Origin of the sequence: Luteimonas sp. 9C, assembly GCF_902506295.1 — a bacterium.
Lineage (GTDB): Bacteria > Pseudomonadota > Gammaproteobacteria > Xanthomonadales > Xanthomonadaceae > Luteimonas.
Genome location: NZ_LR733313.1, coordinates 113,349 through 170,533, shown reverse-complemented (window position 1 = coordinate 170,533; position 57,185 = coordinate 113,349). Strand labels below are relative to the sequence as shown.

Sequence of the window (57,185 nt, the reverse complement as noted above, 5' to 3'; positions counted from 1 at the left end):
CAGCGCTCCAGCACCAGCTGCGGATCCACCCGCACGTCCAGCCAGTTCATGCCCCAGTGCAGATGCGGCCCGGTCGCACGCCCGGTCGCGCCGACGGCGCCGATCACCTGGCCCTGTTCGACGCGATCGCCCACTTTCGCGTCGATGCGCGACAGGTGCAGGAAGTTCGAACTCACGCCGTGCCCGTGATCGAGCAGCAGCGTGCCGCCGGTCAGATAAAGATTGGGACCGGCGAAGGTGACGATGCCGGCAGCCGGCGCCTTGACCGGCGTGCCGGTGGGGGCGGCGATGTCCATGCCCGAATGCGGTGCGCCCGGCTGGCCGTTGTACGCGCGCGCGCGACCGAAGCGGCCGCTGATACGGCCTTCGACCGGTCGGATGAAACCGTTGCCGAAATCCACGCGGTCATCGTCGCGCACGCGCGCTTCGGTGACCTGTGCCTGTTCGCGGCGAATGCGTTCGGCGATCGCCGCCGGCGGATTCACCGTGGCCGGCGGCACGCCGTTGACGCGCTCCACCGGCCAGTCGCGGGGCGTGATCGCGATCGTTGACGACTGCCGGCTGCCGTCCGCGCGGGTGATCTCGAGCTGCACGGGGCCCGCCTCGTCGCGGCCCACGCCGAGCACCACCGTGCCGTAACCGCTGACGCGCAGCGCGCGGTCGCGATACTGCACCTGGCTGCCGGCCGGCACCTTGCCGATGACGAGGCTGCCCTGTTGCACCTGCGCCGGAAACCGCACATCGCCCGCGTCCTGCGCCTCCAATGGCGCTGCGGACACCAGCGAGTAGAGGATCAGGCAACACAGGAGGGGCAGGCGGCGGAGCAGGGACATGCGGTGGTCCGGGCAGGAAGGGAAGGCGCCGGGCACGCTACGCACCCGGCGATGAAGAGGCTGTTCCGCCGGGGCCTCAGCGCGAGAACGCGAGTCGCTGGCCGGCCGCGTCGCCAACCAGCTGTGTGCCGTCCCACGCCAGACGACCGTTGACCCAGGTCGACGCGATCCGCGAGCGGAACGTCGTGCCTTCGAACGGCGACCAGCCGCATTTCGACAGCACCTGCTCGCGCGTCACGGTGAACGGCGTGTCCTCCACCATCACCAGGTCGGCGAAATACCCTTCGCGCAGGAAGCCGCGCTCGGCGACGTCGAACAGCTGGGCCGGCGCGTGCGCAAATTTCTGCACGACGCGAGCGATGTCGAAATGCCCTTCGTGCACGCATTCGAGCGCGGCGTTGAGCGCGAACTGCACCAGCGGCAGGCCGCTCGGCGCGCGCGTGTACGGATTTTCCTTTTCGCTCAGCAGATGCGGCGCGTGGTCGGTGGCCAGCACGTCGATGACGTCGTCGGCCAGCGCGCGCAGCAGCGCTTCGCGGTCGGACGCATCCTTGATCGCCGGGTTGCACTTGATCTTGTGGCCCAGGCGCGCGTAGTCGGCGCGGTCGAAGCGCAGGAAGTGGATGCAGGTCTCGGCGGTGATGCGCTTGCGCAGCTTGCCGGCGGCATCGACCAGTGGGCCGCGTTCGAACAGGGCCAGCTCGTCGGCGGTCGAGATGTGCAGCACGTGCAGGCGCGTGTCGTGCTTGCGTGCCAGCGACAGGGCCAGCTGCGTCGACTTCATGCAGGCCTCGCGCGAGCGGATGTCCGGGTGGCATTGCGCCGGAATGTCGTCGCCGTACTTGGCCTCGTATTCGCGCTGGATCGCGTCGATCGTCGGCGTGTCCTCGCAGTGCGTGATGATCGGCACCGGGGTCTCGCGGAAGATGCCGTCGAGCGTTTCGGGGTTATCGACGAGCATGTTGCCGGTGGAGGCGCCCATGAATACCTTCACGCCCGGCGTGGTCAGCGGGTCGATCCGGCGCACATGGTCGAGGTTGTCGTTGCTCGCCCCCATGTAGAAGCCGTAGTTCGCGCGGGCCCGGCCGGCGGCCCGGTCGTACTTGTCCTGCAGCACGTCGGCGCTGAGCGTCGGTGGGCTGGTGTTGGGCATGTCCATGAAACTGGTCAGCCCGCCGGCGACGGCGGCGGCCGATTCGGTCGCCATGTCGGCCTTGTGCTCCATGCCCGGCTCGCGGAAGTGCACCTGGTCGTCGATCATGCCGGGCAGCAACCAGCGGCCGGCGGCATCGACGATCGTGTCGCCGTCGCGGGCGGACAGGTCACCGCCGATCGCGGCGATGCGGCCATCGGCGATGCGCAGGTCACCGTCGAAGATGCGGCCTTCGTTGACGAGGCGGGCGTTGCGGATCAGGGTCGAGGTCATGGCTTGGGGTCCAGGTTCGGCATCGGGACGGGGTCGTGTCCGCCCGGATGCAGGGGATGGCAGCGCGACAGGCGGCGCAGCGCGAGCCAGCCACCACGCAGCACGCCGAAGCGGGCGATGGCGACCATCGCGTACGACGAGCAGCTGGGATGGAAGCGGCAGCGCTGGCCGAGCAGGGGGCTGAGGAAGCGCTTGTAGCCGCGCAACAGGAAGATGAGCAGGCGCGCGATCACGGCAGGTCGGCGGGGGCGATGAACACGGTGGTCGGGACGGTTGCCGCTGCAGGGGCATGCAGGGTATAACACGCCGCTTCCCCGCCCAAGGGAATGACAAGGAACGCAGCACGTGGCAGTCAAGAAACCCGCAAAGAAGGCCGTCAAGAAGGCCGCAAAGCCCGCCGCGAAGGCCGCCGTCGGGAAGAAGGCTGCCACCGCCACCAAGCCGGCAGCGAAGAAGCCCGCCGCTGCCAAGAAGCCCGTCGCCAAGTCCGCGTCCGCCAAGCCGGCAGCGAAGAAGGCGCCGGCCAAGGCACCTGCGAAGAAGGCCGCTGCGTCCAGGCCCGCGCCCAAGGCAGCGCCGGCGAAGGCGGCTGCGAAGCACGTGACTGCGAAGAGCGTGCCCTCGAAGAAAATGGCGAAGGCAGCCCCGGTGAAAGCCGCGGCCACCAAGCCTGCGACGAAGCCCAAGGCCGCTGCTCCCGCAGCGGCGAGCAAGCCCGTTGCGAAGAAGGCGGCACCGGCCAAGTCGATTGCCGACAAGTCCGCTGCCGCCCCGAAGACGGAGGCCGCGAAGAAGGCCCCCGCTCCGGCGAAAGCCGCCGCGCCGAAGCCGGTGCCGGCATCCACTCCCACGAAGCGTCCACGTCCGGTCGGAAAAGTCGCCGTCGCGGGCGTTGCGCGCCAGCAAGAGCCGGCGCCAAGAACAAAGGTGAAGGTCGTGCAGTACAAGACCGATGCAGAAACAGGTCGTCCCATGCTTCCGCAGGGCTACAAGCCCGGCGCCGACGAGGAGTACATGAGTGCGTTGCAGCTCGAGTACTTCCGCCAGCGGCTGCTGAACTGGCGTGCGGACCTGGTCGAGGAATCCAAGCAGACGATCGAGAATCTCAAGGACGAAGTGCGTGACGTCGGCGACGAAGCCGAACGCGCCACCCGCGAAACCGAGAACTCGCTCGAGCTGCGCACGCGTGACCGCTACCGCAAGCTGATCGGCAAGATCGACAGTACCCTCAAGCGCGTCGATTCGGGCGAGTACGGCTACAGCGTCGATTCGGGCGAGGAGATCGGTCTCGACCGTCTCGAAGCGCGTCTCACCGCCGAGCGTACGATCGACGAGCAGGAGCGCTGGGAGCATCTGCAGAAGCAGATGGGAGATTGATCGCCCCCGCGTCTTGAGCAGAGAAAGCCCGCGCAAGCGGGCTTTTTTCATGTTTCATGGGGTCTGCCGCAGCGCAGGCCTGCGGCGCCGCGAGGATCGCGCGTTCGGCCTTCCTTCTGCCGGCGGCCCGTGCGCAATCGCCGGCGGCGCCTACTGCAGATCGCGCAGATCCAGCCGGCGCAGGCGGGGCGCGCGCCATGCGGTGGTCGCGACCACGCCCATCGTCACGAAGCCACCGACCACGACCGCCGGCACCAGACCGAGCAGACGCGCCATCGACCCCATATAGAACGCGCCGATCTCGTTCGACGAACCGACGAACAGACCGTTGATGGACGACACGCGACCGCGCATGTGGTCCGGTGTCGAGAGCTGCATGATCGTCGAGCGCATCACCACCGACACGCCGTCGCACATGCCCGACAGCAGCAGGAAGAACGCCGACAGCCAGAAGGCCGTCGACAGGCCGAAACCGATCATGCACAGGCCGAAGCCCGCCACCGCGCACAGCAGGAAGCGGCCCGCGTTGCGCTGGACCGGATTGCGCGCCAGCCAGATGCCCATTGCCACCGAGCCCAGCGCCGGCGCGCTGCGCAGGATGCCCAGGCCCTCCGGCCCGTAGTCGAGAATGTCGTGGATGAAGGCCGGCGCCAGCGAGATCGCGCCGCCGAACAGCACGGCGAACATGTCGAGCGCCAGCGCGGCGAGCAGGATCTGGTGGCCGAACACGAAGCGCGCGCCCTCGGCGATGCTGGCGAACACCGGCTCGCGCTGCAGCAGCTGCGCCGGCTCGGTCACCTCCATGCGTCCCAGAAAGACGATCACCACCAGCGCGAGGATCGCCGCCAGCAGGAACACGCCCGGAATGCCGAGCGGCTTGATCAACAGGCCGCCGATCGCCGGCCCCAGCACCATCGCACTCTGGAACACGATGCTGCCGAGGCTGGCGCCGCGCACGAACTGGTCGCGCGGCAGCACACGCGCGAACAGCGCGTTGTACACCGGTCCGAGGAACGCACGGACCATGCCGGTCAGCATGATCGGCAGATACAGCAGCCAGACACTTCCGGCGATCAGGCCCGAGGTCAGCAGTGCGAGCAGCAACGGGGTGATCGCCAGGCCGGCGGCGGCCGCCATGCCGAGCCTGCGCCGCGGGAGATGGTCGACCAGATAGCCCGCGAACGGCGCGACGCAGAAATAGGGCAGCACTTCCGCCAGGCCGATCAGCCCCAGCATCCAGGGGTCGCCGGTCTCGGCATAGATGTGCCAGCCGGCCGTGACCGCGACGATCTGGTACGACAGGATCGTGAAGATGCGGTAGCCCAGCAGGGCGCGGAAGTTGCGGTTGCGCAGCGGCGCGGCGCGACTGCCCTCAGCGACGGTCGCTGGGTCGGACTCCGACGCTGGCGCGCCGCTCACGCCAGCGCGTGCTGCGCGCGGTCGCGGATGAAGGCGATCAGGGCCGCCAGCCCGTTGTTGCGCGTCGGGGAGAGGTGCTTGGCCAGTCCGATGTCGCCGATGTAGTCGGCATCGGTCTCGACGATCTCGCGCGCACTGCGGCCGCTGTAGACGCGCAGGGCGAGATAGATCAGGCCCGACACGATAGCCGAATCGCTGGCGGCGGCGAACTCGAGACGGTCCGCGTCGCCGGAGGCCACGATCCACACCATCGACTGGCAGCCGTGCAGGCGGTGCGTCTCGGTCTTCAGCGCATCGGGGAACTCGGGCAGCTTGCGGCCCAGATCGATCAGGTACTGGTAGCGTTCGGACCAGTCGCCGAAGAACGCGAATTCCTCGGCGATCGCGCGCTGGGCGTCGGCGGGGCTGGATTCGAGGGGAAACGGGGTGGGGGTCACGTGGGCTGGGCTCTTCTCGGGCGCGGACACAGGTTCGCAGCCGATATTGTGACCGATCCCGCCGGCGCACTGTCCCGACCGGCGTCAGTGGATCGCGGCGCCGCGGCGCGCAGACACGGGAGACGCCCGGCTTTCTCAGGATCCTCACGCGCATTCAGAGACTGTCCGCGGCTCTATTCGGCGCGCGGGGAGAAGCGCTTTGGCGACTGCCATCGTCTGGTTCCGGAACGATCTGCGACTCGATGACAATCCGGCGCTGCGCGCCGCGCTGGATGCGGGATTCGCGCCGGTGTGCGTCTACATCCATGCGCCGGACGAAGAGGGTGACTGGGCGCCGGGCGCGGCATCGAACGCGTGGCGGCATCATTCGCTGGCCGCGCTGGACGCTGCGCTGCGCAAGCGTGGCAGTCGACTCCGCCTGTTCCACGGACCCAGCCAGGCCACGCTCGAGACCCTAGTCGACACCTGCAGCGCCGAAGCCGTGTTCTGGAACCGGCGCTACGATCCGGCGATCGAAGCACGCGACACCGCCATCAAGCGCGATCTGCGCGAATCCGGCGTGCGTGCCGAAAGCCACAATGGCGCGCTGATGCTGGAACCGTGGTCGCTGCAGACCGGGCAGGGCGGTCCGTACAAGGTGTTCACCCCGTTTTGGCGCAAAGCCTTGACCGAACTGCACCTGCCAGACCCCTGGCCTGCGCCCCGCAGCCTGCCCGCGGTCGAGGACGGTCCCTCGGGTGTGGCGCTCGAGGAGTTGGAGCTGGCGCCCGCGCTGGACTGGGACGCCGGCTTCTGGAAATTCTGGGTCCCCGGTGAAGCCGGCGCCCACGAGGCCCTGGAGGTTTTCATCGACGGCGCGCTGCGCGGCTACCGCGCCGGTCGCGATCGTCCCGACCAGGCCGGCACGTCGCGCCTGTCACCCCATCTGCATTTCGGCGAGATCTCGCCGTGGCGCGTGGTCGCCGCGCTCGAGGCCGAGCGCACCGCGGCGAACGCCTCAGACATCGATGCCTACGTCCGCGAACTGGGCTGGCGCGAGTTCGCCCATCATCTGCTGCATCATTTTCCGAAGACGCCCGACGAGAACTTCAATCCGCGCTTCGAGCGGTTTCCGTGGGCGCGCGTCCAGACCGCTGCGCTCGAGGCCTGGCGCCGGGGACGCACCGGCGTGCCGATCGTGGACGCCGGTCTGCGCGAGCTCTGGCATGTCGGCTGGATGCACAACCGGGTGCGCATGATCGTGGGCAGCTGGCTGTGCAAGCACATGCGCATCCACTGGCGCGAAGGCGCGACCTGGTTCTGGGACACGCTGGTCGATGCCGACCTCGCCAACAACACGCTGGGCTGGCAGTGGATCGGTGGCACCGGCGCGGATGCATCGCCGTACTTCCGGGTGTTCAATCCGGTCACGCAGGCGCAGAAATTCGATCCCGACGGCAGTTACATCGCACGCTGGGTGCCCGAACTCGCCGGCCTGCCGGTGCCGCTGCGCTTTAGTCCATGGACCGACCCCGACCGGCTGAAGTCGGTCGCACCGGAATATCCGTCCTCACCGATCGTCGATCTGGCAGCGGGCCGCGAGGCCGCGCTGGCCGCCTACCAGACGTCGCGCTGACGTCTGCGTGCGCGCCCTGGCGCGCGCATCGCGTGCGGCAGCGTGCACGTCCACAGCAGTGCCGTGCAGCCGCGTGCTGCGCGGTCCGCGTGACCTCATGCAGCGCCGGCGACGCATGCGACGCGCCTGCGGTCGCGTGCGCGTTGACCCTGCCGCACCCGCGTGATCCACTCGGGCGGCTGACTGCCTGGGAGGGAAGATGGCCGAGACCGCCGCACCGCCACGCCGCAAACGCCTGCGCCGACAGCCGATGACGCGCGTCGACACCGCCTGGCTGCGCATGGAGCGGCCGACCAATCCGATGATGATCACCGCCGTACTGGTATTCACCGAGCGGATGTCGGTGGAGGCCCTGCGCGCGCTGGTCGATACGCGCTTTCTCGCCTACGCGCGGTTCCGCCAGAAAGCCGTCGACGCTACGACGGGGGCGACCTGGATCGAGGACGGGCACTTCGACCTCGACTGGCATGTGCGACGCGCCGCGCTGCCGGGGCGCGCGACCGTGAGCAGCGCGGCCGAAGAAAAACGCGCGCTGGAAGCCTTCACCGGCGAACTCGCATCGACGCCGCTCGATCCCGGCAAGCCGCGCTGGCAGTTCCATCTGGTCGAAGACTACGCCGGCGGCTCCGCGCTGGTCGCGCGCATCCACCACTGCTATGCCGACGGCATCGCGCTCGTGCAGGTGCTGTTGTCGCTGACCGATACCGAACGCCATCCACGGCCCGCGGAGACCCTGCCGCAGGCCTGGCTCAAGGCCGATGGCGCGGGCGTGGAGCGGCGCGTCAACGCAGTCGCGCGGTACAAAAAGCTGGGCGGACAGGTGCTCGACCGCGGCATGGCGATGTACCGCGACCCCACGCTCGCGAACATGCTGGCGCGGGAAGGCGGCGAGATTGCCCGCGAGCTGCTGTACGCACTGTCGCTGTCCGATGACCCGCCATCGCTGCTGCGGGGCGAACTGGGCGTCAGCAAGCGCGTCGCCTGGGCGGAGCCGCTGTGTCTGGACGAGGTCAAGGCGGTCGGCCGCGCGTTCGACTGCACCGTCAACGACGTGCTGATGGCTGCTGCCGCCGGTGCGTTGCGCGGCTACATGCGCGAGCGGGGGACTGACCCCGACGGGATGACGCTGCGCGCGACGGTGCCGGTCAACCTGCGGCCGCTGGAGCACGCGAAGAAGCTCGGCAACCATTTCGGTCTCGTATTCCTCGACTTGCCGGTCGGCGAAGCGAATCCTGCGCGCCGGCTCGAACGCGTGGCTGCGTGCATGCGCGAACTCAAGGGTTCGCGCCAGGCGATCGTCGCCTTCGGACTGCTCGCCGCACTGGGCATGGCGCCGCAATCGGCGCAGGGCATCGCGCTCGATCTCTTCAGCCGCAAGGCGTCGGCCGTGGCCACCAATGTGCCCGGCCCGCAACAGCCGCTCTATCTGGCCGGATGCGCACTGCGCGAGATGATGTTCTGGGTGCCGCAGACCGGATCGATCGGCATCGGCCTGTCGATCCTCAGCTACGACAACCGGGTGCATTTCGGTCTCGTCGCCGACGCTCGCCTGGTGCCCGATCCCGACGCGGCGATCGCGCATTTCCGGCGCGAGTTCGACGCCTTGCTGTATCTGGCGATGATGGGCGACTGGTCGCAGGCGCTCGATGCGGAGGCGGCCGAGGCAATGCTCGACTGAAGACGCGCTGCGTGGATGTTCGTGCTGAACGATGTCCGTCCGGGCATGCACGCCGTCACTCCGCATGCATTCTGAACACGCTACTTTCGGCTCCGCTTTCAACGCTCCGGGCATCTTCGCCCGTACCGGACACCAGGAGACCGATACCATGCGCCGACTCACCACCGCAGGCCTCACCACCGCGCTCGCCAGCACCCTGCTGCTGTCCAGCTGCGCGACCTATACCGGTCAGACGAATGCACCGGACGATGCGAACCGCACCCGTAACAATGCGCTGATCGGTGCGGGCATCGGCGCCGTCGCCGGTCTCCTCAGCGGCGGCGACGCTACCGAGCGCCGTCAGCGCGCCATGGTCGGCGCCGGTGTCGGCGGCCTGGCCGGCGGCGCTGTCGGCGTCTATCAGGACCGCCAGGAAGCCGAACTGCGTCGCCAGACCCAGGGCACCGGCATCCAGGTCGACCGCGACGGCGATGTCATCAAGCTCAACCTGCCGGATGGCGTGACCTTCGACTTCGGCAAGGCCGATCTCAAGTCGCAGTTCTATCCGGCGCTCAACAACGTCGCGCGGACGCTCGCCGAGTACGACCAGACGATCGTCGAGATCTCGGGTCACACCGACAGCGTCGGCACCGACGCGGTCAACCAGCGTCTGTCGCAGCAGCGTGCCGACTCGGTGGGCAACTATCTGATCGGCCAGGGTCTTCTGCGCCAGCGCTTCGAGATCGTCGGCTTCGGCAAGACCCGCCCGGTCGCGGACAACAGCACCGAGCAGGGCCGCGCGCTGAACCGTCGCGTCGAGATCCGCGTGATTCCGCTGCAGTCGTAATCCGCAGCGCGCTGCAAAAAAAGCCCCGGCAGTGCCGGGGCTTTTTGTTTTTGCGGGGGCGCTCGCGCGCGCGCAAGGCTTTTTCGAAGAATCGGCGAGCGTCAGAACCCCATCGCGCGCGAGCGCGCTTCGAGGAAAAACCGCGGATCTCAGAGCGCTTCGATCACACCCGCCGCGCCCATGCCCGTGCCGATGCACATCGTCACCAGACCGTAGCGCTTCTTGCGACGGCGCATGCCGTGGACGATGGTCGCGGTGCGGATCGCGCCGGTCGCACCCAGCGGATGGCCGAGCGCGATCGCGCCGCCCAGCGGATTGACCTTGGACGGGTCGAGCCCGCTGTCGCGGATGACCGCCAGCGCCTGCGCGGCGAAGGCTTCGTTGAGCTCGATCCAGTCGATGTCGTCGAGGGTGAGGCCGGCCTGCGCCAGCGCCTTGGGAATCGCCGCGATCGGGCCGATGCCCATGACTTCGGGGCGCACGCCGGCGACCGCGAAACTGACAAAACGCGCCAGCGGCTTCAGACCGTAATCCTGCACCGCCTGGCCCGAGGCGAGCAGGATGCCGGCCGCGCCATCGCTCATCTGCGAGCTGTTGCCGGCCGTCACCGAACCGCCGAACTGTCCGTTGCGGAACACCGGACGCAGCTTGGCCAGGCCTTCGATCGAGGAATCCGGGCGCGGACCTTCGTCGGTGTCGACCAGCAGCTTGCGCAGACGCACCGTGTTGCCGGCGAGGTCGGGCTGGTGCGAGACGATCTCGTAGGGGCTGATCTCGTCCTTGAACTCGCCGGCCTCGATCGCGGCGATCGCCTTCTGGTGCGAGGCGAGCGCGAACGCGTCCTGGTCCTCGCGCGAGACCTTCCACTCCTCGGCGACCTTCTCGGCTGTGATGCCCATGCCATAGGCGATGGCCACGTGGTCGTCCTTGAACACGCTCGGGGCGAGCGCGACCTTGTTGCCCATCATCGGCACCATCGACATCGACTCGGTACCGCCGGCGAGCATCAGGTCGGCGTTGCCGAGACGGATCTCGTTGGCGGCCAGCGCGAGGGCCTGCAGGCCGGACGAGCAGAAGCGGTTGACGGTCTGCGCGGCCACGGTGTCGGGCAGGCCGGCCAGCAGCACGCCGATGCGCGCCACGTTCATGCCTTGCTCGCCCTCGGGCATCGCGCAGCCGATCACGGCGTCGTCGATGCGGTCGACGTCGATGCCCGGCGCCTGCGCGACGACGGCCTTGAGCACGTGCGCCAGCATGTCGTCGGGGCGGGTGTTGCGGAATACGCCCTTCGGCGCCTTGCCCACGGGTGTGCGGGTGGCGGCGACGATGTAGGCGTCCTGGATCTGCTTGCTCATGGGATGTTCTCGTATTTGAGTGAGGGGGTGAGGGCGTCAGCCGGGTGGCCTCGACTGACGCTTCGCGCGCACTGCGCGCCTGACGTCCTCACTAGTTCCGAAGCGGCTTGCCGGTCTTGAGCATGTGGCCGATGCGCGCCTGGGTCTTCTCCTGCTGGGCAAGCTCGACGAAGTGCTTGCGCTCCAGGCGGATCAGCCAGTCCTCGTCGACGACCGCGTTGCGGTCCACGTCGCCGCCGCACAGCACGGTGGCGATGCGCTCGGCGATCTCGTAGTCGTACTCACTGACGAAACGGCCTTCGAGCATGTTGACCAGCAGCATCTTGAACGTGGCGATGCCGACATCGCCGGCGACGCGGATTGCGCGCGCGGGCAGCGGCGGGCGGTAGCCGGCTTCGGCCAGCGCCGATGCCTGCTGGCGTGCGACATGCAGCAACTCGAACGCGTTGAAGGTCACGATGTCATCGCTGCGCAGCAGGCCGAGTTCCTGGGCGTTGACTGCCGAGTTCGACACCTTGGCCATCGCGATGGTCTCGAAGGTCTTTTTCAGCTCGGCGAACACGTCGCCGTTCGGGCCGGCGGCTTCCGATGCACGCACCGCCAGTTCCTTCAGGCCGCCACCGGCCGGCAACAGGCCGACGCCGGCCTCGACCAGGCCGATGTAGCTTTCGAGATGCGCGACGGTGCGCGCGCTGTGCATCTGGAACTCGCAGCCACCACCCAGCGCCAAGCCGCGGACGGCCGCGACCACGGGCACCAGCGAGTACTTGATGCGCTGGCTGGTCTTCTGGAAGTTCTCGACCATCGCCTCGAACGCATCCACCTTGCCGGCCTGCAGCAGGCCCAGCGCGCCGGCGAGATCGGCACCTGCGGAGAAAGGCTCCTTCGGCTGCCAGATCACCACGCCCTTGAACTTGCGCTCGGCGATGCCGATCGCTTCCTGGATGCCGTCGAGCACGTGGTCGGAGACGGTGTGCATCTTGGTCTTGAAGCTGATCACGCCGATGTCGTCGCCGTCCGTCCACAGGCGGATGCCGTCGTTCTCGTACACCGTTTCGCCCGGCTCGAAGCGCTCACCCAGCAGCGGGTCGGGGAAACGCTGGCGGCGGTACACCGGCAGCGCCGAGCGCGGCAGCTTGGCGTTCTTGGACGGGCTGTAGCTGCCCTCGGCGGCATGCACACCCTCGCGGCCGTCGAACACCCAGTCGGGCAGCGGCGCGCTGCTCATCGTCTTGCCGGCGACGATGTCCTCGGCGATCCAGTCGGCGACCTGCTTCCAGCCCGCGGCCTGCCACAGTTCGAACGGACCCTGCTGCCAGCCGTAGCCCCAGCGGATCGCCAGGTCCACGTCGCGTGCGGTCTCGGCGATGTCTTCCAGATGCACGGCGCTGTAGTGGAACAGGTCGCGCAGGATCGCCCAGACGAACTGCGCCTGTGGGTGTTCGCTCGCGCGCAGCTGGGCCATGCGTTCGGCGGGATCCTTGGTCTTGAGGATCGCGACGACCTCGTCGGCGGCCGTGCGGTCGGACGCGCGGTAGTCCTGCTTCTCGAGATCCAGGACCAGGATGTCCTTGCCCGCCTTGCGGAAGATGCCGGCCCCGGTCTTCTGGCCCAGCGCGCCCTTGTCGATCAGCGCGGTCAGCCACTTGGGCGAGGCGAAGTATTCGTGCCAGGGATCCTCGGGCAGCGTGTCGGCCATGGTCTTGATGACGTGCGACATCGTGTCCAGACCGACCACGTCCGAAGTGCGGTAGGTCGCCGACTTCGGACGGCCGAGCAGGGGACCGGTCAGCGCGTCGACCTCGTCGAAGCCCAGATTCGATTCCTGGGTGTGGTGGATCGTCGACAGGATCGAGAACACGCCGATCCGGTTGCCGATGAAGTTCGGGGTGTCCTTGGCGTAGACCACGCCCTTGCCGAGCTGGGTGGTCAGGAAGGTTTCGAGGCCTTCCAGGACCGCCTTGTCGGTGGTCTTGGCCGGAATCAGTTCGGCCAGATGCATATAGCGCGGCGGGTTGAAGAAGTGCACACCGCAGAAGCGGTGACGCAGTTCTTCGGGAAGCACATCCGCCAGGGCATTGATTCCGAGGCCCGAAGTATTGCTGGCCAGCACCGCGTGTGCCGGCACGTGCGGGGCGATCTTGCGGTAGAGGTCCTGCTTCCAGTCCATCTTCTCGGCGATCGCCTCGATGATCAGGTCGCAGCTTTCGAGTTCGGCCAGGCCGGTCTCGTAGTTGGCCGGCACGATGGCCTCGGCAAGCGACTTGCTGCTCAGCGGGGCGGGGCTCAATTTGGCCAGGTTCGCGAGCGCCTTGCGCACCACGCCGTCCTTGTCGCCTTCCTTGGCCGGCAGGTCGAACAGGACCGTGTCGATGCCGGCGTTGGTCAGGTGCGCGGCGATCTGCGCGCCCATGACACCCGCGCCAAGCACCGCGGCGCGACGTACAAGCAGTTTCTCAGACATTTGCTCCATCCCTTTGTTTCAAAAAAGAAACCCGACACAGGCCGGGCTGGTGGTCAGGCGCGGAACCCGGCAGCGGCGAAGCGGATCAGTTCGCCGGCGATGCGGGTCCGGTGCGCGTGTTCGGTGGTGCCGGGCGGACGCTTGATCAGGCCGAAATCGGCCATCGCGTACGTCAGTGCGCCGGCGAGGAAATCCAGGCGGCCATAGAGCTCGGCCTTGCCGAGCTGCGGCACGCACACGGCGAGGGCGCCTGCGAACTCGCGCGGCACGTGGCCGTACTGTTCGGAGAGGAACTTGCGCAGGGCGTCGTTCTTCTCGACATAGGCCCGTGCGATCACCCGGACGAACGCGCCGCTACCGGCACGGCCACTGGCCATGTCCAGTGCGGGCTCGACGAAGGCGGCGATGATCGGCTCGATCTCGCCGGGCCGCTCGGCCATCGCCGCCTTGAGCTGGGCGAGCCGCTGCGCGCTCATCTGGTCCATCCGGCGTCGGAACACCTCGTTGACGAGGTTCTCCTTGCTGCCGAAGTGGTAGTTGACCGCCGCGATATTGACGTCGGCCCGGCTGGTCACCTGGCGCAGCGAGGTCCCCGCGAACCCGTGGGTCGCGAACAGTTCCTCGGCGGCGCCGAGAATCTTGTCCTTGGTGGAGAACTGGGCGGTACTGGCCATGGCGAACTGGGTGCCTCGATCAAACGCTTGTTTGGATTCTGGGGGCGGGGCGGCTGACGCGTCAATGACCGGAGCCCGGTCCGTTCTCGGCGAAGTTGCGGCAGATACGTTAGAATTGTCGCAGCCATGTTGGCTAAACCCGCGTTTCGGCGCGGGTTTTTCCATGTAGACTCGGCCGTTCCGGAGTGGACGGCCCCATTCCAGACCGGAGAACACCAGATGGCGCTCGAGCGCACTCTTTCCATCGTCAAGCCCGATGCCGTTGCCAAGAACGTGATCGGCGAGATCTATTCCCGCTTCGAAAAGGCCGGCCTGAAGATCGTGGCCGCCAAGTACAAGCAGCTGACCCGTGAAGAAGCCGAGGGCTTCTACGCCGTGCACAAGGAGCGTCCGTTCTTCGGCGCGCTGGTCGAGTTCATGACCTCCGGCCCGGTGATGATCCAGGCCCTGGAAGGCGAGAACGCCGTGGCCGCGCACCGCGACCTGCTGGGCGCCACCAATCCGAAGGACGCCGCGCCGGGCACGATCCGCGCCGACTTCGCCGACTCCATCGATGCCAACGCCGCCCACGGCTCGGATTCGGTCGAGAACGCGCAGACCGAGATCGCGTACTTCTTCAAGAACGACGAAGTCGTTTCCCGCTGAGGGATGCCATCGTGACCGAGGTCGCCATCGACGCCACCGTCGCCAAGCAGAACCTGCTCGACCTCGACCGCGAGGGCATGGAGCGCTTTTTCGCCGAGACCCTCGGCGAAAAGCGCTTCCGCGCCCACCAGATCATGAAGTGGATCCATCACCGCTACGTCACCGATTTCAACGACATGACGGACCTGGGCAAGGTGCTGCGCGCCAAGCTCGAGGCGCATGCTGAAGTCCGCGTGCCGCAGGTGCAGTTCGAGAAGCCCTCCACCGACGGCACGCACAAGTGGCTGCTGGCGATGGACGGCAAGAACGCGATCGAAACCGTCTACATCCCCGACAAGAACCGCGGCACGCTGTGCGTGTCGTCGCAGGTGGGCTGCGCGCTCAACTGCCAGTTCTGTTCCACCGCGACCCAGGGCTTCAACCGCAACCTGTCGACCGCCGAGATCATCGGCCAGGTCTGGGTGGCGGCGCGGCATTTGGGCAACGTGCCGCACAAGCAGCGTCGCCTGACCAACGTCGTGATGATGGGCATGGGCGAGCCGCTGATGAATTTCGACAACGTCGTCCGCGCGATGAGCATCATGCGCGACGACCTCGGCTACGGCCTGGCGAACAAGCGGGTGACGCTGTCGACCGCCGGTATGGTGCCGATGATCGACAAGCTCGCCGAAGTCAGTGACGTGTCGCTGGCGGTGTCGCTGCATGCGGCCAACGACGCGTTGCGCACCGAACTGGTGCCGCTCAACAAGAAGTACCCCATCGCCGAGCTGATGGAGGCCTGCGTACGCTACGCCCAGCGCAAGCGCGGCGAGTCGATCACCTTCGAATATACGTTGATGCGGGACGTCAACGATCAGCCGCAGCACGCGCGCGAGCTGGCCCGGTTGATGCGCGAGTTCGACAACCGCCTGCAGATGAAGGATGCGGCGAAGGTCAATCTGATTCCGTTCAATCCGTTCCCGGGTACGCGTTACGAACGCCCGGACGACGCGACGATCCGCCGGTTCCAGAAGCTGCTCAACGAATCGGGTCGCATCGCACCGGTGCGTCGCACCCGTGGCGACGACATCGATGCGGCCTGCGGTCAGCTCAAGGGCCAGGTCGCCGATCGCACGCGTCGGCAGGCCGAACATCTCAAGCGTCTCGAATCCCAGGGCGGTCCAGGTGTCGATGCGGCTGCCTGAGGCTGCCGTCTCCGTCGTTCTCCTGCTGGCGTTGGCCGGCTGTTCACGCCTCGATTTCGTCAAGCCCAGCGGCAAGAGCGATTTCCGCCCCGACGTGCGGACCTACGAGACCCGGGGCAATGCCCAGTTCCGTCGTGGGGAAGAAGCCCGTAACCAGCTGGCGCTGGCGTCTCGCGCATTCGACGCCGGCGACTTCGATGCTGCCGCGCGCGCGGCCCGCGGCGCGCTGAAGGGCGAAGGCACCGCGGCCGATGCGAATACGCTGCTGGCGGTGATCGAAGACCGTCGCGGTCGCAGCGCGCAGGCGGGCGGCTACTACAAGGCGGCAGCAGAGCGTGCGCCCGACCAGGGCGCCTACCTCAACAATTACGGCACCTGGCTGTGCCGCAATGGTCGCGCAACCGATGCGCTGGCCTATTTCGATGCCGCGGTGCGTGACCCCGCCTACGGTGATCCGTCCGGCGCCCTCGCCAACGCGGGTGCCTGCGCCATGACGGCGGGGGAGATGACGCGCGTGGAACGGGATCTCCGCGCGTCGCTGGAGCTCGATCCTGTGAACCTGGTCGCACTCGACACGATGTCGCGCTACCTCATGGGCGAACGTCGGTACTTCGACGCGCGGGCTTTTTCGCAGCGACGGCTTGCCGCGGCCCCCGCAACTGCGGCAGCATTGCAACTTGCGGTGCAGATCGAAACCGCGCTCGGCGACACAGGGGCCGCCGACCGATACCAGCGACGCTTGCAGGCGGAGTTTCCGGCTGCATCGAACCTACAGCCAAGGGAAACCAGTCCACCATGAGTTCTTCGAGCCAGACCATGCCAGCGACGTCGCCTGGGGTCGGAGAGCGTCTGCGCGAGGCGCGCATGGCGGAAGGGCTGGCGATTGCCGATGTCGCGGCCCGTCTGCGGATGCAACTGCGTGTCGTCGAGGCGCTCGAAGCGGAGAACTGGGACCGCCTCGGCGCCCCGGTGTTCATTCGTGGCCAGCTGCGCAGCTACCTGCGCTTGCTGAAGCTGCCGGAATCGTTGGCCGACGGCGTTTCGGACGCCCATGCCCGTCAACCGGTGCTCACCCCGCGCACCTATACCCCGCCGATGCAGCGGATGCTCGACAAGGCCATGGGCCGCGCCGTCTATGTGGTGATCACCGCGCTGATCGCGGTGCCGGTCTGGGTGGCGACGCGTTCGCACGTCGACAACACCCGTCCGGTCGAAACCGCATCGCTGGGCCTCGACGGAAACCTCCAGAGCGCCGTCGAGGACGTGCGGCCTGCGCGGCCGACGCCGGTGACCGCCTCGCTGGGCGCATTGCCCAAGCGCGCGCCTGCGTCGCAGGCCGTCGCCGAGTCCGGCGCGCAGAATTCTGGAGCGCTCGTCCTGCGCTTCAGTGGCGACAGCTGGATCGAGGTGATCGGTCCCGATGGCGCGCAGGTCGAACAGGCGCTGGTGCAGGCCGGCCAGGAACGCCGCTTCGAGGCGGGCACCGTCAGCCGCGTCAAGCTCGGCAATGCCACTGCCGTCGAAGTATCGAGCGGTGGCGACGTTCAGGATCTGTCCCGGTTCCAGCGGGCCAACGTGGCACGCTTTACGGTATCCTCCGACGGCGCGCTGGCGCCGGCTGCCGAATAACCCGGGCGACCGCGCCGGGTTCCGGACCACCGCGTCGATGCGGGGTCCCGCGCGCCTTCTTTTTTCCGTTTGACCCGCATCCGATGGCGGGCGTAGAGACCATATGGCGATTGACGAGTTGCTGGACGAACGCGAGCAAGGGGAGCGGGTCAAGGCCTGGCTTCGCGACAACGCGCTGGGACTGCTGGGTGGCCTGGTGGTCGGCGCCGCGATCATCGGCGGCTGGCAGTACTGGAAGAACCGCACGCACGCAGAGGCCGTCGAACAGCACACGGCGTACCAGCGTGCGCTGCTGGACATCCGCTCCGGCGAGTTCGACAAGGCCTCGCAGACCGTAGCCGGCCTGCCGGACACCGCGTATAGCGAACTGGCCGCACTGCAGCTCGCCAAGGCGCAGGTGGACAAGGGGGATCGCGACGCTGCGATCGCGACGCTGGAAGCCGTCAAGGGCGCTGAGCCGGGCGTAGCGGCGGTCGTCAAGCAGCGTCTCGCGCGCCTGCTGACCGATGCCGGCCGCGGCGAGGACGCGGTCAAGCTGCTCGCCGACGCCGAGGATGCCGTGTCGCTGGAAGCCCGCGGCGACGCGCATTTCGCACTCAAGCAGACCGAGCAGGCCCGCACCGATTACGCGCAGGCCCTGCGCCAGCTCGACAGCGCCGCGCAGCAGCGCGGCCTGCTCGAACTCAAGCTTTCCGAAGTCGGCGGTACGCCGGACGAACCCGAGGTTGAATCCTGATGACCGACCAGACCGCGCGCGCCGCGTCTTTCCTTGCGCCGGCCCGCGTTACGCGGATTGCGGCGATCGCGCTGTGCGTGATGACCGTCACCGGCTGCAGCACCGTGCGTGGCTGGTTCGGCAACAGCGAGAAGGCCCAGGCGAAGGCGCTCACCGAGCCTGCGCCGCTGACCGACATCAACGAGACGCTGAGCGTGTCGCGCCTGTGGTCGGCCAACGCCGGCAAGGGTGAAGGCCGCCTCGGCGTACGCCAGTCGCCGGCCGTGGCCGATGGCCGCGTCTACGTCGCCGCGATCAAGGGCGGTGTGCGTGCATTCGATCTGCAGACCGGTGCTTCGGTCTGGAGCTACGACTCGGACCTGCGATTGAGCGGTGGCCCGGGCGTCGGCGAGGGTCTGGTCGTGGCCGGCAGCCTCGATGGCGAAGTGGTGGCGCTCGACGCCGCCACCGGCGCCGAGCGCTGGACTGCCAAGGTGTCCAACGAAGTCATCGCCGCGCCCGCGATCGGGCAGGGCGTCGTGCTGGTGCGGTCCAACGATGGCCGCGTGACCGCGTTCGACGTCGCCAGTGGCGAACGCCGCTGGTTCTGGGTGCGCGAGCTGCCGTCGCTGACCGTGCGCGGCAACGACGCGCCGGTGCTCGGCCCGGGCTTCGTGTTCGTCGGCAACGACGACGGCACCATCGCCGCGCTGTCGCTCTCCGACGGCCGTACGCTGTGGGAACAGGCAGTGGCGCAGCCCGACGGTCGCACCGAACTCGAGCGCATGTCCGATGTCGACGGCACGCCGGTGCTCGACGAAGCCGTGCTGTTCGCCAGCAGCTACCGCAACCGCACGATGGCGCTCGAAGGCCCCAGCGGCCGTCCGCTGTGGGTCAGCGAACACGGCGGCGCGAACCGTCCCGGCCTGTCGCCGCAGCGCGTGGTCGTCACCGATGCCAGCGGCACGGTGTGGGCGCTCGACAAGTACAGCGGCACCGCCGCGTGGCAGCAGCCAGCGCTGGCGCGTCGCAACCTGACCGGCGCGGTGATCCAGGGTGACTACGCCGTGGTCGGCGACTACGACGGCTATCTGCACTGGATGCGTCTCGACGACGGCGAATTCGTCGCGCGCCAGCGTGCGGGACGCGACCCGATCCGGGCTGCGCTGGTCGTCGCCGACGGCGTGCTGGTGGTCCAGAACGTCGACGGCGACGTGACCGCCTGGCGTCTGTCCCAGTAATTCCGCCGCAAGTGCGACAATAACGGCCCCGGGCAGCTTTCCTGCCCGGGGCCGTGTGTTTCCGGGCCTGCCCGCGCCACACGCAACACCTATTCGAACGGAATCCGCCGCATGCTTCCCCTCGTCGCCCTCGTGGGCCGCCCCAACGTCGGCAAATCGACGCTGTTCAACGCGCTGACCCGCACCCGCGACGCGCTCGTCCACGACGAGCCGGGGGTTACCCGCGACCGCCATTACGGCGTGTGCAGGCTCAACCCGGACGTTCCGTTCGCGCTGGTGGACACGGGCGGTATCGCCGGCGAGAACGTGCATCTGGAAGGCACCGGCCTGGCCGGTCCGACCGCGAAGCAGTCGCGCGCCGCCGCGGCCGAAGCGGATCTCGTGCTGTTCGTCGTCGATGGCCGTGAAGGCGCATCCGCGCTCGATGACGAGATCCTGCGCTGGCTGCGCAAGATCGACAAACCCACCTTCCTGGTCATCAACAAGACCGACGGACTGGATGCGCGCGCGGCCGAGGCCGACTTCTCGCGCTACGGCTTCACCGACACGCATGCGATTTCGTCCGCGCACCGCCACGGCATCGACGAGCTGGTCGACGAGATCCTCGAAAAGCTGCCGGAAGTGGGCCAGTCCGAGCAGCTCGACAGCGACCCCGAGCGCGTCCGCGTGACCTTCGTCGGCCGCCCGAACGTGGGCAAGTCGACGCTGGTCAACCGCATCCTCGGCGAAGAGCGGATGATCGCCTCCGAAGTCGCCGGCACCACGCGCGATTCGATCGAGGTCGATCTCGAACGCGACGGTCGCAAGTACCGCCTGGTCGACACCGCCGGCATCCGCCGCAAGTCGAAGGTGGACGAGGCGGTCGAGACGTTCTCCATCATCAAGACGCTGCAGGCGATCGAGCATTCGCAGGTGTCGGTGGTGATGATCGACGCCAGCGAAGGCGTGACCGACCAGGACGCCAGCGTGCTCGGCGCGGTGCTCGATTCCGGCCGCGCGCTCGTCGTCGCGGTCAACAAGTGGGACGGCCTGACCGACTACCAGCGCGAACAGACCGAAGCGCTGCTCTCGCGCAAGCTGGCCTTCGTGCCGTGGGCGGAAGCGGTGCGCATCAGCGCCAAGCACGGCTCGGGCCTGCGCGAACTGTTTCAGGCGATCCACCGCGCGCATGCGTCGGCCAACTACAAGTTCGGCACCTCGGAAGTCACCAAGGCGCTCGAGATCGCCTACGAGACCAATCCGCCGCCGGTCGTGCGCGGTCACGCGCCGAAGCTGCGCTATGCGCATCCGGGTGGTGAGAATCCGCCGACGATCATCGTCCACGGCAACCGCCTGCGGACGCTGCCCGACAGCTACAAGCGCTATCTGGAGAACTTCTTCCGCAAGCGCTTCAAGCTCGTCGGCACGCCGGTACGCTTCCTGTTCCGCGAGGGTGACAACCCCTACAAGGACAAGAAGAACGTCCTGAGCGATCGCCAGCTGGCGAAGAAGAAGCGGCTGATCCGGCACGTCAAGCGCAAGTGATCCCGCCGCCGTCCCGCGACACGTTGACCGTCGGCCTGCTGGCCGGCGGGCGCGCGACGCGACTGGGCGGCCTGGACAAAGCGTGGTTGCTGCGCGATGGCATGGTCCAGGTTGAACGGCTCCACGACGGTTTCGCACCGCGCGCCACGCGCGTGCTGGTCAGTGCCAATCGCGACCTCCAACGGTATGCCGGGATCGGCATCGACGCGATTCCCGATCGCCATCCCGGGACCGGCCCCTTGTCCGGTCTCGACGCGCTCGCGGCGGCGGTCACGACCCCGTGGCTGTTCACGCTGCCGGTGGATGCGCTGCGTGTCGATGCGTCGGTGCTCGCGCGGTTGATCGATGCGGCCGGCGACACCGGCGCGCGCGCCGAGAACGACGACGGTCTGCAACCGCTGGTCGCGCTGTGGCTGGTCGACGCCTTGCGCGTGGCCGCGGCGAACGCGTTGACCAGCGACGACTTCTCCGTGCGCGGTCTGCAGCGCGCACTCGGCATGCGGACCGTACGCTTCGCGCAGGTGCGCTTCGGCAACCTCAACACGCCCGGCGATCTGGTCCGGGCCGGAGTCACCCATGACTGAGCCCACATTCCCGTTCCGCGTCTCGTTCACCGAGGCCTGCGCGATCGTCGATGCGGTTGCTGCGGAGCGTCGCCTGCAGCCGCAGACGGTCTCGCTGTCGCGCGCGCATGGCCATGTGCTGGCGCGCGACATCGTCGCGACACTGCCGCAGCCGCCGTTCGACAACTCCGCGATGGACGGCTTCGCGCTGCGTCATGCCGATCTCGCGACTGATGGCGCGCCGACGCGGTTGCGCCTTGCGGGCGAGCAGTTCGCCGGCCCCGACGCGGCGCTGACCGTCGAGGCGGGCAGTTGCGTGCGCATCACCACCGGCGCGCCGCTGCCGGCCGGCGCCGATACCGTCGTAATGAAGGAGAACACCGCACTCGACGGCGATGACGTCGTCGTGCGGATCGCACCGCGTCTCGGCCAGCACGTGCGCCGAGCCGGTGAGGATTCGAACATTGGCGATCTGCTGCTGCAGGCCGGCGACACGCTGACGCCAGCGCGCATCGGTCTCGCGGCCTCGCAGGGCCTCGCGCAACTCGACGTCGTGCGCAGGCCGACGGTCGCGGTATTCGCGACCGGCGACGAACTCGTCGAGCCCGGCATGTCGCTCGGTCCCGGGCAGATCTACAACTCCAACCGCGACCAGCTGATGGCGCTGCTGCGCGCCGAAGGTCTCGAGCCGGTCGCGTTTCCGACCCTGCCCGACGACGCCGCGCAGGTGACCTCCGCGCTGCGCCATGCCGGCGAAGCCTTCGATCTGGTGCTGACCTGCGGCGGCGTGTCGGCCGGCGAGAAGGATCTGCTGCCGGAACTGCTGCAGCGCCGCGGCCGCGTGCGGGTCTGGAAGGTCATGATGAAACCCGGCATGCCGCTGCTGCTGGCCGAGGGCGATACGCTCGGCCCGGCGCTGTTCCTGTGCCTGCCGGGCAATCCGGTCTCGGTGCTCGCGACCTGGCTCGCGCTCGGGCGTCGCCTGGTCGACGGTCTCCAGGGCAGGGCACCGCGGGCGCCGCGACGCGCGCGTCTGGCGTCGGACTGGTCCAAGACGCACGAGCGCCTCGAGCTGCTGCGCGGCCGCTGGTGGGTCGACGACGACGGCATTTCCTGGGTCGAGCCGAATCCGGCCGACGGGTCGCACCGCATGCAGGCGGCCGCGGATTCGGACGCGCTGATCGTGCTCGACGCAGGAACGCGCGCGTACGCGCGCGGCGCGCCCGTGGATGTGATGCCGTACTGAGTGCGGCGGCGTCTGGGCCGCGCGGACGCGCGGGCGTTTGGCCGTCCTGATGCATGAGCACAGTCCGGTTTGCGCGGATCGCGGAACCTGAGCCACTCCCTCCTGGAAAGGTCGACGCGCAAGGCGCGTCGGGTGAGGGGTGGGGCTCTGCAGAGGCGCGCGAAGGCGCGCGTCTGCTCTTCGAGCGGGACCTCGCGCCCGCAAACCCCGGCGTTCCCCGCGCGTCGCCCGCGTCCGCGCGATAATCGCGTCATGGCCATCCAGGAACTCACGCCGGCGCAGGCCCGGCAACGCCAGCAGCAGGGCGTGCGCCTGATCGACGTGCGCGATGCGCACGAACGTGTGACCGGCATGGCCGAAGGCGCGGACGGCGTCGATCGCGCGGTGCTCGAAGCCGCGCCGCTGGCCCACGCGCCGGACCTGCACGCCCCGCTGCTGCTGATCTGCCAGAGCGGACGCCGCTCGCTGCAGGCGGCGGACACGCTGGCCGCGCTCGGCTACACGCGCATCGCCTCGGTCGCCGGCGGCACCAGCGCCTGGCAGGCCGACGGACTGCCGACGGTGCTCCCGGACGGCGACGTCGATCTCGATTTCCACGAGCGCTATTCGCGGCATCTCAAACTGCCGGAGATCGGGCTCGCCGGCCAGCGGCGGCTCGCCGGGGCGACGGTGCTGGTGATCGGTGCCGGTGGCCTCGGTTCGCCGGCCGCGTATTACCTCGCCGCGGCCGGTGTCGGCACGCTGCGCATCGCGGACGACGATGTCGTTGACCGCAGCAACCTGCAGCGGCAGATCCTGCACGCGGAAGACCGCATCGGCCAGTCGAAAGTCCAGTCGGCGGCCACGACGCTCGGCGCACTCAATCCGCGTACGCGGATTGAAGCCATCGGCGAGCGCGTGACCAGCGACAATGTCGACCGCCTGCTCGACGGTGTCGACCTGGTGCTCGATGGCGCGGACAACTTCCCGGTGCGCTATCTGCTCAACGATGCCTGCGTGCTGCATGGCGTGCCGCTGGTCTACGGCGCGGTGCACCGCTTCGACGGGCAGGTCAGCGTCTTCGATGCCGGTCGCCGGCGCGGCGCATGTCCCTGCTACCGCTGCCTGTTTCCGGAACCGCCGCCGGCCGAAGCTGCGCCCAACTGTTCGGAAGTCGGCGTGCTCGGCGTGCTGCCGGGCGTGATCGGCCTGCTGCAGGCGACCGAAGCGCTGAAACTCCTGCTCGGCATCGGCGCGCCGTTGGCCGGCCGCCTGCTGCAGTTCGACGCGCTGCGCATGCAGTTCCGCGAGACGCGGCTGTCGCCCGATCCGGAATGCCCGGTCTGCGCACCCGGCCGCGCGTTTCCCGGCTACATCGACTACGCGGCGTTCTGCTCGGGCTGACTGCGCGAGCGGACCTGTTCTTCACGGGCTGCTGAGGCACGATGGCGGCGGCCGCGTGTTCCGCGCGGAATGGAAACCCCGATGCGATCGACGCGCCGCCTGATGCTGCTCGCCTCTCTGTTGCTGTCCGCGCCGCTGTCGGCGCTCGCGGCCGATCCCTGCCCGTGGCTGCGCGCGCAGGTCGATGCGCCCGATCCGGCAACGCGACTCGCGGCTGCGGCCTGCGAGGAACACCAGCTCTGGGACCGGCCCTTCATCGACCTGGAAGGGCGATACGCCAGTTCGACGGTACGCGAGGCCGAGACCACGTTGCTGACCAATGGCGAGCAGGCCTGGCGCCGTGTCGCAGGATACTGGCGCGGGGCGGATCAGCTTTCTCGCCTGCAGCATCGGTCCGGTGCCTACGACTGCATGTTCGCGCCACAGAGCGCGCAGCCGTCACCTGCCTGCCGCAGCTTCGTCGTCGACGTGCCCTGGTCGGCGGCGTTCATTTCGTGGGTCGCGCGGCGCGCGGCGCTGCCGGGTTTCAACGGGTCTCCCAGCCATGTGGATTATGTGCGCGACGCCTATCGCAACCCGGAGACGAGCGCATATCGCGTCGCCGATCCACAGGCCACACGGACCGCGCGTGGCGACATGCTGTGCTACGTGCGTGCGGCGAACCGGGTGTTCGGCTTTGCCGGCCTGGCGTCGCTGCTGAGCAGCGAGGACGGCGGCCTCGGCATGCATTGCGACATCGTGGTCGGCGCCGAACGCGGGCAGGCGTATCTGGTCGGCGGCAACGTGCTCGACGCCGTGACCATGCGCCTGATGCCGCTGACCGCGGGTGGGCAGTTCGCGAATCTCTCCCAGCGCAGCCTCGACGATCCCCTGTGCACGCCGGATACGCCGGAGGCCTGCAGTGCGAACCGGCAGGACTGGGCGGTGCTGCTGCAGCTGCGTCCGGCCGCGGAACTCGCGACGCTGGCGACGTCGCCGGGCTTGTATGTCGCGCCGCCGCCGATGCCGGTGACGCCGGATGCATTGCTGCCGGGGCAGGCGACACCAAGGCCGCAGACCTCGCCTTGCTGTGTGGAGTGCAGCGTGGGCGATGGGCTGCCGCGCTGCCCGGGTGCTTGATTGAGGGGTTGCCTCATCGGACATGGTGTCCGACTTCGAAGGCAGCGGTGTGCCGGCCGGGGTTGCTACTCGTCCCGGTCGGCACGCGTTGCCACGCAACGCTCGCCCGGCCCGGCGTAGCACGCCGGGCGTTCGCAACGGCTGCGCGGCAGTGCTGCGCGAGCAGCCGCTGCTCACCCATGGCTGACTCGCCGCCGCGGGCCATGCATGGCCCGCTCTCCGCAACCCCCGGCCGGCACGACGCGCTGCGGCCCGGAGTTCCCGATGTCTTTCCGATTGGGCGCTGCGTGCTGTACGAAGTCGCGCTCTGAAAGTTCGAAGCAGCGGACTGGCGGCTGGTGGCCGCGCCGAGCGCGCCATGGATGGCGCGCGCCCGAGTCAAGGCAGGATGCCTTGACCGAGGGGAAAGCGGCTTCCGGCCGACGGGCTGATTCCCAACCGAAGGAAGTGCCTTATCTCCAGCCCAGAAACAAAGAAAAAAGACCTGCGTTTGCAGGTCTTTTCCGTTTTCAAACGCGCAGCATTCTGTAATCGGTATTAGGCCGCTTTCTTGGCGGCGAGTTGCCGCGGCACGTCATGCAGCACACCGCCGTGGTGGGTGTGCCGGGCGCGCTCGCGAAGCACTGCTTCGCGCGCCCGGCGAACGCCCGCCGTGCTTCGGCGGGCCGGGCTTCCGCCCGCTTCGAAGTCAGGCGGCCTTCTTCGCGGCCAGCTGCCGCAGCACGTAATGCAGCAGACCGCCATGGCGGAAGTATTCGACTTCCTTCGGCGTCAGCAGCAGCACATCGACCTCGAAGCGGATTTCGGTACCGTCCGCGCGCTTGGCGACGATCTGCGCGGTCTTCGACTTGCCGTTGTCGAGCCCGGTCAGTTCGACGGTTTCCGAACCGTCGAGGCCGAGACTCTGTGCGGTCTCGCCGTTGCGGAAGCTGCAAGGCAGCACACCCATGCCGACGAGGTTGGAGCGGTGGATGCGCTCGAAGCTCTCCGCGATGACCGCCCGGATGCCCAGCAGGTTGGTGCCCTTGGCCGCCCAGTCACGCGACGAACCGGTGCCGTATTCCTTGCCGGCGAACACCACCAGCGGCACGCCGGCCGCCTTGTACTTCTGCGCCGCATCGTAGATCGGCAGCTTTTCGGGCTCGCCTTCGCCGAAATACAGCGTGTTGCCGCCTTCCTCGCCGTCGAAGAACAGGTTCTTGATACGGATGTTGGCGAAGGTGCCGCGCACCATGACGTCGTCGTTGCCGCGGCGCGAGCCGTAGCTGTTGAAGTCGCTGGGCTGCACGCCGCGCTCCTGCAGGAAACGGCCCGCCGGCGAATCGCCCTTGATGTTGCCGGCCGGCGAGATGTGGTCGGTGGTGATCGAGTCGCCGAACAGGCCCATGATCCGCGCCCCGTGGATGTCGTCGATGCTGCCGACGTCCATCGTCATGCCGTCGAAGTAGGGCGGGTTCTTGATGTAGGTGGAGGCTTCGTCCCATGCGTAGAGATCGCCGTCGGGCGATTCGATCGTGTTCCAGCGCGTGTCGCCCTTGAACACGTCGGCGTAGTTCTTGGCGAACATCTCCGGACCGATGGTCTTTGCGATGAAATCGCCGATCTCCTGGTTCGTCGGCCAGATGTCGCGCAGGTAGACCGGGTTGCCGTCCGCGTCCTTGCCGAGCGCATCGTGGGTCAGGTCGATGTCCACCGTGCCGGCGATCGCATAGGCGACGACCAGCGGCGGCGAGGCGAGGTAGTTCATCTTCACTTCGCCGTGGATGCGGCCTTCGAAGTTGCGGTTGCCCGACAGCACGGCGGCCACCGCGAGATCGTTCTCGGCGATGCCCTTCGACACCGCATCCGGCAGTGGGCCCGAGTTGCCGATACAGGTCGTGCAGCCGTAGCCGACGACGTAGAAGCCGAGCTTCTCGAGGTCATCGAGCAGGCCGGCCTTTTCGAGGTAGTCGGTCACCACCAGCGAGCCCGGGCCGAGCGAGGTCTTGACCCACGGCGCTGCCTTGAGGCCCTTGGCCGCGGCGTTGCGCGCGAGCAGACCGGCGCCGAGCATCACCGCCGGATTCGAGGTGTTGGTGCAGGACGTGATCGCGGCAATGACCACCGAGCCGTCGGTGAGTTCGTGCTCGCCGTCATCGAGGGTGATCGTGGAGACCGGCTTGGCCGCCAGGCGCTCGGCCTGCGGCTGGTCGCCGCCTTCCTTCTCGAACCGGTCGACCTGCGGATCCTCGCTGCCGGCCTGGCTGCGCTTGGCGATCAGCGGGCCGACGTTGTCGCGGAAGTTCTGCTGCACCTTCTCCAGCAGCACGCGGTCCTGCGGGCGCTTCGGCCCGGCCAGCGACGGGCGTACGTCGGCCATGTCGAGCTCGAGCACACTGCTGTACTCGGCCTCGGGTGCGCCGGGTTCGTGCCACAGCTGCTGCGCCTTCGCATAGGCCTCGACCAGTGCGATCTGCTCTTCGCTGCGGCCCGACAGACGCAGGTAATTCAACGATTCGGCGTCGATGGGGAAGATGCCGCAGGTCGCACCGTACTCGGGCGCCATGTTGCCGATCGTCGCGCGGTCGGCCAGTGGCAGATGCTGCAGGCCCGCGCCGAAGAACTCGACGAACTTGCCCACCACGCCGTGCTTGCGGAGCATCTCGGTGACGGTCAGCACCAGGTCGGTCGCGGTCGCGCCTTCGGGCATGCGCCCGGTGAGCTTGAAGCCGACGACCTGCGGAATCAGCATCGACGACGGCTGTCCCAGCATGGCAGCTTCGGCCTCGATACCGCCCACGCCCCAGCCCAGCACGCCGATGCCGTTGATCATGGTGGTGTGCGAGTCGGTGCCGAACACGGTGTCGGGATACGCCCACTGCGCGCCGTCCTCGCGCTCTGCGGTCATCACCACGCGCGCGAGGTGCTCCAGGTTCACCTGGTGGACGATGCCGGTGTTGGGCGGGACGACCTTGAAGTTGTCGAACGCCTTCTGGCCCCAGCGCAGGAAGCCGTAGCGTTCCTTGTTGCGCTGGAATTCGATCTTGCCGTTGAGGTCCAGCGCATCGGGGCGGCCGAAGACGTCGACCTGCACCGAGTGGTCGATCACCAGTTCCGACGGGATCAGCGGATTGATCTGCTCCGGACGACCGCCCAGGCGGACCACCGCGTCACGCATGGCGGCCAGATCCACGACGCAGGGCACGCCGGTGAAATCCTGCAGCACCACGCGCGCGGGCATGAAGGCGATTTCGGTGTCCGGCGTGGCCTTCGGATTCCATTTGGCGACCGCTTCGACGTGGTGCGCGGCGACGGTCTCGCCATCCTCCTGCCGCAGCAGGTTCTCGAGCAGGATCTTCATCGAGTAGGGCAGGCGGGCGATGTCGAACTGCTTGCCCAGCGCGGGCAGGCTGGCGTACTTGAGCCGGCGTCCGCCGACCTCGAGTTCGGCATGGGTGGAGAAGGAATCGGTCATTCGGTGGCTCCTGTCGCGGAATGCTGGCGATGACCCCAAAGGGCGGTCACGGCGGGCGGGGAACGGTTCGATCTCGCGGCGGCCGTCGACGTAAACGGTTCAGGCGGTCTGCGGATCGGCCGGGGCAGTGTAGGCGGATCCACGTGGCGGATTTGTGGTCGTGTGCTGCAGTGAGCCGCTCGCAACCGGATGGATTCGGCCGCCGCGACGCGGGCTCCGGCGCAGTTTCTTGCATCGCGTCCCGCGTCTCCCGGCTGGAGTATGCCGGTTCAGGTATGTATAATGCGCGCATACTTTCCGGAGGTTCCCGATGGAAGCCACTGTCGCCGAACGCGGCCAGATCACACTGCCCAAGGCCGTGCGTGATGCACTGGGATTGAGCAAAGGCACGATCCTGAAGGTCGAGCTGGAGGGCAGCCGCATCGTGCTGCGCAAGAGCGTCGACGATGCCGTCTCGCGCGCCCGGGGTCGCTTCCGCCTGGAAGGCTTCGACGACACCGATGCGGCGATGCGTGCGGTGCGTGGCCAGCCGACCGGTGAGGTCGAGATCGAAGTCGCCACGGATGGAGACGTCGAACGGTGATCGCCGTCGACGCGCCCGTGCTGATCGACCTGCTGGCCGATGGTCCGCACGCGGACGCCGCTGAGGCCTGCCTGCGCCAGTACCTGAGCGCGGGTCCGGTCGTGGTCTGCGAGGTCGCGCTGGCCGAAATCTGCGGCGCGCTGCACGACGGCGCCGACACCATGTCTGTGCTCGAGGACATGGGCGTGCGCTTTTCGGCGATCGAAGCCAAGTCGGCATTGCGCGCCGGCGAGATGCAGCGCCGGTCCTGGCAGCGCGGCGACATCGCCGGCCGCCCGTCGCGCGACTTTCTGGTCGGCGCGCATGCGCTGTTGCAGTGCAATGGCCTGATCACCCGCGACGACGCGTTCTTCCGCACCTATTTCAAGGGTCTCAAGCTGATCGTACCGTCGGCCTGAGACCGGTTCTCCCGGTACCACACGAACAAGACACTGGAGTTGCCCGCATGTTGGAAGCCTACCGCCACCACGTTGCCGAGCGCGAAGCGCTGGGCATCCCGCCGCTGCCGCTCGATGCGCAGCAGACCGCTGCCGTCATCGAACTGCTGAAGAATCCGCCGGCCGGTGAGGACGCGTTCCTGCTCGACCTGCTGACCCACCGCGTGCCGGCCGGCGTCGACGACGCCGCCAAGGTCAAGGCCTCGTACCTCGCCGCCATCGCGTTCGGCACCGAGCCCAGCGCGCTGATCACCCGCGCGCGCGCCACCGAACTGCTGGGCACCATGCTCGGCGGCTACAACGTGCAGCCGTTGGTCGACCTGCTGGACGACGCGGACGTCGGCGCGATCGCCGCCGATGCGCTCAAGCACACGCTGCTGGTGTTCGACGCGTTCCACGACGTCGAGGAGAAGTCCAAGTCCGGCAATGCGAACGCCAAGGCCGTGATCCAGAGCTGGGCGGATGCCGAGTGGTTCACCAGCAAGCCGGAAGTGCCCGAGTCGATGACGCTGACGGTGTTCAAGGTGCCGGGCGAGACCAATACCGACGACCTGTCGCCCGCGCCCGATGCGACCACGCGTCCCGACATCCCGATGCACGCGCTGGCGATGCTGAAGAACAGGCGCGACGACGCGCCGTTCGTGCCCGAGGAGGACGGCAAGCGCGGTCCGATCCAGGCGATCGCCGACCTCAAGCAGAAGGGTCATCTGGTGGCCTACGTCGGTGACGTCGTCGGCACGGGTTCGTCGCGCAAGTCGGCGACCAACAGCGTGCTGTGGTGGACCGGCGACGACATTCCCTACATCCCGAACAAGCGCGCCGGCGGCGTGTGCCTGGGCGCGAAGATCGCGCCGATCTTCTACAACACGATGGAGGACGCCGGCGCGTTGCCGATCGAACTCGACGTGTCGCAGATGGAGCAGGGCGACGTGATCGAACTGCGTCCCTACGACGGCAAGGCGCTCAAGAATGGGGCGGTCATCGCCGAGTTCCAGGTCAAGTCCGAAGTGCTGTTCGACGAAGTGCGCGCCGGTGGCCGCATTCCGCTGATCGTCGGTCGTGGCCTGACCGCCAAGGCGCGCGAGTCGCTGGGCCTGCCGACGCTGGAACTGTTCCGGCTGCCGCAGCAGCCGGTCAATACCGGCAAGGGCTTCTCGCTGGCGCAGAAGATGGTCGGCCGCGCGATCGGTCTGCCGGAAGGCCAGGGCGTGCGTCCGGGCACCTACTGCGAGCCGCGGATGACGTCCGTGGGGTCGCAGGACACCACCGGTCCGATGACCCGCGACGAGCTCAAGGATCTCGCGTGCCTGGGCTTCAGCGCGGATCTGGTGATGCAGTCGTTCTGCCACACCGCGGCGTATCCCAAGCCGGTCGACGTCAAGACGCATCACACGCTGCCGGAGTTCATCTCCACGCGCGGCGGTATCTCGCTGCGTCCGGGCGACGGCATCATCCACAGCTGGCTCAACCGCATGCTGCTGCCCGACACCGTCGGCACCGGCGGCGATTCGCACACGCGCTTCCCGATCGGCATTTCGTTCCCGGCGGGCTCGGGTCTCGTCGCGTTCGCGGCCGCGACCGGCGTCATGCCGCTCGACATGCCCGAATCGGTGCTGGTCCGCTTCAAGGGCAAGATGCAGCCCGGCGTGACCCTGCGTGATCTGGTCAACGCAATTCCGCTGTACGCGATCAAGGCCGGTCTGTTAACCGTCGCCAAGCAGGGCAAGCAGAACATCTTCTCCGGCCGCATCCTCGAGATCGAAGGCCTGCCGGATCTGAAGGTCGAGCAGGCGTTCGAGCTGTCCGATGCCTCGGCCGAGCGTTCCGCGGCCGGCTGCACGGTGCACCTCGACAAGGCGCCGATCATCGAATACATCACATCGAACATCGTGATGCTGAAGTGGATGATCAGCGAAGGCTACGCCGACGCGCGTTCGATCCAGCGCCGCATCGAGAAGATGGAAGCCTGGCTCGCCGATCCGCAGCTGCTGCAGGGCGACGCCGATGCCGAGTACGCAGCCGTGATCGAGATCGATCTGGCCGACGTGCACGAGCCGATCGTCGCGTGCCCGAACGATCCGGATGACGTCAAGACGCTGTCCGACGTCTCCGGCGCGGTCATCGACGAAGTGTTCATCGGCTCGTGCATGACCAATATCGGCCACTTCCGCGCCGCGTCCAAGCTGCTCGAAGGCAAGCGCGACATCCCGACCAAGCTGTGGGTCGCGCCGCCGACCAAGATGGACGCTGCCGAGCTGACCAAGGAAGGCCATTACGGCACCTTCGGCGCGGCCGGTGCGCGCATGGAAATGCCGGGCTGCTCGCTGTGCATGGGCAACCAGGCGCAGGTGCGCGAGGGCGCGACGGTGTTCTCCACGTCGACCCGCAATTTCCCGAACCGTCTGGGCCGCAACTCCAACGTGTATCTGGGCTCGGCGGAGCTCGCCGCGATCTGCTCGCGCCTGGGCCGCATTCCGACCAAGGCCGAATACATGGCCGACGTCGGCGTGCTGGATGCGTCCTCGACCGAGATCTACCGCTACATGAACTTCGACCAGATCTCGGAGTACGTGGACGCGGGCGAGAAGACCGCCGCCTGACGGCAGCGGTTCGCGCACACGAAAAACCCGGCCATGTGCCGGGTTTTTCGTGTCCGGGTGGCCGCAAGGGTCAGGCGATGGCGGCGATGCCACGCGCCAGGTTGGCGCGATGGAACAGATGCCAGTGGCGGTCGCTGCCCGTCAGCTCGTACACCGCGCAGTTGGGCATCGGCAGCGCGACCTGGAAACGTCGGAAGGCGCGCATGTCGTCGGGGATGTCGGCCGCGAACCCCATCAGGCGCCAGGCCAGCAGTCCGAACCAGATGCCGTGGCCGAACAGCACGCTGTCGTCGTCCAGCGTCGGCATCGCATCGATGAATGTGTCGATGCGCGCGACGAACTCGGCGAACGTGTCGGCCTCGTCGCCCATACGCGCTTCGCGGTCGCCGCGGGCCCAGTAGGCCTGGGTCAATGGACGGCGCTGCGCTCCGTCGAGCCCCGCGATTCGCGCAGGATCGATCGCCGAGAACTCGTGCAGCAGCGGATGCACGTGCGCGTCGCGCCCGGTCCGCGTGCAGAACGCCTGTGCGGTTGCGCGGGCGCGATCGAAATGCGAGACATGGACAGGCCCGGCGATCGCACCCGCGAGTCGCGCGGCCAGCCAGTCGGCCTGGGTATGTCCGCGTGCGGACAATGGAATCGTGGCGCGCGGCAGCGTCTGGCCGCCGGCGTTGGCCACACTCTCCGCATGGCGAACGAAGGTCAGACGCGCCATGCGGATCAGATCACCTTGAGCATCTGCTGCCGGCGCAGCAGGAAATCCCACAGGCTGCCGCCCATCTGCCGCCACAACACCGCCGAACGCAGCGAGGCGAGCAGCACCGCGCGGATTTCGGCGACGACGTGCGCCTGCCCGAGGTAGTGCGGATTGCCCTGGACCATCACCTTCGGCCGCAGGTGGCTGACGGTGTCGGCGTAGAGCGCGCCGAGCGCCGCGATGACTTCCGGGTGGGTATGCCCCAGTTCTTCGGCCTTGGGCTTGATGTCGAGGATGCCGTGGTGGACCTCGCCGCTGACGGCGCTGTCCTGCATGAAACGGCGTTCGAGCTGCACGACCGCGAGGCCGAGCTTGGGCAGCAACGGGTCGCTGCCCTGGTTGCCGAAATAGTCACGCAGCAGCATCAAGCCGGGCACGACCGCATCGCGGCCGCCGTAGACGTCGGCGGGCGAAGTGGCGTCGATGCGGAACACGCTGTCGAGCGCGGTGGAGAGCACAGCGGCGTCGGCCTGGCCGGTCTCGGCGATGCGACGGACCTGCTTGAGCGCCTGCGCCATGCCGGCCAGCGCGAGTACGCGCTGCTCCATCATGCCGCCACCCCGCGTGCGCGCTGATCGAGCGGCGCGTCGGTGGACGCGATGACCGCGCCGCCCAGGCACACCTCGCCGTCGTAGAGCACCACGGACTGTCCGGGCGTGACCGCACGCTGGGGGCGGTCGAACCGCACGTCGAGCTGGCCGGTGTTCGCGTCGATGGTCACTTCGCAGATTTCCTCGTGTTGCCGGTAACGGGTCTGGGCGGTGCAGCGGAAGCGCTGGGCCGGCGGATCGCCGGCGATCCAGTGTGCGGGTTCGCTGGTCAGATGCGACGACAGCAGATACGGCGTGTCGGCGCCCTGGGCGACGAAGAGCACATTGTCGCCCACATCCTTGCCCACCACATACCAGGGCGCGGCGTCGAAACCGCGCACACCGCCGATCTGCAGGCCTTCGCGCTGACCGAGGGTGAAATAGAAGACGCCCGGATGCGTTCCCACGCGATGGCCGTCCGGCGTGCGCATGTCGCCTTCGCGGGCGGGCAGGTACTGGCCCAGGAAACTGCGGAAGTCGCGTTCGCCGATGAAGCAGATGCCGGTCGAGTCCTTCTTCTCCGCGGTCGGCAGGCCGGCGGCACGGGCAAGGGCGCGGACATCGGTCTTGGGCAGTTCGCCGAGCGGGAATACGGTGGCGGCGAGTTGCGTCTGGCCGAGCTGGTGCAGGAAATAGCTCTGGTCCTTGTTGCGATCGCGCGCGCGCAGCAGGCGCCAGCGGCCGCCTTCGCAGTCGACGCGGGCGTAGTGGCCGGTCGCGATCTTCGCCGCGCCCAGATCGTGGGCCGCATCGAGAAAATGCTTGAACTTGATCTCGCGATTGCACAGCACGTCGGGGTTGGGCGTGCGGCCGGCGGCGTACTCGGCGATGAAGTGCTCGAACACGCCGGCCCAGTACTCGCCCGAAAAATCACGGAAGTGGATCGGCACACCCAGACGGCCGGAGACGGCCACCGCATCCCGGCGGTCGTCCTCGGCCCGGCAGTCGCCGCTGCCGTCTTCGGCCCAGTTCTGCATGAACAGTCCGGCCAGCGGCGTGCCGGCGTCGCGCAGCAGCAGCGCGGCGACTGACGAATCCACGCCGCCGGACATGCCGACGATGACCTCCGGGACGCTCACGGAATCTGGCGCACGGCCGACAACGGGAAGCGCTGGCCGGCGAGGCAATCGGCGACGACCTGCCAGACCAGCGGACTGCGATGGCGCGCCGACTCGGCCTGCAGCTGCGCCGGCGTGAACCAGGTGGCACTCACGATGCCGTCGTCGAGCGTGCGCGCCGGATCGTGCGCCAGCGGGCGCGCCGCAAACGCGAAGCGCAGGAAGTGCCGGCCGTCGGCATCACCCGGTCGCGGCGCGGACTTCCACAGATAGCTGCCGATGAAGCCGGTCAGCTCGACCGTCCAGCCCGATTCCTCGAGCGTCTCGCGCACAGCGGCGTGCAGCAATGATTCGTCCGGCTCCAGATGCCCGGCAGGCTGGTTGATCACCAGGCGCCCCTCGATGCGCTCCTCGATGCACAGCACGCGGCCGCCATCCATGACCACGGTCGCGACGGTGACGTCCGGCTGCCAGAAACGCGGATCGGCGGACATCGCCATCACATCGCGTCCTCGCCGGTGAGCTGCAGTTCCATGTCGTCCGCGAGCTCGGCCGCGACTTCGAGCGCCTGCTCGAAGCGCGCCCCGTCCGCATCATCATGCAGCTTGATCACGTAGAACAGTGTGTCGCCGGCGATCTCCCAGCTGCCCAGCACATTGCGCTGGCTGTCGCGCATCAGCATGTCGGCCTGTGCGGCGCTGAAACCGCCCTGGGGCACCGGCGCGGCGGGCGAGAACACCTCGCGGACCGCGCTGTCGCCCAAGACATGGGCGGTGCCGGCGACGAATGCGAGCTGGCTGCGGTCTTCCTGCTGCCAGGCGAAGACCACCCGGTAATCGCCGTCCGCATCGCGCTCGTAGCGCACGCCCTGCGCATCCAGCCGCTGCGCCAGCGTGTCCTGTGTGTCGGGCAGGAGCCCGGCCACAGGCGGCAGCGCACCGGCCACGTCATTTGCCGCTGCGGCGGACGGCGGCAGCGCGAGCAGACAGGCGAGCGGCACCAGCAGCGATGCCCGTGGAAAGCGACGGTCGTGATGCATCGAGGCACCGGGTCGGGGGAATGCCGGCCATTCTGACGACCGGGCCCGGGGGCGTCCATCCGCGACGCGGCCGGTATAATCGGCCCATGAGTCGCCGACACGAACACGAATACCACCAGGATCGCGATCACGGCACCGCCGTGGCGCCCGGTCGCCCGGAAGTCGCGCCGCCACCGCTGTACTCGGTGCTGCTGCTCAACGACGACTACACGCCGATGGACTTCGTGGTGGAGATCCTGGTGCGGTTCTTCGCACTCGATCTCGAGCGCGCGACCCAGGTCATGCTGCATGTCCACACCCGCGGACGCGGCGTGTGCGGCATCTACAGCCGCGAGGTCGCGGAGTCGAAGGTCGCGCAGGTGAACGAATACGCACGCCTCAATCTGCACCCCTTGCTCTGCACGATGGAAAAGGCCTAATAGGTTCACGGGGGCAGGGTTTGTTTGCCGCAATCGGGCCCCATCTAGGGTGTCAGTGAAGCCGGAGGCGACCGCCCCATGTTCAGCAAAGATCTCGAGTTCACCATCGGCCAGTGCTACAAGCGCGCCCGCGAGGCCCGGGACGAGTACATGACGGTCGAGCACCTGCTGCTGTCGCTGCTCGAAAACCCGTCCGCCGAGGCCGTGCTCAAAGCCACCGGCGCCGACTTCGAGCGCCTGCGCGGCGACCTCGAGCAGGCCATATTGACCTCGGTCACCAAACTGTCGGAAGACGACACGCGCGACACCCAGCCCACGCTCGGGTTCCAGCGGGTGCTGCAGCGCGCGGTCTATCACGTGCAGTCCTCGGGCAAGCAGGAAGTCACGGGCGCGAACGTGCTGGTTGCGATCTTCGGCGAGAAGGATTCGCACGCGGTCTACTACCTCAACCAGCAGGACGTGACCCGGCTGGACGTGGTCAATTACCTCTCGCATGGGATCGCCAAGACCGGCGGCGAGGACGCCGACAGTGCCCACGAGGATCCGGCGCAGACCAAGGCCGAGGGCGCCGAAGGCGAAGGCAAGGGCGACGCGCTGGCCGAGTTCGCCAGCGACCTCAACCAGGCCGCCGAGGAGGGTCGGATCGACCCGCTGGTCGGGCGCGCCGACGAGGTCGAGCGCACGATCCAGGTCCTGTGCCGCCGCCGCAAGAACAACCCGCTCTACGTGGGCGAGGCCGGCGTGGGCAAGACCGCGATCGCCGAGGGGCTGGCCAAGCGCATCGTCGACGGCGAGGTGCCGGAGGTGCTGGCCGATGCGACGATCTACTCGCTCGACCTCGGTGCGCTGGTCGCCGGCACCAAGTATCGCGGGGATTTCGAGAAGCGTCTGAAGGCGGTGCTGACCGCGATCAAGAAGCATCCCGGCGCGATCCTCTTCATCGACGAGATCCACACCATCATCGGCGCCGGTTCGGCGTCGGGCGGCACGATGGATGCGTCGAACCTGATCAAGCCGGCGCTGGCGTCGGGCGAGCTGCGATGCATCGGCTCGACCACATTCCAGGAATACCGCGGCATCTTCGAAAAGGACCGTGCGCTCGCGCGTCGCTTCCAGAAGATCGACATCGTCGAGCCGACGGTCAGCGAGACCTACCAGATCCTGCAGGGCCTCAAGCCACGCTACGAGGCGCACCACGACGTGACCTACGCCGACGAGGCGTTGCAGGCCGCCGTGGACCTGTCGGTCAAGCACATCGCCGACCGCCTGCTGCCCGACAAGGCCATCGACGTCATCGACGAAGCCGGCGCCCGCCAGCGCCTGCTGCCCGAAGGCGTGCGCAAGGCGCTGATCGACGTCGAGGAAGTGGAAACCATCGTCGCCAAGATGGCGCGCATTCCGGCCAAGCAGGTCAGCGCGACCGACAAGGACGTGCTCGAGCATCTGGAGCGCAACCTGAAGATGGTGATCTTCGGGCAGGATCCGGCGATCGAGATGCTGACCTCGGCGATCAAGCTGTCGCGCTCGGGCCTCGGCAGTCCGGACAAGCCGATCGGCAATTTCCTGTTCGCCGGCCCGACGGGTGTCGGCAAGACCGAGGTCACGCGCCAGCTCGCGCTGCAGCTCGGCATCGAGCTGGTGCGCTTCGACATGTCCGAATACATGGAGTCGCATTCGGTGAGCCGCCTGATCGGCGCGCCGCCGGGTTACGTCGGTTTCGACCAGGGCGGTCTGCTGACCGAGAAGATCGTCAAGACGCCGCACTGCGTGCTGCTGCTCGACGAGGTCGAGAAGGCGCATCCGGACATTTTCAACATCCTGTTGCAGGTCATGGATCGCGGCGTGCTGACCGACACCAACGGCCGCGAGGCGAACTTCCGCAACGTGATCCTGGTGATGACGACCAACGCAGGCGCCACCCAGGCGGCGCGTCGTTCGATCGGCTTCACCAAGCAGGACCACAGCACGGACGCGATGGAGGTGATCCGCAAGAGCTTCACGCCGGAATTCCGCAATCGCCTCGATGCGGTGGTGCAGTTCCAGTCGCTGGGCTTCGAGCACATCCTGCGCGTGGTGGACAAGTTCATGATCGAGCTGGAGGCCCAGCTGCACGAGAAGAACGTCTCGCTGTCGGCCACGCCGGCGGCGCGCGACTGGCTCGCCCAGCACGGCTTCGATCCGCAGATGGGCGCACGTCCGATGTCGCGCGTGATCCAGGACAAGGTCAAGCGCCGCCTGGCGGACGAACTGCTGTTCGGCAAGCTGTCGAACGGCGGCCGGGTGTCCATCGATGTCCAGGACGGCGAGCTGACCGTCGAGACCTGGGCCGAGCCGGAGCGTCTGCTGACCGCATCGGTCGACTGATCGCGAGCGTGTCGCGTGGAACGAGGAAGGCGCCCGAGGGCGCCTTCTTTTTTGCATTGCGACGCGATGCGATGGCGACGGCCAGTCCCGCAGCCGTCGCCCGTGCGCAGACGGCCACGCCAGGGGCGTCGCGTGCGGTCGCGCGAGGGCGATCAGCGCGCCGAGGCGTCCACCCAGGCATCGACGCGACGTTCCAGCAGATCCAGCGGCAGGGCGCCACCGCCCAGCACCGCATCGTGGAAACCGCGCACGTCGAAGCGGTCGCCGAGCCGCGCTTCCGCGTCCCGTCGCAGTTCCTGGATGCGGATCATGCCGATCTTGTAGGCGGTCGCCTGGCCGGGCCATGCCAGATACCGCTGCACTTCCGAGCGGATCGTCGCTTCGGGAAAGCCGCTGTTGTCGTTGAAATAATCGACCGCCTGCTGCTCGGTCCAGCCCTTGGCATGCATCCCGGTATCGACGACGAGGCGGATCGCGCGCCACAGCTCCGAGCTCAGCTGTCCGTAACGCGAATAAGGGTCGGCGTACGTGCCCGGAATCTCCTTGGCCTGCCATTCCGAATACAGGCCCCAGCCTTCCGAATACGCGGTGGTCCGGTACTGGGTGCGGAACTGCGGCAGGCCGGTGAGTTCCTGCGCGATCGCGATCTGCATGTGATGCCCGGGCAGACCTTCGTGATAGGCGATGACTTCCAGTTCCGGCTTCGGCATGGCATTCATGTCGGACAGATGCGCGTAGTAGATACCGGGCCGTGAGCCGTCCGGGCTGCTCGGGAAATAATGCTGCGCCGCGCCGGGTTCTTCGCGGAACGATTCGACGCGGCGCACGACCAGATCGGCCTTCGGCAGCAGGCCGTAGAACTGCGGCAGCTGCTTTTTGATGTTGTCGAGTAGGCGCGTCGATGTGTCGAGATACGCCTGACGCCCGGCGTCGGTGTTCGGGAACTTGAACTGCGGATCGGTCGCAATGAAGCGGAAGAAGGCCTGCAGATCACCGTCGAAGCCGACCTCGGCCTTGATCGCTTCCAGATCCTTGTGGATGCGGGCGACATCCTGCAGGCCGATGTCATGCACCTGCTCGGGCGTCAGGTCGGTGCTGGTGTTGCGGCGCAGCTGCGAGGCGTAATACGTCTTGCCGTTGGACTGCGTGGTGCCGACGCCGGCGGGATTCTCCGGCGCGTTGCCGATGTCGCCCGCGTGCCACGCGATCACGCGCTGGTAGGCGGGACCGACGGATTCGAGCAGTGCCGCGCGGGCCTGTGTCTTCAGCGCGTCGGCCTGCGCGGCATCGATCGTGCCGGCCTCGCGCAACGCGTCGGCCTTCTCGACCAGGTCGGCCCACAGCGCGGTGTCGTCGCCGTCGCTGAAGGGCGCGCCGGTGATCACGTTGCGCGACTGTGTGATGACGCCGGTGTAGGCGAACTTCGGCGCGCGCATACCGGCGTCCGCGCTGGCCTGCGCATGTCCGAGCAGGGTGTCGAACATGGTCGGCAGCGCGCGCAGACGGGCGATGTAGGCGAGGTAGTCGGCTTCGGTGTCGACCTTGTGGAAGTTGATCAGCAGCGTCGGCAGCATCGCCTGCGGCCCCATCATCTGGGTGAAGGCGTAACCGTTGCGGCGGTACTCGAACTGCTCGGCCGCTTCACGCGCCTGCTGCGCCCACAGCTCGTAGGACAACCTGCCTTCCAGATCGAGCGCGTCGGCGTCGAAGCTGCGCTCCATCTCGGCGACGCTGGCGCGCTGCCAGGCCAGCTGTTTTTCCACCGCGGCATCGGACACATCATCGAGCTGGTCGTACAGTTCCTTGCGGCCTAGGAACGTCAGTCCGATCGGGCTGAAGCGCAGCGAGGTTTCGTATTGCCGGTCGAGCCAGGCATTGAGACGCGCGGTCTCGGCCGTCGGCGGTGCCTGGGTCATCGCCGTCGGCGCGACGCCCGGGGTGGGCGCGGGCTGCGCATGGGCGGGCAGGGCCAAGGCCAGCGCAAGGGCGAGCGTGGTGACAGCAGGCAGTCGGGGCATCGGAGGCATCCGTTCGGTCGTGTGGACCGAGCCTACCGCTTGCGACGCCGTGTGCGCATGCGCACCGGGCGGATGACCTGCCGGACACGACGAAGGCGGCCATGGCCGCCTTCGGAAGAGGGTGCTGCGCCGCGATTACTTCATGCGGTAGGTGATGCGGCCCTTGGTCAGATCGTAGGGCGTCATCTCCACCTTGACCCGGTCGCCGGTCAGGATGCGGATGTAGTTCTTGCGCATGCGTCCGGAGATGTGCGCAATGATTTCGTGGCCGTTCTCGAGCTTCACCCGGAACATTGTGTTCGGGAGGGTCTCGGAGACCGCGCCTTCGAACTCGATGACGTCGTCTTTCGCCATGCGTCTGGAATATCCGTTGTCTGAGGGATGCGGCGCGCAGATGTGGCGCCAGCAAAGCGGGGTATTGTCGCACGCGGCGAGGGGCGATGCAAAACGCGCGGCGGGGGAATTCAGTCCGGGGCGCCGAGGCGCGCAGCGGGACTGTCCCCGAACGCGGCCGTCCAGCGGCCCTCTACCGGCGCCGGATCGTCGACCAGCCGCCTGGCCGTTTCGATGAACCGTTCACGCGGCCAGTGGTCGGCGCCCAGGGCGACGAGATGCGGGTTGCCCACCTGGGCATCGATCAGGGGCATGTTCCAGTGGCGCATCTGCCGCGCGAGCGCGAAAAGCGCGGCCTTCGACGCGCCGCTGCGGGCGCTGAACATGCTTTCGCCGAAGAACATCCGGCCGAGAGCCACGCCGTAGATGCCGCCGACCAGCGCATCGCCGTCGAACACTTCGACGCTGTGGGCGGAGCCTGCGGCGTGCAGCGCGGTGTAGGCATCCCGCATGGCGTCCGTGATCCAGGTGCCGTCCTGTCCGGGCCGCGGCGCCTGCGCGCAAGCGGTCACCACATCGGCAAAGGCGGTATCGGCACGCAGCGTCCAGCCGCTGCCTCGCAAGGCGCGTGCGAGGCGCCGGTTGGGCCGCAGGTCCGCGGTCTCGAACACGGCGCGGGGATCCGGCGACCACCACAGGATCGGCTGGCCCTCGGAGAACCAGGGAAACACGCCGTGACGGTAGGCGTTGCGCAGTCGCAGTACCGACAGGTCCCCTCCGAACGCCAGCAGGCCGTCGGGGCGGCGCAGTGCGCGGTCGACAGGCGGAAATGGCGCGTCGGGTTCGACGCCGAGGCGCGGCAGATGCAGGCTCACGGTGTCGCGGGTTTGAAGGGGCTGCTGGCCGCCAGCGTCGCGGCATACCCGCGGATCGACTGCGCTTCCTGCGCGCACCACTCGCGCAACGCACGCCGGAATTCCGGATCGGCGATCCAGTGGCGGCTGTGCACCAGGGTCGGCAGGAACCCGCGCGCGAGCTTGTGTTCGCCCTGCGCGCCGGGTTCGAAGCGACGCAGGCCCATGCGCAGGCAGTAGTCGATGCCCTGGTAGTAGCAGGTCTCGAAATGCAGGCCGGGCAGGGTGGCGATCGCGCCCCAGTAGCGGCCGTAGAGCGTGTCGCCGTCGCGCAGGCACAAGGCGCCGGCGACCGGGACGTCGCCGAGATCGGCCAGCACCAGCACCAGCTGGCGCGGCATCGTGGCGGCGAGATGGCGCAGGAAGTCCAGCGTCAGCGCGGGCGAATTGCCGTACTCGGCGAAGGTCTGCAGGTAGAAGCGGTGCATCGTCGCGAGATCGTCGTCGCTGGCCTCGTCACCGTGCACGACGCGGAAGCTCACGCCGGCGCGCGCGACCCGGGCGCGCTCCTGGCGGATGTTCTTGCGGTGCTTGTGGTCCATCGCGGCGAGATAGTCGTCGAACGTCGACCAGTCGCCCGGATTGCGCCAGTGGTACTGCACGTCGATGCGCGGCAGCCAGTCGGCATCGAAGGCCGCCGCCTCGGACTCGGTGTGGAAGTTGACGTGGGCCGACGACCAGCCCGCATCGCCGGTCGCACGCTCCAGGGCGATGCGCAGCGCCTGCCGCGAGCGGGCGTCGGTCGCGAGCAGCCGCGGCCCGGTCACCGGCGAGTAGGGCGACGCCACCAGCAGCTTGGGAAAGTAGTCGTGGCCGTAGCGTGCGTAGGCATGTGCCCATGCATGGTCGAACACGAATTCGCCGTGCGAATTGGTCTTGCGGTAGCCGGGCGCCGCGGCGACCAGCCGGTCCCCGTCCCACAGGGTCAGATGATGCGGGGACCAGCCCCACTCCGCGCGCAGGCAGCCGTGCCGCTCCAGTCCCGAGAGGAACGCGTGGCTGACGAATGGATTGCCGTCGTGCAGCGCATCCCAGTCGGCTGCGGACACGTCCGACAGCTGCGCCAGCACACGCGAACGGGTCATCCGCCGCGTCCGTCGACGCTGTCGCCCGCCTCGATGACCGTGCGTCGCAGCAGCTCGCGATCGGGTTCGAACTCCAGGGCGCCCATGGCCCGCGCCAGCGCCAGGCCGGCATGGTGGCGTGCGGACGCCGCGAAGACAGGGTTGCCGCACGCCGCGATCGCCGACAGGCTCTTCTGCATGCGGATTCCGATCTCCACCAGACCCGCGCCGTCCCGCGCGATGGTCGGGTAGAGATCGCCGAACACGTCGGCGATCTCGATCGGCGGCACGAACACCCGGGCATGCCGGACCTCGATGGCGCCGGCCGGCGGTGCACGCCGTGCCCAGTCGCACAGCAGCCGCGTGGCGGTGCCCATGATGTCGATCGCGGTGCCGGCGTCGTTGACGCTGGGCGACAGGGCGCGACTGCCGATCTCGGCCAGCACGACGAAGCCGTAGCGCGGATCCTGCTCGAAGCTGCGCTGGTCGCTGATGGTGAACGCTTCGCACAGGCGCGACCGGACGTCCTTCGTTTCGGGCAGTCCACGCGAGGCGAGCAGCGCGCGGCCCGGCGAAGCGAACGCGCCGGGCAACGCATGCACGTGGATCTCGCCCGCGTGCTCCGCCGCGATCGTCGCCAGCAGTTCGACGTCGATGTGTTCGACGTAACCGATCTCCCGCGACTCGAACACCGTCGCATCCACCGGCGCGCCGGGCGAGGGCGCGGCGCCGAGATAGGGGTCTTCGGTGTAGCGCTGCACCGCGCGGCGGGTGACGCCTTCGACCAGATCGATCGTCTCGCCCAGCCGGCCGAAGCTCGACAGCTGCTCGATCCAGCGCAACAGGGTCAGGGTGATCAGCACGATGACCAGCACGGTCGCTGCGAACAGCACCACGCGGCCACTGTCGCCGTAGATGCCGGTGCTCAGCGCGATCAGTCCGACCACCGAAAACAGGAACGCGCCGATGAAGGTCGCCAGCGCACCCTGCGCGGAACTATCGGCGATCAGCAGGCGCGTCGCGCGGGGCGTCGCACTGGTGGAGGCCGAGCTGTAGGCCGAGACCATCGTCGACAGAGAGAACGTAGTCACCGCCAGCATCGAGGTCGCGAGAATGCCGAGCAGGTTGCCGACCGAGTCGGCGCCGATGCGTCCGGCCAGCGACTCGGGAATCCAGGTCTTGACCAGGGCGCCGACCAGCGCGGTGACGATCGCCAGCCCGCAGTAGATCGTCGCGCGCACCCACATGCGCCGCAGCTCGCGGCGCAGGATCAACTTCAACTGGGCCAGCGTCACGCGCGGCGCCCCGCGTGCGGTGCGGCAACGCCTGCGCCGGACATCGGGATCAGCCCTGCTGGTCGAGGAAGCGTTCGGCGTCGAGCGCGGCCATGCAGCCGAAGCCGGCCGAGGTGATCGCCTGGCGGTAGTGCTGGTCGGTCACGTCGCCCGCGGCGAACACGCCGGGCACGTTGGTCGAGGTCGCATTGCCGTCGATGCCCGAGCGGATCTCGAGGTAGCCGTTGTTCATCGCCAGCTGGCCTTCGAACAGCGTGGTGTTGGGCGTGTGGCCGATCGCGACGAAGAAGCCGTGCACGGCGATCTCGCGGGTGCTGTCGTCCTGCACGGACTTCAGACGCAGGCCGGTCACGCCGGCCTCGTTGCCGAGCACCTCGTCGACGGTGTGGTGCCAGACCGGCACGATCTTGCCCGCCTGGATCTTCGCGTTGAGCTTGTCCTGCATGATCTTCTCGGCGCGCAGCGTGTCGCGGCGATGGACCAGGTAGACGGTCTTGGCGATGTTCGACAGATACAGCGCTTCCTCGACCGCGGTGTTGCCACCGCCCACCACCGCCACGTCCTGGTCCTTGTAGAAGAACCCGTCACAGGTGGCGCAGGCGGACACGCCGCGGCCCTTGTACGCCTCTTCCGAGGGCAGGCCGAGGTACTTCGCGGTCGCGCCGGTGGCGATGATGATCGCGTCGGCCGTGTACTCGCCGCTGTCGCCCTTGAGGCGGAACGGGCGCTGCGACAGATCCGCGGTGTGGATGTGGTCGAAGATGGTCTCGGTGTCGAAGCGTTCGGCATGCGCCTGCATCCGCGCCATCAGGTCCGGACCCATCAGCCCGTGCGCATCGCCCGGCCAGTTGTCGACCTCGGTGGTCGTCATCAGCTGGCCGCCCATCTGCATGCCGGTGATGACCACCGGCTTGAGGTTGGCGCGGGCGGCGTAGACGGCGGCGGTCCAGCCGGCGGGGCCGGATCCCAGGATCAGCAGACGCAGGTGGCGGGGGCTGGTATTCGGAACGCTCATGTATACTCGCGGGCTACGGCACTGCGGCCTGACGTGACCCATAGCTTGGCGGTGCGCCCCCCGCAAAACAAGGTTCGGTCACGTCAGCCGAACGAAACAATCCATCCGCGACACGCCGCCGAAAGCGGCGTTTTTTTGTGCAGGAGTCGGCGACATGCGTATCGGTATTCCGAGTGAGACCAAGACCCTCGAAGGCCGCGTGGCCCTGGTGCCGGAAGCGGCAGGCGATCTGGTCAACCGTGGCCACGAAGTGTGGGTGCAGCAGGGCGCTGGCCTGAAGTCGGGCTTCAGCGACGAGGCCTACACCCGTCTGGGCGTGAAGATCGCGCCGGACGCGGCCGCGCTGTACGAAAAGGGCGAGCTGATCGTCAAGGTCAAGGAGCCGATCGAGGGCGACCTCGCGCTGCTGCGCAAGGACCACCTGCTGTTCTGCTATCTGCACCTGGCGCCGCTGCCGGAGCTGACCAAGCGCCTGCTCGACATCGGCCTGACCGGCGTTGCCTTCGAAACCGTCGAACTGGACAACGGCGAACTGCCGCTGCTGGCGCCGATGTCGGTGATCGCCGGCAAGATCGCCGTGCAGATCGGCACGCATTACCTGCACCAGCCGCTCGGCGGCAAGGGCAAGCTGCTCGGTGGCCTGCCGTCGACCGAGCGCGGCAAGGTGGTGGTATTCGGCGCCGGTGTGGCCGGCGGTGCGTCGGCGGCGCTGGCCGCGGCCGGCGGCGCCAACGTCGTCGTGTTCGAGAAGCGCCAGGACCGCATGGAACAGATGATGCGACTGGGCAACAACGTCACCGCGCTGTATCCCTACGACGACGTCGTCGCCCGCGAAGTCGCTTCGGCGGACCTGGTCATCGGCGCGGTGCTGGTGACCGGCGCGGTCGCGCCGCACGTCGTCACCCGCGAGATGATCAAGTCGATGGAGGACGGCAGCGTGCTCGTCGACATCTCGATCGACCAGGGCGGCTGCTTCGAGACCTCGCGTGGCACGACCTGGAAGGAGCCGGTCTACGTGGAGGAGGGCGTGACCCACTTCTGCGTGACCAACATGCCCGGCGCCGTGCCGCAGACCTCGTCGCAGGCCATCTGCGCGGCGATTCTGCCGTGGGTCAACAAGCTGGCGTCGGGCCAGTGGCGCGACAATCAGGCGCTGGTCCGTGGCATCAATGTCGAAGGCGGCAAGCTCGTGCATCCTGCGCTGCAGGGCATGAAACTTTGACGTAAGATCAAAGGCCTGTACTGACTTTCTCAGGTAAAGACGCACGGTGGCACGACCGCTTTCAGACCGCGCCAAGCGCACGCGCAGCGCAGCCAAGGACGCCGCACCGGCGGCGTCCGCCAAGGCGGCGCCGAACCCGCGCCGCCAGCGGCTGGTCCGCGACATTGCGCTGATCCTGATCGCGCCGCTGCTGCTCTACCTGCTGGCGTGCCTGGTCACGCATTCGCACACCGATCCGAGCTGGTCGTCGCAGACCGGCGTGCTGCCCAGCGAGATCCACAACATCGGCGGCCCGGTCGGGGCATGGATCGCCGATGTGCTGCTGCAGCTGTTCGGCTTCATGGCCTATCCGCTGCCGCTGATCCTCGGCGCGATCGCCTGGATCGCGCTGTTCGGCATGGACCGGGACGGCGATGGCCGGGCGGATTTCGGGCCGGCGCTGCGCCTGGCCGGCATCGTCGGCTTCCTCATCACCGGCGCCGGCCTGCTGGCACTGCGTTTCCCCAGCCTGCTGAACTATCCGGCCGGCGGTGGCGGCATCCTCGGACGGCTGGTCGGCAATACGCTCAAGGCCGGACTGGGCGCGTTCGGCGGCAATCTACTGCTGCTCGCGCTGTTCCTGGTGTCGGTGACCCTGGCTACGGGTCTGTCCTGGTTCGCGGTCATGGACCGCATCGGTGGCTGGGTGATCCAGCTGCCGGCGCTGTTCCGCCGCAGCAGCAAGCAGGCCACGGACTGGAAGGAAGCCCGCGTGCACCGCGAGGAGCGGACCGAGGCGCGCAAGGTCGACACCGAACTGCGGGCCAAGCGCGCGCCGGTGAAGATCGAAGCGCCGGTGGTGCCGCCAGCGGTGGAGAAGAGCGAGCGCGCCAAGCGCGAACAGCAGATCCCGATGTTCCACGGCGTCAATGCCAACGGCTCCGACCTGCCGCCGCTGTCGCTGCTCGACGATCCCAAGCCGCAGCCGCAGGGCTACGACGAGGAGACGCTGGAAACCCTCTCCCGGCAGATCGAGTTCAAGCTCAAGGACTTCCGCATCGATGTGGAAGTGAAGGAGGCGCAGCCGGGTCCGGTGATCACGCGCTTCGAGATGGAACCTGCGCCCGGGGTCAAGGTCAGCCAGATCAGCTCGCTGGACAAGGACATCGCGCGCGGCCTGTCGGTCAAGGCCGTGCGCGTGGTCGATGTGATTCCGGGCAAGTCGGTGATCGGTCTGGAAATTCCCAATGTGCGCCGGGAGATGATCTATCTCTCCGAGCTGCTGCGCTCCAAGGAATACGACAAGTCGCCGAGTCCGCTCACGCTGGCGCTGGGCAAGGGCATCAGCGGCCAGTCGGTCGTCGCGGATCTGGCGCGCATGCCGCATTTGCTGGTCGCGGGCACCACCGGCTCGGGCAAGTCGGTCGCGGTCAACTCGATGGTGTTGAGCCTGCTGTTCAAGGCGTCCCCGAAAGACCTGCGCATGTTGATGATCGACCCGAAGATGCTGGAGCTCAGCGTCTACGAGGGCATCCCGCATCTGCTGGCGCCGGTGGTCACCGACATGAAGGAGGCCGCGAACGGCCTGCGCTGGTGCGTGGCGGAGATGGAACGTCGCTACAAGCTGATGAGCGCGGTCGGCGTGCGCAACCTCGCCGGCTTCAACAAGAAGGTCAAGGATGCGGAGGACGCCGGGCAACCGATGTCGGACCCGCTGTTCCGGCCGAACCCCGAATCGAGCGACGTCGCCGAACTGCTCGAGCCGCTGCCCTACATCGTCATCTTCATCGACGAATTCGCCGACATGATGATGATCGTCGGCAAGAAGGTCGAAGAGCTCATCGCGCGTCTGGCGCAGAAGGCGCGTGCGGCCGGTATCCACCTGATCCTCGCCACGCAGCGGCCCTCGGTCGACGTGATCACCGGTCTGATCAAGGCCAACATCCCGACCCGCATCGCGTTCCAGGTCAGCTCCAAGATCGACTCGCGCACCATCCTCGACCAGTCCGGCGCGGAGACGCTGCTGGGCAATGGCGACATGCTGTATCTGCCGCCGGGCACCGCGATGCCCGAGCGCGTGCATGGTGCGTTCGTCTCGGACGATGAAGTGCACCGCGTCGTCGAACACCTCAAGCAGAGCGGCCGGGCCGACTACATCACCGGCGTGCTCGACGAGGTGCAGACGATGGGCGACGGCACTGTGGTCGGGGCGACCGGCCTGCCGGAATCGAGCAGCAGTGGCGGCGGCGACGAGAGCGATCCGCTGTATGACGAAGCGGTCAAGATCGTCACCGAAACCCGCCGCGCGTCGATCTCCGGGGTGCAGCGCCGGCTGAAAATCGGCTATAACCGCGCCGCACGTCTGGTTGAAGCCATGGAAGCGGCAGGCGTGGTGACGCCGCCCGAGCACAACGGCGATCGCAGCGTGCTCGCGCCGCCGCCTCCACCGCGCTGATCCGAAGGCAGACGCGGATTCCGCGATGAATCGGCGATGCACGGCATCGACATGAAGCTGCGCCGTCATTGCCGCATTCAGCTGGGAATTCGCACACTCCGGTCCAACGTCACACAGCATCCAGAGGTTCCGTACATGCGCTCGATGATCCGTCATTCCCGCTGGTTCGCCGCCGCTGCCGTACTGATGGTGGGCGGTCTCGCGCAGGCTGCCGATGCGCGCCCGCAGCTCGAGCAGTTCACCCGCGGCCTCAAGGGCCTCGAAGCCCAGTTCACCCAGCAGGTCGCCGATGGCAACGGCCGGGTCAAGGAAAGTTCGAGCGGCACGCTGGCACTGTCGGCGCCGCGGCTTTTTCGCTGGGAATACGTGAAGCCGTATCCGCAGCTGATCGTCGCCGACGGCCGCACGGTGTGGGTCTATGACCCTGACCTGCAGCAGGTCACGCGCCGCTCGCAGGGCAGCGAGGAACAGGACAGTCCGCTGGCCGCGTTGATCGATCCGTCGAAGCTCGACCGTGATTTCAGCGTCGCCGAAGCCGGCAGCGCGGGTGGTCTGAACTGGCTCGAGCTGCGCCCCAAGCGCGCCGAGAACGCCGCGTTCGAGCGCGCGCGTCTGGGCTTCGGCAGCGACGGCAGCCTGTCGCGCATGGAAATCCACGACACGCTGGGCCAGCGCACGACGATCGGTTTCAGCGGCTGGAAGCGCAATCCGACGTTCGCCGCCGACACTTTCCGCTACACGCCGCCGGCGGGTGTGGATGTGGTGGGCGAGGAATAAGGTTTTCGCGTCCCGCGCTGCGGGATGCCTGAGACCTCGTATCGAGCGGCCGCCTTCGGGCGGCCGTTCGTGTTTGCGTTTGCGTTCTAGCCTGATCCTGCCATCACCCGACGGTGGGTGGGAGGCGACGGCGTACTCAAGTGCGTGCTGCGCAAGTATGTCGATCGGTCTTGCCGCGCCGCGTTGCGGTTGTGATCACGCGTGAATGTCGCAATATCCTCACTCCGGCATCTGTCTACAGGCCAACAGGTTCAACGCGTGCCCCGTTCCCGCCCATCCCGCGCCGACGGCGGCGACCTGCTGCAGGTCGACCGCAGTGCCATGCGTCCGCTGGCCGAGCGCATGCGCCCGGCGACGCTCGACGAAATGGTCGGGCAACGTCGCCTGCTGACGGAAGGCACGGCGCTGCGCACGGCGGTGGAGGCCGGGAAGATCCATTCGATGGTGCTGTGGGGGCCGCCGGGCTGCGGCAAGACCACGCTGGCGCTGCTGCTGGCGCATTACGCGGATGCCGAGTTCAAGGCGATCTCGGCAGTGCTGTCCGGCCTGCCGGAGGTGCGCCAGGTGCTGGCCGAAGCGGCGCACCGGTTCGATGGCGGGCGCCGCACGGTGCTGTTCGTCGACGAAGTGCACCGCTTCAACAAGACCCAGCAGGACGCGTTCCTGCCGCACATCGAGCGCGGCACGATCGTGTTCGTCGGCGCGACCACCGAGAACCCTTCGTTCGAGCTCAACTCCGCGCTGCTGTCGCGGTGCCGCGTGCACGTGATGGAGTCGGTGTCGCCCGACGACATCCTCGAATCGCTGCACCGTGCGCTGGCCGATGCCGAACGCGGACTCGGCGATCGCGGGCTGCGGATCGCCGACGATCTGCTGCGGCTGATCGCGGTCGCGGCCGACGGCGATGTGCGCCGCGCATTGACGCTGTTGGAGATCGCGGCCGAACTGGCGGGCGAGGGCGGGGAAATCACGGCCAGCACGATCGAGCAGGTGCTGGCCGACCGTACGCGCCGGTTCGACAAGGGCGGCGAGCAGTTCTACGACCAGATCTCGGCGTTGCACAAATGCGTGCGCAGCTCGAATCCCGATGCCGCGCTGTACTGGCTGACGCGCATGCTCGACGGCGGCTGCGACCCCGGCTATCTCGCCCGGCGCATGACGCGCATGGCGGTGGAAGACGTCGGCCTGGCCGATCCGCGTGCGCTGCAGATGTCGATCGATGCCTGGGACACGTACGACCGCCTCGGCAGTCCCGAGGGCGAACTCGCGCTGGCGCAGCTGGTGATCTACCTGGCCAGCACCGCGAAATCCAACGCCGGCTACATGGCCTTCAACCAGGCCAAGCGCGACGTGCGCGAATACGGCACGCAGGACGTGCCGATGCATTTCCGCAATGCGCCGACCAAGCTGATGAAGGAACTCGGCTACGGCACCGGCTACCAGTACGACCACGACAGCGAAGGCGGCATCGCGCTCGACCAGACCGCGTTTCCGGATGCGATGGGCGAACGGGTCTACTACCAGCCGGTGGCGCGCGGCATGGAGATCAAGCTCAAGGACAAGCTCGACACCTTGCGCGCCGCGCGCACGGAGGCGATCCGCAAGGCCCGTGAGGCCGGAGACGACTGATCGCCTGCGGATTGCCTGACGACGCTTGCGGGCGGCGACCGAAAACGACGCGGGCGTTCGCACGATGGTGCAGCCCGGGGCACACGCGCAGGCTCACAGGCGGTTCTTCCATGGAGGGCATGCCGATGCGGCCCTATGCAGTTCTGCTGCTGCTCGTCGCGTGGCCGGTCGCCGCGCAGTCGGTGCACAAATGCGCCGATGGTCGCGGCGGACACAGCTATCAATCGCAGCCCTGCACCGAGGGCGAGACGCTGCGGACGTGGACGGCCGACGAGGTGCAGGACGCGCCTGCAAGCGCGGCATCGCAACGCACGGTGCAACCGCCGACGCAGCGTCGTCCGGCGACATCGTCCCGGGCGCGACCGGCACGTGCGACGACGCCCCGCCGCGACGATCAGCACGCGCGGTGTGTGGCCGCTCGCGCCAGTCGCGAGAACAGCTTGCGCAAGCTCGGCAGCCAGCGCCGCTACGACGATCTGCGCCGGCTCAACGAGCGCGTGTCGGCGGTCTGCAATCACCGCGGACGCGGCTGAGGCGCCGGGTGATCAGGGATTGCAGGGCCGGTTGGTGCCTTCCCAGCCGTTCGGCAGGCGGCGGATGACCTGACCGCCGGCGCAGCGTTCGCCGGCCTCGAGCGGCGTCGAGCGATAGGCCACGAGCTTCTGCGCAGCGGGCGCGACGACGGCAGGTCTGGGGTATTCGTAGATCACGCGTTCGGGCGCAGGCAGATGGCCGATCTGACGGGAGAACCGAGTCGCATCGTCGTCGCTGCGGCTGGCATGCAACCAGGCCGCATTGGATGCCACCAGCAGGGTCAGCAGCACGATCACCATCGCCTGCCAGGTCGAACGCCGCCAGCGGGCGGGAAACAGGAACACGTTGCGTTGCCGATCCACGAGGCGCTCCGGAGTCCAGACAGACCGGATTCGATGCTAGGCGCCAGGGGCGGGGCAAACCACTAGGGACAACCCTGTAAACGTTTTCCTGCACACCCGATGCGGTGCACCTGTCGCGCGGCAAAAGGCGCCCGCATGAACCGGTCAGGCGCATCCCGGCAGCCAGCACGAAGCCAGCCGAACGGGTGGAGACCCCACTCAGCAAGCGATGGCGTATCGCCTTCCGAAGGTGTACAAATGTACACCATGCATGATCTGACCCCCCAACGTGCCGCCGTCCTCGAGTTCCTGCGCGAACGTATCGCCGCCGGTGCGCCGCCGAGCCTGGCCGAGATCGCCGCGGCCTTCGGCTTCGCCTCGCGCAATGCCGCGCAGAAGCACGTCCAGGCGCTGGTAGCGGCCGGTCTGGTGGAACTGCAGGCCGGGCAGAAGCGCGGGCTGCGGCTGCCGGGGCAGGGCGAGCGCATGGCCGCCCTGCCGGTGCTCGGACGTGTGGCGGCAGGCGTGCCGATCGGCCCGGACACCGGCAGCGACCGCGTGCTGTGGCTGGACCGCAGCCTGTTCTCGCTGCGCCCCGATTACCTGCTGCGCGTCGAAGGCGATTCGATGATCGACGACGGCATCCTCGAGGGCGATCTCGTCGGGGTGCACCGCAGCCGTGACGCGCGCGACGGCCAGACCGTCGTCGCGCGGCTGGACGATGCCATCACCATCAAGCGGCTCGAACACCGCGCAGGCGGCGTGCGCCTGCTGCCGCGCAATCCCGCGCATGCGCCAATCGTGATCGCTGCCGACGCCGACTTCGCGATCGAAGGCCTGTATTGCGGCCTGGTGCGGCAGGGCTGACATGGCGGCTGCTCTCCAGTCGCTGGATGCCCTGCTCGCCGCGCGCACGGTGTGGTCGGCCGGGCGCGGCACGCGCTGCGCCGACATCGGCCAGCCGACCGGCCATGCCGCGCTCGATGCCGCGTTGCCCGGCGGTGGCTGGCCGCCGCGCGCATTGACCGAACTGCTGCTGCCGGCCGAGGGCGTCGGCGAAATCTCGTTGCTGTTTCCAGCGCTGTCGCGCATCACCGCCGCAGGCGGCCGCGTGGTGCTGGTCGCGCCGCCGTGCATTCCCTATGCACCGGCGTGGCAGGCGGCGGGCGTGCGACTGGATGCACTGGATGTCGTCGAAGCGTCGCCCACCGATGCGCTCTGGGCGTTCGAGCAATGCCTGCGCAGCGGCGCCTGCGCGGCGGTGCTGGGCTGGCCGGAAACCAGTGATGCGCGGTTGATGCGGCGTCTGCAGGTGGCGGCCGACAGCGGCGATTGCCACGCCTTCGCGCTGCGCGACCGGCGTCATGCGGCGAACCCATCGCCGGCGGCGTTGCGGCTGGAATATCTACCCGACGTGCAGGCCTGGCAGGTGCGCAAATGCCGCGGCGGACAGGTGCCGTCGCACCCGGTGCGATTGGCGAGCTGAATGATCCTGCGATGCTCTGGGCCTGTCTTCTCCTGCCGCAACTGGCGCTCGACGCCGTCCTCCGTCGTCTGCCCGAACCCGACGCGCCCTTCGCGCTGGTCGAGGGACCGGCGCAGCTGCGCAAGTTGCACAGCGTCAACGCAGCCGCCGGCGCGCATGGACTGAAGGCCGGTATGCGCCTGTCGGCCGCGCATGCGCTGCTGGCCGACGTGCGCACCCAACCGCACGATCCGCTGGCGGAATCGACGGCACATCGTTTTCTGGCCGCCTGGGCGTATCGCCACAGTTCGCTGGTGAGCCAGCAGTGGTCGCGCGCGATCGTGCTGGAAGTGCAGGCGAGCTTCCGCCTGTTCGGTCCGTGGTCGCAGTTCGAACGCACTCTGCGAGAAGAACTGAGCGCGCTGGGATTCGCGCATCGCATCGCGCTGGCGCCATCGCCGACGGCTGCGCGCGTGCTGGTCGGTCTGCGCGATGGCTTCGCAGTGACCGGGCCGGCGGAACTGTCGGCGCTGCTGGACCGCACGCCGGTGCGCCGCGCCGCATTGCCGGGCGATGCCGGCGAGCGCCTCTACCGCATGGGCGTGCGGACGCTCGGCGCCTTGCGCGAACTGCCGGGCGCGGGCGTGCAGCGCCGGTTCGGGGCGGAGGTCCTGGCGCACGTGCGCAGGCTGTATGGCGAAAGCGACGATCCGGTCGCCTGCTACACGCCGCCCGACCGGTTCGACATGCGCGTCGAGCTGGGCTACGAAGTGGAAGCGCATCCGCCGCTGCTGTTTCCGTTGCGGCGCCTGATCAACGACCTGTGCACGTATCTGTCCGCGCGCGACGGGGGCGTGCAGCGTTTCGTCATCGCGCTGGAACACGAAACGGGCAGTACCGATGTCGAAGTCGGCCTGCTCGCACCCGAGCGCACGTCGACGATGCTGTTCGAACTCGCGCGCAACCGGCTCGAACGCACCGGGATCACCCGGCCCGTCGTCGCGATGCGCCTGCTCGCGCGCGAACTGCCGCCGTTCGTGCCGGCCGCGCGTGATCTGTTCGACACGCGCCCGCAGCAGGCACTCGACTGGCCGCATCTGCGTGAGCGCCTGCGTGCGCGGCTTGGCGACGAGGCGGTGTACCGGGTGACGCCAGCCGGCGATCCGCGTCCCGAACGCGCATGGTCGCGCCGGATCGGCGATGGCGGCGGCGCGATTCCCGAGGGGCCCGCGCGCCCGCCGCGTCCGGCCTGGCTGTTGCCGCAGCCGGTGCCGCTGCACGCCCCCGGCCTGCGCATCGTGTCCGGGCCGGAGCGACTGGAAAGCGGCTGGTGGGACGACGCGGACGCGCGCCGCGATTACTACGTCGTCGAAACCCGCGAGGGCCAGCGCGGCTGGGCCTTCGTGCCGCCCGGACGCTTCGACGGCTGGATGCTGCACGGCTGGTTCGCATGAGCTGGGACGATGCGATCGACGGCGTCGACCGCGACACGCCGGGCAGTCATGTACCGCGTGCGCTGCGCGTGGCGGGGCGCCTGCGCGCGGCCGCGAACGACGACGTCGCCCACGACACCCGCGACGATTTGCCCGCGTATGCCGAACTGCATTGCCTGTCGGATTTCTCGTTCCTGCGCGGCGCGTCCAGCGCGGAGCAGCTGTTCGCACGCGCGGTGCACTGCGGCTACGGCGCGTTGGCGATCACCGACGAATGCTCGCTCGCCGGCATCGTGCGCGGGCTGGAGGCGTCGGAGGAAACCGGGCTCAAGCTGATCGTCGGCAGCGAGTTCCGCCTGCTCGACGACACGCGTTTCGTGCTGCTGGTCGAAACCCGCGCGGGCTACACGCAACTGTGCGCACTGATCACCCGTGGCCGCCGCGCCGGCACCAAGGGCCACTACCGGCTCTCGCGCGCGGATGTCGAAGCCGAATTCCGTGGCACGCCACCCGGCGTGTTCGCCGTGTGGCTGCCCGGTGCGACGCCCGATGCGGGGCAGGGCGCCTGGCTGCGCGACGTCTTTCCCGGCCGCGCACATCTGGCCGTGGAACTGCACCGGGACCGGGACGATGCCGAGCGGCTCGCATCGCTGATGGCGATGTCTCGCACGCTCGGGATCCCTGCTGTCGCCAGCGGCGACGTGCACATGGCGACGCGGCGCGAACGCATCCTGCAGGACACGCTGACCGCGATCCGCCACACCCTGCCGATCGCCGACTGCGGCGAACACCTGTTCCGCAACGGCGAGCGGCATCTGCGGTCGCGGCGCGCACTCGGCAACATCTACGGCGTGGATCTGATGCAGGCCGCCGTCGATCTGGCGGCGCGCTGCACATTCGGCATGCGGGAATTGCGCTACGACTACCCGGTGGAGCTGGTGCCCGAAGGCCACACGCCGACCAGCTGGCTGCGCCATCTGACCGAAGACGGCATCCGCGTCCGCTGGCCCGATGGCCCGCAGCCGAAAGTGCGCGAGCTGATCGAGTTCGAACTCGCGCTGATCGCGAAGCTCAAGTACGAGGCGTTCTTCCTGACCGTGGCCGACATCGTCCGTTTCGCGCGGGGCGAGGGCATCCTGTGCCAGGGCCGCGGCTCGTCGGCGAATTCCGCGGTCTGCTACGCGCTGGGCATCACCGCGGTGAATCCGGACGACACCCGTCTGCTGATGGCGCGCTTCCTGTCGGAAAACCGCAACGAGCCGCCCGACATCGACGTCGACTTCGAGCATGAACGGCGCGAGGAAGTCATCCAGTACGTCTACGCCAAGTACGGCCGCGAACGCGCTGCGCTGGCGGCGACGGTCATCGCCTATCGCGGCAAGAGCGCGGTGCGCGATGTCGCCAAGGCCTTCGGCCTGCCGCCCGACCAGATCGCATTGCTGGCCAACTGCTACGGCTGGGGCAATGGCGAGACGCCGATGGAACAGCGCATCAGTGAAGCCGGGTTCGATCTCGACAATCCGCTGATCGGCAAGATCCTCGTCATTACCGAAATGCTGCGCGACCACCCGCGGCACCTGTCGCAGCACGTGGGCGGGTTCGTGATCTCCAACGAGCCGCTGTCGCATCTGGTGCCGGTGGAGAACGCGGCGATGGACAACCGCACGATCATCCAGTGGGACAAGGATGATCTGGAAACGATGCAGCTGCTGAAGGTCGATTGCCTCGCGCTCGGCATGCTGACCTGCATCCGCAAGGCGCTGGCCTTGGTGCGCGGTGCGCGCGGACGTGACTTCGAAGTCGCCACGCTGCCACGCGAGGATGCGCAGACCTACGAGATGATCCAGATCGCCGACACCGTCGGCGTGTTCCAGATCGAATCGCGCGCGCAGATGGCGATGCTGCCACGGCTCAAGCCCAAGGCGTTCTACGACCTCGTGGTGGAAGTCGCGATCGTGCGGCCCGGTCCGATCCAGGGCGACATGGTGCATCCGTATCTGCGGCGCCGGCAGGGACACGAGCAGGTGACGTATCCGTCCGAGGGCGTGCGCGAGATT

At 68.1% G+C, this 57,185-nt stretch carries 50 protein-coding genes (2 of these 50 cut by a window edge); 29 read left to right on the top strand and 21 right to left on the bottom strand.

Annotated features, from left to right (window positions below):
* The 3 genes from CURTO8I2_RS13790 to yidD form a co-directional block, all read right to left on the bottom strand.
* A protein-coding gene (locus CURTO8I2_RS13790; protein WP_159681829.1) for a M23 family metallopeptidase crosses the window boundary here: on the bottom strand, positions 1-833 show its 5' portion. The gene continues 1 nt to the left of window position 1, outside the view; 833 of the gene's 834 nt are visible here — the first part of the coding sequence; the start codon lies at positions 831-833; its stop codon straddles the left edge of the window (only 2 of its three bases are visible, at positions 1-2).
* A 76-nt stretch (positions 834-909) separates the two neighbouring features.
* Positions 910-2,259 carry a dihydroorotase gene (locus tag CURTO8I2_RS13785; RefSeq protein ID WP_159681828.1) on the bottom strand — a complete coding sequence of 450 codons (1,350 nt, stop codon included), beginning with the start codon at positions 2,257-2,259 and terminating at the stop codon, positions 910-912.
* Positions 2,256-2,492: a membrane protein insertion efficiency factor YidD gene (gene yidD, locus CURTO8I2_RS13780; protein WP_159681827.1), complete on the bottom strand. Its 237-nt coding sequence runs from the start codon at positions 2,490-2,492 to the stop codon at positions 2,256-2,258. Before yidD ends, CURTO8I2_RS13785 begins: the two co-directional genes overlap by 4 nt.
* Positions 2,493-2,604: 112 nt before the next feature.
* Between yidD and dksA the strand changes: the two genes are divergently transcribed.
* On the top strand, positions 2,605-3,636 hold the full coding sequence (gene dksA, locus CURTO8I2_RS13775) for an RNA polymerase-binding protein DksA (RefSeq protein WP_159681826.1): 1,032 nt from the start codon (positions 2,605-2,607) through the stop codon (positions 3,634-3,636).
* A 150-nt stretch (positions 3,637-3,786) separates the two neighbouring features.
* Here dksA and CURTO8I2_RS13770 read toward each other — a convergent pair whose 3' ends face one another.
* On the bottom strand, positions 3,787-4,989 hold the full coding sequence (locus CURTO8I2_RS13770) for an MFS transporter (protein ID WP_159682127.1): 1,203 nt from the start codon (positions 4,987-4,989) through the stop codon (positions 3,787-3,789).
* 62 nt (positions 4,990-5,051) lie between these two features.
* Entirely contained in the window at positions 5,052-5,492 is a 441-nt protein-coding gene (locus tag CURTO8I2_RS13765) for a SufE family protein (RefSeq protein ID WP_159681825.1), read from the bottom strand.
* Between the two features lie 199 nt (positions 5,493-5,691).
* Between CURTO8I2_RS13765 and CURTO8I2_RS13760 the strand changes: the two genes are divergently transcribed.
* From CURTO8I2_RS13760 to CURTO8I2_RS13750, 3 genes are all read left to right on the top strand, one after another.
* Positions 5,692-7,107 carry a deoxyribodipyrimidine photo-lyase gene (locus CURTO8I2_RS13760; RefSeq protein ID WP_159681824.1) on the top strand — a complete coding sequence of 472 codons (1,416 nt, stop codon included), beginning with the start codon at positions 5,692-5,694 and terminating at the stop codon, positions 7,105-7,107.
* A gap of 199 nt (positions 7,108-7,306) precedes the next feature.
* The gene (locus tag CURTO8I2_RS13755) at positions 7,307-8,785 is read left to right on the top strand and encodes a wax ester/triacylglycerol synthase family O-acyltransferase (protein ID WP_159681823.1); all 1,479 of its coding nucleotides are present in this window, start codon (positions 7,307-7,309) and stop codon (positions 8,783-8,785) included.
* A 148-nt stretch (positions 8,786-8,933) separates the two neighbouring features.
* Positions 8,934-9,611, top strand: coding sequence for an OmpA family protein (locus CURTO8I2_RS13750; RefSeq protein ID WP_159681822.1), 678 nt, complete (start codon positions 8,934-8,936; stop codon positions 9,609-9,611).
* A gap of 149 nt (positions 9,612-9,760) precedes the next feature.
* Here CURTO8I2_RS13750 and CURTO8I2_RS13745 read toward each other — a convergent pair whose 3' ends face one another.
* The 3 genes from CURTO8I2_RS13745 to CURTO8I2_RS13735 form a co-directional block, all read right to left on the bottom strand.
* Positions 9,761-10,966, bottom strand: a complete 1,206-nt coding sequence (locus tag CURTO8I2_RS13745) for an acetyl-CoA C-acyltransferase (protein ID WP_159681821.1) — start codon at positions 10,964-10,966, stop codon at positions 9,761-9,763.
* Between the two features lie 91 nt (positions 10,967-11,057).
* Positions 11,058-13,430 carry a 3-hydroxyacyl-CoA dehydrogenase/enoyl-CoA hydratase family protein gene (locus CURTO8I2_RS13740; RefSeq protein WP_159681820.1) on the bottom strand — a complete coding sequence of 791 codons (2,373 nt, stop codon included), beginning with the start codon at positions 13,428-13,430 and terminating at the stop codon, positions 11,058-11,060.
* A 53-nt stretch (positions 13,431-13,483) separates the two neighbouring features.
* Positions 13,484-14,104 carry a TetR/AcrR family transcriptional regulator gene (locus CURTO8I2_RS13735; RefSeq protein WP_159681819.1) on the bottom strand — a complete coding sequence of 207 codons (621 nt, stop codon included), beginning with the start codon at positions 14,102-14,104 and terminating at the stop codon, positions 13,484-13,486.
* A 219-nt stretch (positions 14,105-14,323) separates the two neighbouring features.
* Between CURTO8I2_RS13735 and ndk the strand changes: the two genes are divergently transcribed.
* The 11 genes from ndk to CURTO8I2_RS13680 all read left to right on the top strand — a co-directional run bounded on the left by ndk (position 14,324) and on the right by CURTO8I2_RS13680 (position 25,353).
* On the top strand, positions 14,324-14,749 hold the full coding sequence (gene ndk / locus CURTO8I2_RS13730; RefSeq protein ID WP_133392641.1) for a nucleoside-diphosphate kinase: 426 nt from the start codon (positions 14,324-14,326) through the stop codon (positions 14,747-14,749).
* A 77-nt stretch (positions 14,750-14,826) separates the two neighbouring features.
* Entirely contained in the window at positions 14,827-15,933 is a 1,107-nt protein-coding gene (rlmN, locus tag CURTO8I2_RS13725; RefSeq protein ID WP_159682126.1) for a 23S rRNA (adenine(2503)-C(2))-methyltransferase RlmN, read from the top strand.
* Positions 15,920-16,732 (top strand): type IV pilus biogenesis/stability protein PilW, encoded by an 813-nt coding sequence (pilW, locus tag CURTO8I2_RS13720; protein ID WP_159681818.1) that lies wholly within the window; start codon positions 15,920-15,922, stop codon positions 16,730-16,732. Before rlmN ends, pilW begins: the two co-directional genes overlap by 14 nt.
* Complete coding sequence (locus tag CURTO8I2_RS13715; protein ID WP_159681817.1) at positions 16,729-17,562, top strand: helix-turn-helix domain-containing protein; 834 nt, start codon at positions 16,729-16,731, stop codon at positions 17,560-17,562. Before pilW ends, CURTO8I2_RS13715 begins: the two co-directional genes overlap by 4 nt.
* 103 nt (positions 17,563-17,665) lie before the next feature.
* Positions 17,666-18,298, top strand: coding sequence for a tetratricopeptide repeat protein (locus tag CURTO8I2_RS13710; RefSeq protein WP_159681816.1), 633 nt, complete (start codon positions 17,666-17,668; stop codon positions 18,296-18,298).
* Positions 18,298-19,518 (top strand): outer membrane protein assembly factor BamB, encoded by a 1,221-nt coding sequence (gene bamB / locus CURTO8I2_RS13705; protein WP_159681815.1) that lies wholly within the window; start codon positions 18,298-18,300, stop codon positions 19,516-19,518. Before CURTO8I2_RS13710 ends, bamB begins: the two co-directional genes overlap by 1 nt.
* A 111-nt stretch (positions 19,519-19,629) precedes the next feature.
* Positions 19,630-21,042, top strand: a complete 1,413-nt coding sequence (gene der, locus CURTO8I2_RS13700) for a ribosome biogenesis GTPase Der (protein WP_159681814.1) — start codon at positions 19,630-19,632, stop codon at positions 21,040-21,042.
* Between the two features lie 23 nt (positions 21,043-21,065).
* Entirely contained in the window at positions 21,066-21,626 is a 561-nt protein-coding gene (locus CURTO8I2_RS13695) for a molybdenum cofactor guanylyltransferase (protein WP_236551164.1), read from the top strand.
* The gene (gene glp / locus CURTO8I2_RS13690; RefSeq protein WP_159681813.1) at positions 21,619-22,851 is read left to right on the top strand and encodes a gephyrin-like molybdotransferase Glp; all 1,233 of its coding nucleotides are present in this window, start codon (positions 21,619-21,621) and stop codon (positions 22,849-22,851) included. Before CURTO8I2_RS13695 ends, glp begins: the two co-directional genes overlap by 8 nt.
* A 252-nt stretch (positions 22,852-23,103) precedes the next feature.
* Positions 23,104-24,234: a molybdopterin-synthase adenylyltransferase MoeB gene (gene moeB / locus CURTO8I2_RS13685; protein WP_159681812.1), complete on the top strand. Its 1,131-nt coding sequence runs from the start codon at positions 23,104-23,106 to the stop codon at positions 24,232-24,234.
* Between the two features lie 81 nt (positions 24,235-24,315).
* A complete protein-coding gene (locus tag CURTO8I2_RS13680) occupies positions 24,316-25,353 on the top strand; it encodes a DUF2272 domain-containing protein (protein ID WP_159681811.1) in 1,038 nt (345 codons plus the stop codon).
* Between the two features lie 688 nt (positions 25,354-26,041).
* On the opposite strand, the gene acnA is transcribed toward CURTO8I2_RS13680, so the two are convergent.
* A complete protein-coding gene (acnA, locus tag CURTO8I2_RS13675) occupies positions 26,042-28,807 on the bottom strand; it encodes an aconitate hydratase AcnA (RefSeq protein ID WP_159681810.1) in 2,766 nt (921 codons plus the stop codon).
* Between the two features lie 310 nt (positions 28,808-29,117).
* Between acnA and CURTO8I2_RS13670 the strand changes: the two genes are divergently transcribed.
* From CURTO8I2_RS13670 to acnB, 3 genes are read left to right on the top strand one after another with little or no spacing between them, the layout of a single operon-like run.
* Positions 29,118-29,390 carry an AbrB/MazE/SpoVT family DNA-binding domain-containing protein gene (locus CURTO8I2_RS13670; RefSeq protein ID WP_159681809.1) on the top strand — a complete coding sequence of 91 codons (273 nt, stop codon included), beginning with the start codon at positions 29,118-29,120 and terminating at the stop codon, positions 29,388-29,390.
* Positions 29,387-29,788 (top strand): type II toxin-antitoxin system VapC family toxin, encoded by a 402-nt coding sequence (locus CURTO8I2_RS13665; protein WP_159681808.1) that lies wholly within the window; start codon positions 29,387-29,389, stop codon positions 29,786-29,788. The genes CURTO8I2_RS13670 and CURTO8I2_RS13665 overlap by 4 nt, the downstream gene beginning before the upstream one ends.
* A 47-nt stretch (positions 29,789-29,835) precedes the next feature.
* Positions 29,836-32,427 (top strand): bifunctional aconitate hydratase 2/2-methylisocitrate dehydratase, encoded by a 2,592-nt coding sequence (gene acnB / locus CURTO8I2_RS13660; RefSeq protein ID WP_159681807.1) that lies wholly within the window; start codon positions 29,836-29,838, stop codon positions 32,425-32,427.
* Between the two features lie 70 nt (positions 32,428-32,497).
* Here acnB and CURTO8I2_RS13655 read toward each other — a convergent pair whose 3' ends face one another.
* The 5 genes from CURTO8I2_RS13655 to CURTO8I2_RS13635 are packed head-to-tail and all read right to left on the bottom strand — an operon-like array spanning position 32,498 to position 35,871.
* A complete protein-coding gene (locus CURTO8I2_RS13655) occupies positions 32,498-33,142 on the bottom strand; it encodes a histidine phosphatase family protein (protein ID WP_159681806.1) in 645 nt (214 codons plus the stop codon).
* Positions 33,143-33,147: 5 nt separating this feature from the next.
* A complete protein-coding gene (gene hflD / locus CURTO8I2_RS13650) occupies positions 33,148-33,732 on the bottom strand; it encodes a high frequency lysogenization protein HflD (RefSeq protein WP_159681805.1) in 585 nt (194 codons plus the stop codon).
* Positions 33,732-34,853: a tRNA 2-thiouridine(34) synthase MnmA gene (gene mnmA, locus CURTO8I2_RS13645; protein ID WP_159681804.1), complete on the bottom strand. Its 1,122-nt coding sequence runs from the start codon at positions 34,851-34,853 to the stop codon at positions 33,732-33,734. Before mnmA ends, hflD begins: the two co-directional genes overlap by 1 nt.
* On the bottom strand, positions 34,850-35,332 hold the full coding sequence (locus CURTO8I2_RS13640) for an NUDIX hydrolase (RefSeq protein WP_159681803.1): 483 nt from the start codon (positions 35,330-35,332) through the stop codon (positions 34,850-34,852). The genes mnmA and CURTO8I2_RS13640 overlap by 4 nt, the downstream gene beginning before the upstream one ends.
* On the bottom strand, positions 35,332-35,871 hold the full coding sequence (locus CURTO8I2_RS13635) for a hypothetical protein (protein WP_159681802.1): 540 nt from the start codon (positions 35,869-35,871) through the stop codon (positions 35,332-35,334). The genes CURTO8I2_RS13640 and CURTO8I2_RS13635 overlap by 1 nt, the downstream gene beginning before the upstream one ends.
* 86 nt (positions 35,872-35,957) lie before the next feature.
* On the opposite strand from CURTO8I2_RS13635, the gene clpS reads away from it, so the two are divergent.
* Both clpS and clpA read left to right on the top strand, forming a co-directional pair.
* Complete coding sequence (gene clpS, locus CURTO8I2_RS13630; protein WP_159681801.1) at positions 35,958-36,290, top strand: ATP-dependent Clp protease adapter ClpS; 333 nt, start codon at positions 35,958-35,960, stop codon at positions 36,288-36,290.
* Between the two features lie 78 nt (positions 36,291-36,368).
* On the top strand, positions 36,369-38,654 hold the full coding sequence (gene clpA, locus CURTO8I2_RS13625; RefSeq protein WP_159681800.1) for an ATP-dependent Clp protease ATP-binding subunit ClpA: 2,286 nt from the start codon (positions 36,369-36,371) through the stop codon (positions 38,652-38,654).
* A gap of 152 nt (positions 38,655-38,806) precedes the next feature.
* Here the strand turns inward: clpA and CURTO8I2_RS13620 are convergent, their stop codons facing one another.
* From CURTO8I2_RS13620 to trxB, 6 genes are all read right to left on the bottom strand, one after another.
* Complete coding sequence (locus CURTO8I2_RS13620) at positions 38,807-40,672, bottom strand: DUF885 domain-containing protein (RefSeq protein ID WP_236551163.1); 1,866 nt, start codon at positions 40,670-40,672, stop codon at positions 38,807-38,809.
* 135 nt (positions 40,673-40,807) lie between these two features.
* Positions 40,808-41,026 carry a translation initiation factor IF-1 gene (infA, locus tag CURTO8I2_RS13615; RefSeq protein WP_055248081.1) on the bottom strand — a complete coding sequence of 73 codons (219 nt, stop codon included), beginning with the start codon at positions 41,024-41,026 and terminating at the stop codon, positions 40,808-40,810.
* 110 nt (positions 41,027-41,136) lie between these two features.
* Positions 41,137-41,880, bottom strand: a complete 744-nt coding sequence (gene aat / locus CURTO8I2_RS13610) for a leucyl/phenylalanyl-tRNA--protein transferase (RefSeq protein ID WP_159681798.1) — start codon at positions 41,878-41,880, stop codon at positions 41,137-41,139.
* Complete coding sequence (locus tag CURTO8I2_RS13605) at positions 41,877-43,004, bottom strand: GNAT family N-acetyltransferase (RefSeq protein WP_159681797.1); 1,128 nt, start codon at positions 43,002-43,004, stop codon at positions 41,877-41,879. The genes aat and CURTO8I2_RS13605 overlap by 4 nt, the downstream gene beginning before the upstream one ends.
* Positions 43,001-44,278, bottom strand: a complete 1,278-nt coding sequence (locus CURTO8I2_RS13600) for a DUF2254 domain-containing protein (protein ID WP_236551162.1) — start codon at positions 44,276-44,278, stop codon at positions 43,001-43,003. Before CURTO8I2_RS13600 ends, CURTO8I2_RS13605 begins: the two co-directional genes overlap by 4 nt.
* A gap of 49 nt (positions 44,279-44,327) precedes the next feature.
* Positions 44,328-45,293 (bottom strand): thioredoxin-disulfide reductase, encoded by a 966-nt coding sequence (trxB, locus tag CURTO8I2_RS13595; RefSeq protein WP_159681796.1) that lies wholly within the window; start codon positions 45,291-45,293, stop codon positions 44,328-44,330.
* Between the two features lie 154 nt (positions 45,294-45,447).
* Between trxB and CURTO8I2_RS13590 the strand changes: the two genes are divergently transcribed.
* The 5 genes from CURTO8I2_RS13590 to CURTO8I2_RS13570 all read left to right on the top strand — a co-directional run bounded on the left by CURTO8I2_RS13590 (position 45,448) and on the right by CURTO8I2_RS13570 (position 51,888).
* Complete coding sequence (locus tag CURTO8I2_RS13590; protein WP_159681795.1) at positions 45,448-46,515, top strand: alanine dehydrogenase; 1,068 nt, start codon at positions 45,448-45,450, stop codon at positions 46,513-46,515.
* A gap of 46 nt (positions 46,516-46,561) precedes the next feature.
* Positions 46,562-48,949, top strand: a complete 2,388-nt coding sequence (locus CURTO8I2_RS13585) for a DNA translocase FtsK (RefSeq protein WP_159681794.1) — start codon at positions 46,562-46,564, stop codon at positions 48,947-48,949.
* 144 nt (positions 48,950-49,093) lie between these two features.
* On the top strand, positions 49,094-49,726 hold the full coding sequence (gene lolA / locus CURTO8I2_RS13580; RefSeq protein ID WP_255475827.1) for an outer membrane lipoprotein chaperone LolA: 633 nt from the start codon (positions 49,094-49,096) through the stop codon (positions 49,724-49,726).
* 321 nt (positions 49,727-50,047) lie between these two features.
* The gene (locus CURTO8I2_RS13575) at positions 50,048-51,355 is read left to right on the top strand and encodes a replication-associated recombination protein A (protein ID WP_159682123.1); all 1,308 of its coding nucleotides are present in this window, start codon (positions 50,048-50,050) and stop codon (positions 51,353-51,355) included.
* Between the two features lie 125 nt (positions 51,356-51,480).
* Complete coding sequence (locus CURTO8I2_RS13570) at positions 51,481-51,888, top strand: hypothetical protein (RefSeq protein ID WP_159681792.1); 408 nt, start codon at positions 51,481-51,483, stop codon at positions 51,886-51,888.
* Between the two features lie 12 nt (positions 51,889-51,900).
* Here CURTO8I2_RS13570 and CURTO8I2_RS13565 read toward each other — a convergent pair whose 3' ends face one another.
* A complete protein-coding gene (locus tag CURTO8I2_RS13565) occupies positions 51,901-52,251 on the bottom strand; it encodes a hypothetical protein (RefSeq protein ID WP_159681791.1) in 351 nt (116 codons plus the stop codon).
* Positions 52,252-52,497: 246 nt separating this feature from the next.
* Between CURTO8I2_RS13565 and lexA the strand changes: the two genes are divergently transcribed.
* The 4 genes in view from lexA to CURTO8I2_RS13545 are tightly spaced (at most 11 nt apart) and all read left to right on the top strand, a layout consistent with a single transcriptional unit that may run on beyond the window.
* Entirely contained in the window at positions 52,498-53,097 is a 600-nt protein-coding gene (lexA, locus tag CURTO8I2_RS13560; RefSeq protein WP_159682122.1) for a transcriptional repressor LexA, read from the top strand.
* 1 nt (position 53,098) lies between these two features.
* Positions 53,099-53,716 carry a translesion DNA synthesis-associated protein ImuA gene (gene imuA / locus CURTO8I2_RS13555; protein ID WP_159681790.1) on the top strand — a complete coding sequence of 206 codons (618 nt, stop codon included), beginning with the start codon at positions 53,099-53,101 and terminating at the stop codon, positions 53,714-53,716.
* 11 nt (positions 53,717-53,727) lie between these two features.
* Positions 53,728-55,149 carry a DNA polymerase Y family protein gene (locus tag CURTO8I2_RS13550; RefSeq protein ID WP_159681789.1) on the top strand — a complete coding sequence of 474 codons (1,422 nt, stop codon included), beginning with the start codon at positions 53,728-53,730 and terminating at the stop codon, positions 55,147-55,149.
* On the top strand, positions 55,146-57,185 hold the 5' portion of the coding sequence (locus tag CURTO8I2_RS13545) for an error-prone DNA polymerase (protein ID WP_159681788.1). The gene runs 1,209 nt beyond the window's last position; 2,040 of the gene's 3,249 nt are visible here — the first part of the coding sequence; the start codon lies at positions 55,146-55,148; its stop codon lies beyond the right edge, outside the window. The genes CURTO8I2_RS13550 and CURTO8I2_RS13545 overlap by 4 nt, the downstream gene beginning before the upstream one ends.

Coding starts and splice junctions, on each gene's coding strand:
- CURTO8I2_RS13785 (WP_159681828.1), bottom strand. CDS start 2,259: ATGACCTCGACCCTGATCCGCAACGCCCGCCTCGTCAACGAAGGCCGC.
- CURTO8I2_RS13755 (WP_159681823.1), top strand. CDS start 7,307: ATGGCCGAGACCGCCGCACCGCCACGCCGCAAACGCCTGCGCCGACAG.
- CURTO8I2_RS13750 (WP_159681822.1), top strand. CDS start 8,934: ATGCGCCGACTCACCACCGCAGGCCTCACCACCGCGCTCGCCAGCACC.
- CURTO8I2_RS13745 (WP_159681821.1), bottom strand. CDS start 10,966: ATGAGCAAGCAGATCCAGGACGCCTACATCGTCGCCGCCACCCGCACA.
- CURTO8I2_RS13740 (WP_159681820.1), bottom strand. CDS start 13,430: ATGTCTGAGAAACTGCTTGTACGTCGCGCCGCGGTGCTTGGCGCGGGT.
- CURTO8I2_RS13735 (WP_159681819.1), bottom strand. CDS start 14,104: ATGGCCAGTACCGCCCAGTTCTCCACCAAGGACAAGATTCTCGGCGCC.
- ndk (WP_133392641.1), top strand. CDS start 14,324: ATGGCGCTCGAGCGCACTCTTTCCATCGTCAAGCCCGATGCCGTTGCC.
- rlmN (WP_159682126.1), top strand. CDS start 14,827: ATGGAGCGCTTTTTCGCCGAGACCCTCGGCGAAAAGCGCTTCCGCGCC.
- pilW (WP_159681818.1), top strand. CDS start 15,920: ATGCGGCTGCCTGAGGCTGCCGTCTCCGTCGTTCTCCTGCTGGCGTTG.
- CURTO8I2_RS13715 (WP_159681817.1), top strand. CDS start 16,729: ATGAGTTCTTCGAGCCAGACCATGCCAGCGACGTCGCCTGGGGTCGGA.
- CURTO8I2_RS13710 (WP_159681816.1), top strand. CDS start 17,666: ATGGCGATTGACGAGTTGCTGGACGAACGCGAGCAAGGGGAGCGGGTC.
- bamB (WP_159681815.1), top strand. CDS start 18,298: ATGACCGACCAGACCGCGCGCGCCGCGTCTTTCCTTGCGCCGGCCCGC.
- der (WP_159681814.1), top strand. CDS start 19,630: ATGCTTCCCCTCGTCGCCCTCGTGGGCCGCCCCAACGTCGGCAAATCG.
- glp (WP_159681813.1), top strand. CDS start 21,619: ATGACTGAGCCCACATTCCCGTTCCGCGTCTCGTTCACCGAGGCCTGC.
- moeB (WP_159681812.1), top strand. CDS start 23,104: ATGGCCATCCAGGAACTCACGCCGGCGCAGGCCCGGCAACGCCAGCAG.
- CURTO8I2_RS13680 (WP_159681811.1), top strand. CDS start 24,316: ATGCGATCGACGCGCCGCCTGATGCTGCTCGCCTCTCTGTTGCTGTCC.
- acnA (WP_159681810.1), bottom strand. CDS start 28,807: ATGACCGATTCCTTCTCCACCCATGCCGAACTCGAGGTCGGCGGACGC.
- CURTO8I2_RS13670 (WP_159681809.1), top strand. CDS start 29,118: ATGGAAGCCACTGTCGCCGAACGCGGCCAGATCACACTGCCCAAGGCC.
- acnB (WP_159681807.1), top strand. CDS start 29,836: ATGTTGGAAGCCTACCGCCACCACGTTGCCGAGCGCGAAGCGCTGGGC.
- CURTO8I2_RS13655 (WP_159681806.1), bottom strand. CDS start 33,142: ATGGCGCGTCTGACCTTCGTTCGCCATGCGGAGAGTGTGGCCAACGCC.
- hflD (WP_159681805.1), bottom strand. CDS start 33,732: ATGGAGCAGCGCGTACTCGCGCTGGCCGGCATGGCGCAGGCGCTCAAG.
- CURTO8I2_RS13640 (WP_159681803.1), bottom strand. CDS start 35,332: ATGGCGATGTCCGCCGATCCGCGTTTCTGGCAGCCGGACGTCACCGTC.
- CURTO8I2_RS13635 (WP_159681802.1), bottom strand. CDS start 35,871: ATGCATCACGACCGTCGCTTTCCACGGGCATCGCTGCTGGTGCCGCTC.
- clpS (WP_159681801.1), top strand. CDS start 35,958: ATGAGTCGCCGACACGAACACGAATACCACCAGGATCGCGATCACGGC.
- clpA (WP_159681800.1), top strand. CDS start 36,369: ATGTTCAGCAAAGATCTCGAGTTCACCATCGGCCAGTGCTACAAGCGC.
- CURTO8I2_RS13620 (WP_236551163.1), bottom strand. CDS start 40,672: ATGCCCCGACTGCCTGCTGTCACCACGCTCGCCCTTGCGCTGGCCTTG.
- infA (WP_055248081.1), bottom strand. CDS start 41,026: ATGGCGAAAGACGACGTCATCGAGTTCGAAGGCGCGGTCTCCGAGACC.
- CURTO8I2_RS13605 (WP_159681797.1), bottom strand. CDS start 43,004: ATGACCCGTTCGCGTGTGCTGGCGCAGCTGTCGGACGTGTCCGCAGCC.
- trxB (WP_159681796.1), bottom strand. CDS start 45,293: ATGAGCGTTCCGAATACCAGCCCCCGCCACCTGCGTCTGCTGATCCTG.
- CURTO8I2_RS13590 (WP_159681795.1), top strand. CDS start 45,448: ATGCGTATCGGTATTCCGAGTGAGACCAAGACCCTCGAAGGCCGCGTG.
- lolA (WP_255475827.1), top strand. CDS start 49,094: ATGATCCGTCATTCCCGCTGGTTCGCCGCCGCTGCCGTACTGATGGTG.
- CURTO8I2_RS13575 (WP_159682123.1), top strand. CDS start 50,048: ATGCGTCCGCTGGCCGAGCGCATGCGCCCGGCGACGCTCGACGAAATG.
- CURTO8I2_RS13570 (WP_159681792.1), top strand. CDS start 51,481: ATGCGGCCCTATGCAGTTCTGCTGCTGCTCGTCGCGTGGCCGGTCGCC.
- lexA (WP_159682122.1), top strand. CDS start 52,498: ATGCATGATCTGACCCCCCAACGTGCCGCCGTCCTCGAGTTCCTGCGC.
- imuA (WP_159681790.1), top strand. CDS start 53,099: ATGGCGGCTGCTCTCCAGTCGCTGGATGCCCTGCTCGCCGCGCGCACG.
- CURTO8I2_RS13550 (WP_159681789.1), top strand. CDS start 53,728: ATGCTCTGGGCCTGTCTTCTCCTGCCGCAACTGGCGCTCGACGCCGTC.